This is a genomic window from Rhizobium sp. BK060 (assembly GCF_014193145.1).
In the GTDB taxonomy this organism is placed as follows: Bacteria; Pseudomonadota; Alphaproteobacteria; order Rhizobiales; family Rhizobiaceae; genus Rhizobium.
The window spans coordinates 1-56,016 of sequence record NZ_JACHYW010000013.1 but is presented as its reverse complement, the minus strand read 5'-3'; the positions used below and the strand labels follow the sequence as shown (position 1 = coordinate 56,016).

Below are 56,016 nucleotides of genomic sequence, written 5' to 3'. Positions count from 1 at the left end.
AGACATAGACGAGGGTCGGCAGCCCGCCGGTACGGAAGATCTTATCGTATCCGCGGCGAAGCGGCCGCGTCTCCGTCCGGCAGTCATACTGTTCTTCGTCCTTCGGCTCCGGCCGTGCCTTGACGCCCGGCAGGTTCGCGTAGGGATAGATCGACTGGGTCTGTGCTTCCCCGGCGCGCCGCCAGTCCGTGGCAAAGCTTGCTCCCGGCGCCAGGCTTGCGCCGGCGGCCATGGCTATCAACAACGCTCTTGCGAACCGCATATTTGCCGCCTCGCCGGATATCGGACTTCATTTTCTTCGTGGATGTAGGCGCAACAGCGATCCGCATCAAGCAAGCGGATCACTCTGTCGGCCGTCATCTCGAAAACGTGACTTCGTCGAGGTGAGTTGCCTGCGGTGCTGCGTACGGCGGGGATACGCGTCTTGACGACGCAAGCGGAACGGAGTTTTGCGTGCTCTGCCGTAAGTTGGTCGCGACGGGGGGACGCAAGGGCCTGCAAGGTTCTGACGGTTTCTCTTGCAAATAGTTGCACGAATGAAGGCGCGGTGCTCTATCCGTGACTTTCGCTTTGATCTAAGCAGCCGGCCGATAGGCGGCGCGAGAGGACGGAACAGATGACGAGCTATGTATTGACGGTGACGTGCAAGTCGACGCGCGGGATCGTTGCGGCGATTGCGAACTACCTGGCGGATCAAGGCTGCAACATTGTCGATTCGTCGCAGTTCGACGACCTCGATACCGGCAAGTTCTTCACCCGTGTTAGCTTCATTTCAGAAGAAGGTGTGGGCCTTGCGGCACTGAAGGAAGGCTTCAAGCCGGTCGCCGAGAAATTCGAAATGGATGCTGAAATCCATGCTGGCGACAGCCGCATGAAGGTGCTTCTGATGGTGTCCCGTTTCGGCCACTGTTTGAACGACTTGCTCTACCGCTGGAAGATCGGTGCTCTGCCGATCGATATCGTCGGCGTGGTCTCCAATCATTTCGACTATCAGAAGGTTGTGGTGAACCACGATATCCCGTTCCACCACATCAAGGTGACGAAGGAAAACAAGCCGCAGGCCGAGGCTCAGCTCCTCGACCTCGTGGATCAGACCGGCACCGAACTGATCGTGCTCGCGCGCTACATGCAGGTCCTTTCCGACGCCATGTGCCGCAAGATGTCGGGCAGGATCATCAACATCCATCACTCCTTCCTGCCAAGCTTCAAGGGCGCCAACCCATACAAGCAGGCCTATGAGCGCGGCGTGAAGCTCATTGGTGCCACGGCTCACTATGTGACGGCGGATCTCGATGAGGGCCCAATCATCGAGCAGGATACGGCCCGCATCACGCACGCTCAGAGTGCGGACGACTATGTCTCTATCGGCCGGGACGTCGAGAGCCAGGTGCTGGCGCGTGCCATCCATGCCCATATCCATCGCCGCGTTTTCCTGAACGGCAACCGCACGATCGTATTTCCCGCAAGCCCGGGCAGCTATGCCTCCGAGCGCATGGGCTGATCGCTGCGGCGGGTTGCCGTTGAGTGAGTGAGATCTCCTCGCTTGCCGGTGGCAAGGATTCGATTATCTGCTTAGTCTGCAAAATCGAATCATGCCGCGGGGGATGCCATGACTGACGAGACGCTTGCCGATCGCGCGACGTTGCCACGCCCTGACGTGAGCGCCGCGGAAGCTGGCGACATTCTTCAGTCGCGCTATGGCTTGTCGGGTACGATCACTGAGCTCGGCAGCCAACAGGACCGCAACTATCGTCTGGATACGGACGAGCGGCGCTACGTGCTGAAGATCTGCCACGTGGCGTACGCGACGCTGGAGCTCGAGGCGCAGAACGCGGCCATCCACCACATCAGTACGAAGGAGGGTGCACCGCGCGTCCCGCGGGTGATCCCGTCGACCGACGCCCAGGACATCGTTGCTGTCACCGTCCGCGATCAGACCTATCAGGTTCGCCTTCTGGAATATCTGGAAGGTGAGGGGCTGACGCATCGGAAGCATCTGCCGAAGGAGTCGGTCGCGGCACTTGGGGGGCTCTGCGCACGCCTGGCGCAGTCGCTGGCCGATTTCACGCATCCCGGTCTCGATCGCAGCCTGCAATGGGATTTGCGCCGTGCCGGTCCAGTCGCCGTCCAGCTGCTGTCGGCGATCACCGACAGCGCTGCGCGCGATCGCATCGCCAAGACGATGGTATCAGCCGTGCGGCGAATCCAACCCTTGGCGCCATCCTTGCGTCTGCAGGCCGTGCACCACGATGTGACCGGCGACAACGTCGTCAGCCGTCGCGACGATCGCGGCCACCTGGTTCCAGACGGCGTCATCGATTTCGGCGATATCATCCGCGGCTGGCTGATCGGGGATCTGGCGGTCACCTGCGCCTCACTGCTGCATCAGGCAGATGGCGATCCGCTCTACATTCTTCCTGCGGTAAAGGCATATCACGAGGTCTATCCGCTCACGGAAGAAGAGCTGCGGGCGCTCTGGCCACTGGTCGTTGCCCGCGCCGTCATTCTTGTCGCCAGCAGCGAGCAGCAGATCTCGATCGACCCCGAGAACGACTATGTTCGCGGCAATCTCGAACTTGAGCGCCGCATATTCGATACGGCGGTATCCGTTCCGTTCGAACTCATGGAGATCGCTGTCCTCAAGGCAGTCGGTATCGAAACGGCCGCGCTGTCGTCGGAGAACTGGCATCCGCTGTTACCCGATGTCGATCCAGCGACCATTTCCTTCGTCGATCTCGGTGTCCAGAGTCCGCATTTTGCCGCGGGCAACTGGTCGCAGGCCGACATGGATTGGCGGCTGCTTGCCCGCGCGGCGACGGAGACCGGTACCGCGGCCACGCGCTACGGTGAATACCGATTGTCGCGCTCGAAGCTTCGGAGCGCCGCCCCGTCTTCAACCTTCACACTGCATTCCGACATCTGCCTCGCAGGCGGCACCACGGTTGCTGCTCCATTCGCCGGGAAGGTGAGTTGGAAGAACCACCATTTCGTTCTGGCAGGCGAGGGCATCAGCCTTCATCTCGACGGAATTGAGCCGTCGCTTGAGGATGAAGCAGAGGTCGAAGCCGGGCAGTCGATCGGGACCGTCTCTGGCGAAGACGGCTCTCTCGGTGGACTGCGCGTGCAGCTCTCCACCCTGCAAGGCGCGGAGCCCCCGCTGTTTTGCGCCCCGCAGGAAGCGGTCGCCTGGTCTGAACTGTGTCCGTCGCCAGCCGGCCTTCTCGGCCCCGATGTGAATGCGCGGAAGCCGGTGTCGGCGGAACTGTTTGCGCTCAGGCAGGCCCATCTCGCAAAGCCGCAGAAGAACTACTACGAGATGCCGCCGCAGATGGAGCGCGGTTGGAAAGAGCATATGTTCGATGTCGAAGGCCGCGCCTATCTCGACATGCTCAACAACGTCACGATCCTCGGCCATGGCCACCCGCGCCTGGCCGAAGCGATCAGCGAACAGTTGCTGCGGCTGAACACCAATTCGCGATTCCACTATGCCGCCATTGCCGAATTTTCGGAGCGCCTTGCGTCACTTGCCCCGGAGGGGCTGGACACGGTGTTCCTCGTCAACAGCGGATCGGAGGCAAACGACCTCGCGCTACGGCTTGCTTGGGCTCACACCGGCGCCAAACACATGCTCAGCCTTCTCGAGGCCTATCACGGCTGGTCGGTTGCCAGTGACGCAGTCTCCACGTCAATCGCCGACAACCCACAGGCTATGACGACGCGGCCCGACTGGGTGCATGCCGTTCCCTCGCCAAATACATATCGGGGTGCCTTCCGTGGGTCGGAATCAACGATCCACTACCTGGAAGCGGTCGTTGAGGTCCTTGAGGCCATCGACGCAAAAGGCGAGGGGCTGGCCGGCTTCATCGCCGAGCCGGTCTTTGGAAATGCCGGCGGAATTTCGCTTCCGGACGGTTACCTTGCGGCGGTTTATGGGCAGGTCCGGGCTCGTGGCGGCGTCTGCATCGCCGACGAAGTGCAGGTGGGTTACGGACGGCTTGGGCGCCATTTCTGGGGTTTCGAGCAGCAGGGCGTCGTCCCCGACATCATCACTGTCGCGAAGGGTATGGGAGACGGGCATCCACTCGGCGCTGTGATCACGACTAGGGCCATCGCCGGTTCACTGGAGAAGGAAGGCTATTTCTTTTCGTCCACGGGCGGCAGCCCGGTCAGTTGTGTGGCCGGTATGACGGTGCTCGATATCATGGGCGATGAAGGTCTGCAGGAGAACGCGCGCGATGTCGGCGATCACCTCAAGGGTCGTCTTGTGGCGTTGATCGAACGCTATCCGCTCGTCGGTGCCGTGCATGGCATGGGACTTTATCTTGGCCTCGAACTGGTCCGCGACAGAACGACGCTGGAGCCGGCGACCGAAGAGACCGCGGCAATCTGCACCCGACTCCTCGATCTTGGCGTCTTGATGCAGCCGACTGGCGATCACCTGAATGTGTTGAAGATTAAGCCGCCGCTCTGCCTGACAGTCGAGAGTGCCGATTTCTTCGTCGACATGCTGGAAAAGGTGCTCTCGCAAGGGTGGTAGGCCGATTTGTGGCAGCGTTAACCATTTCGGTCATTTCGAGGTTTTCCGTCTTTTAATCAAATGCCCCATTGCCGGAATCAGCAGCACTTCCTATGTCTGCTCCATGATCGAAAGAGAGCTTCGGACCGTCACGCGAATTGCACAAAGACTTGATAGGGTTCTTGCAGTCAATTCGAGCATGATGGAATGAAATTTTCCGAATGGTCGATTTTTTGACATGTTTCGGAATATGTTTCTGACAGACTGCGATGTATAGTCTACCAATAAAGTAGATTAATAGCGCAGTCGTCGCCGGCCCTGGAACACCAGGGCCTCAAGCAAGCGCAACGCCAGAGAAAGGAACGAGACATGACCGACATCGATACTCTCGCCAATTTCCTTGGGCGATCCGTGCTTGGCAATGACCGTCCGGGCGCCCTCTCCCGCCCGAACTGTCGAATGTGACCTTCGTCCACCTTTACGGAATCAGACAAGTCAATTCGCCATCGCCAGCGCATACCGCGCGGCAGGAGTTCTACGCATGAAAAAAGAAGTAATCGAGTACGCAGGTGTTCCCGTCGGGATCGTCATCCCGGATGAGAACCGGTTGAAGTTCATCGCAGTGAAGTTTCACGTTCACGATCTGGACGAGCAGCATTTCAGCTCGCCGGCGGAAGTGAAGCTCGCTATCCATGATCTGATGACCCGCCGTCACCCGAAGCCCATCCATGCCTGAGAGCATGAAGCACGGCCTAACCAGCCTTGACGGATTTCAGACCGGTCTTGCCAAAGGTGAGGCCGGTCTTGTCTTTTGATCGCCGTTGCGGTCCTATCGCGCGCTCTTGCTTAAACAAGGATGACGCGCGTGCTCAATCTGATCACCGACATTGAAGGGGTCTCCGTCGGGAACGCGACGGATCTGAAGCTCGGCTCAGGTGTAACCGCAATCGTCTTCGACGAACCTGCGACGGCCTCCGGCGTGGTACTAGGTGGTGCTCCCGGCGGCCGCGACACAGCTCTTCTCGATCCGTCGATGACGGTCGGCGCAGTCGACGCCTTCGTGCTTTCCGGTGGCTCCGCATTCGGCCTTGACGCAGCAGGCGGCGTTCAGGCGGGTTTGCGGGAAGTCGGCCGAGGCTTTCCGGTCGGCGATGTGAAGGTGCCGATCGTTCCCCAGGCGATCCTGATGGACCTGCTGAACGGCGGTGACAAGAACTGGGGTCTGCAGTCGCCCTATCGCGACATGGGCTATGAGGCTTTCAAGACGGCGGCGAAAGGGCCGTTCGCTCTCGGTACCGTCGGCGCTGGCGCGGGTGCAACGACCGCGACTTTCAAAGGGGGGCTCGGTTCGGCAAGTGCCGAAACCGGCGCCGGCCTGAAGATCGCGGCGATCGTTGCCGTCAACGCGCTTGGCTCGGCGACGGTGGGGGAGGGACCGCATTTCTGGTCGGCGCCCTTCGAGCAGAACGGAGAATTTGGCGGCCTTGGCTTGCCCTCGCCGATCTCTGAAGCTGACACCCGCATGCGGCTGAAGGGCATGAGTACCACGGCGACAACAATCGGCGCCATTGTCACCGATGCCGAATTGACCAAGCAGGAGGCCCATCGCCTGGCGATCATGGCTCACAATGGTTTCGCGCGCGCCATGCTGCCGGCTCATCTGCCGCTTGATGGCGATACCGTCTTTGCGGCCTCGACGGGCAGGAAGCCGCGGCTGGATCTTTCCGCTTTTCTGGAGCTCTGCCACTTTGCTGCAACGGTCATGGCGCGCGCCATCGCGCGTGGCGTCTACGAGGCCACCGTTCTTCCGGTGGCCGGCGCGCAAGAGGCTTGGCGAGACCGCTACCCGGATCGCGCAAGATCGCCTAAACAGGGCGACATTGCCTGAAGCGGCGGAGACCACGACATGCAGATCCGTGCCCTGATGTATTTCGACGAGCTGGTGCGCACGAACTCCATGCGCCAGGCCGCGGAGAATCTGAACGTCGCGCCGACGGCGATCAGCCGGCAGATCGAGAACCTGGAGTATCACTTTGGCGCGCCGCTTGTGGAGCGCAGCGCCCGCGGCGTCAAACTGACCGCTGCCGGCGAGTTGCTTGCGGCGCGCGCAGGGCGGACGCTGCGCGAACTCGATCACGTCGGCGAGCTTATCGAAGACCTGAAGGGGTTGCAGCGCGGCAAGGTCAGCATTTATGCCAACGGCGCCACCGTCGCCAATCTGCTCGCTCCGGCGCTGGCGGAATTCAGCCTGAAATATCCAAAGCTGCGCTTCGAGGTCGCGATCACCAGCGCGCGGCAGGCGATCGAAGCGGTCAACGGCGCGGAAGCCGATATTGCCGTGACGTTGTTCGCGCCTCCGTTGTCGGGCACGAAAGTACGACTGCGCTCGGAAATCGCCTATGATCTGATCGTTGCTCCAACACATGCCGTCGCGGAACGGCCCGAGATCCAGCTGAAGGATATCGCCGAGTACTCCTTGGCGCTTCCCGACCAGTCTTTCGGTTTCCGCCAGGCTTTCGATGCGCGCATCGAGAAGGATGGCCTTGATGTTGAGCCCGTCTTCGTCACCAGTTCGCTCGAAATGCTCAAGGAGCTGGTTTTGAGCGGCGCAGCCGTAACTCTGTTGCCGGCGTTGACTGTCCGTCGCGAGATCGAGGCAGGCCAGCTTCGCGCCATTCCCTTGGCCGGCAAGAATGCGATACGCACTTATGTCGATCTCTGCGTCGCTCCTGACCGCCAGCTTTCCTTTGCGGCAACAAAGTTGGTGGATTTTATTGAACGGTTCATGCGTGAGCGCGCGGAAACAAGTTTGCAGCCAAAGGATTAGCCTCATGGACTTGCTCGGAACACATCTTCGAGTGTAGCACTTTCGGCTACAGTGAGCACACATAATCGCCATTGTGTGTGCACTCCGAGAATGACACCTTAGCGCGCGTAAAGGTCATCGCCACGGCGGCGGCCAGACAGGGGAATATAATGATGAAGGTTTCGCTTGCGCCGTCGGCGCGGCTGGCTCGGCGGCTCTATCTCGGCGTGGCCGCTTCGGTCGGCGTCGCTCTGCTGGGGCTTACCCCGGCGGAAGCCGCCAAGACCACGCTGACCCTCGGTATGACAGTAGAGCCGACTGGCCTGGATCCAACGATTGCGGCCCCTGTCGCAATTGGCCAAGTGACATGGCAGAACATCTTCGAAGGCCTTGTCGCAATTGATGAGGACGGCAAGGTGCAACCGCAACTCGCCAAGAGCTGGGAAGTCTCCCCGGACGGCCTCGTCTATACCTTCAAGCTACAAACCGGCGTCAAATTTCACGATGGCGAGGCTTTCGATTCTGCCGCGGCGAGGTTCGCGCTTGATCGTGCTCGCGGTGCCGATTCGGTAAATCCGCAGAAGCGCTTCTTCGCTTCGATTGCTTCCATCGAGACGCCCGACCCGGAAACGCTCGTCCTGCATCTCTCGGCTCCAACGGGCAGCGTCCTCTATTGGCTCGGTTGGCCAGCCTCCGTCATGGTGGGGCCGAAGTCTGCCGCCGCAGACAAAACGACGCCTGTCGGCACCGGCCCGTTCAAGTTCATGAACTGGGCAAAGGGCGACAAGGTCGAGCTCGAAAGGAACGCCGACTATTGGAACAAAGATGATGCGGCAAAGCTCGACAAAGTGACCTTCCGCTTCATCGCCGATCCGCAGGCCCAGGCCGCGGCGTTGAAGTCGGGCGATGTCGACGCCATTCCGGAATTCGCGGCGCCCGAGCTGATGAGTTCGTTCGACGGCGATGCCAAGCTGGTGACTAAGATCGGCAATACCGAGCTCAAGGTCGTGGCCGGCATGAACAACGCCAAAAAGCCATTCGACGACAAGCGCGTGCGTCAGGCCCTGATGATGGCGATTGACCGCAAGACGGTTGTCGACGGTGCTTGGTCCGGCCTCGGCACGCCGATCGGCAGCCACTACACACCGAATGATCCGGGTTATATCGATCTCACCGGCGTTCTGCCCTACGATCCCGTAAAGGCCAAGGCACTGCTTGCCGAAGCCGGCTATCCCAATGGTTTCACCTTCACGATCAAATCGCCGCAAATGGCCTATGCGCCACGAAGCGCACAGGTCATGCAGGCAATGCTGGCTGAAATCGGCGTGACGGTGACCATCGAGCCGACCGAGTTTCCGGCCAAGTGGGTGCAGGATGTCATGAAGGACCGCGCCTACGAGATGACGATCGTCGCCCACGCAGAACCGCTCGACATCGACATCTACGCTCGTGATCCATACTACTTCAACTACAAGAATCCGGCTTTCAACGACCTGATGAAGGAGGTGCAGGAAACCTCGGATCCTGCAGCGCAAGCGAAGATCTACGGAGAGGCTCAGAAGATTCTGGCCGAGGATGTGCCGGCGCTCTATCTCTTCGTCATGCCCAAGCTCGGCGTCTGGGACAAGAAGCTGAAAGGTCTCTGGGAAAATGAGCCCATTCCCTCGAACGTCCTCACGAAGGTCTCCTGGGAAGACTGATTGCGGATGGGTGGTATGGCGGGGCGGCAAACAGTACCGGACGTGAAATGATAGCCCTTCTGTCCCGTCGTCTTGTTGGTCTGATCGCAACGCTCGCCGTCGTTTCCCTGTTGGTCTTTGCTGTGATGGATCTTCTGCCGGGCGATCCGGCCTCCATCATGCTCGGTACGTCGGCTTCGCCGGAAACGCTGGCAACTCTCCGTCATGAACTTGGTCTCGATCAACCGCTCTTGTGGCGCTATGGTGAATGGCTCGCCGGCGTATTCCGCGGCAATCTCGGCCAATCCTATACCTACGGCGTGCCGGTGGCCGGGCTGATCCTTGAGAGATTGGCGGTGACGCTCCCTTTGGCGCTGATGGCAATTGCGCTCTCCGTCGCCATCGCCATTCCTCTGGGTGTCCTGGCGGCCGCGCATCGCGGTGGGCTGCCGGATGCCGTGGCTTCGGTATTTTCGCAGATCGGCATCGCCGTTCCCGGTTTCTGGGTGGCCCTGTTGCTGATCATGCTCTTCTCGACTGCGCTCGGCTGGATGCCGGCTGGAGGTTTCCCGGGGTGGGGTGTCGGCATCTTGCCCGCTTTCAAGGCACTTGTTATGCCCGCAATAGCGCTCGCCTTGCCGCAGGCAGCCGTCCTGACGCGCGTCACGCGTTCCGCCGTTCTGGAGACCATGCATGAGGATTTCACGCGAACAGCGCTTGCCAAGGGACTGTCGAAGCGCCGGGTCCTGTGGCGCCATTCGGTGCCGAATGCCCTCGTTCCCGTTTTGACGATCCTGGGCTTACAGTTCACTTTCCTGGTCGCGGGCGCGGTTCTTGTCGAAAACGTTTTCAACCTCCCAGGCCTCGGTCGGCTTGCCTATCAGGCGTTGTCGCAACGCGATATCATCGTCATGCAGGATGTCGTGCTGTTCTTTGCCGCGCTCGTTGTTGTCATGAACTTCATCGTCGATCTCTCCTATTTGGCGATCGACCCGCGCTTGCGGAAAGGCGTCTGATATGGCGCCTATCGTATCCAATCAAATGAACGCTCGGCGCCGGCGATTTGAAATTAGCCGGAGAACGGGTCTGGTGGTGGGCGGCGGGATCATTGCTGTTCTTGTTGTCGTCGCGTTGCTGTCGCTTGTCTGGACACCGCTGCCGCCGGCAAAGATGCAGATCGTTCACAAGCTGCAGCCGCCCTTGGCGTTCGGCGTTCTCGGCACCGACCAGTTTGGCCGGGACGTCCTTTCGATGATGATGGTCGGCTGCTGGAATTCTCTTTCGATCGCCATCGCCGCCGTGTTGATCGGCGGGACGCTCGGATCAATCGCCGGTATCGCGGCCGCCGCCGTGCGGGGCACATTCGAAACATTGCTGATGCGCGCCTGCGATGTCGTCTTCGCATTGCCGCCGATCCTCTCGGCAATGATGCTGGGAGCCTTTCTCGGTCCGGGTCGACTGACGGCGATCACTGCAATCGCGACATTTATGATTCCCGTGTTTGCGCGGGTCACGCTTGCCACAGCCCTGCAGGCGTGGAGCCGCGACTATGTGCTCGCCGCTCGCGCAATCGGGAACAGCCGCTTCACGATCTCCGTCCGACACGTGCTGCCCAATATCATCAGCCAGATCATCGTCCAGGCGACGATCCAATTGGGGCTGGCAGTGCTGACGGAAGCGGGCCTCAGCTTCCTTGGCCTCGGTATCGCGCCACCGGCTCCTACCTGGGGCCGTATGCTTGCTGACGCACAAACTTACCTTGCGCTCGCGCCGTGGCTGGCAATCCTGCCTGGGCTTGCCATCGCGCTCTGCGTCTTCGGCTTCAACATGCTTGGCGATGGGCTGCGCGACATGCTCGACCCTCGCGAGGCGAATCGCCGTTAGTTTTCGAAACCACAGCCCCGGATGACCATGCCATGTCCGAAACCGACTTAACGATCCGTGACTTGAGGCAGCGTTTTGCCGATCGCAGCCTGTCGCCGCTCGAATATTGGTTGGCGTTGGAGCGACACATCGAAGCGTGGGAGCCCGCCATCTGCGCCCTTTACGCCTACGATCCAGAGGCGGCGCGCAAGCAGGCGCAGGCTTCGACCGACCGATGGATGAAAGGCGGGACACTCGGCCCGCTCGACGGCATCCCGGCGACGCTGAAGGAGTTAATCGCCACCAAGGGGCAACCGGTGCCGCTCGGGACCAGAGCCGTCGACTTGGTGCCTGCGACCGAGGATGCCCCCGCCGCCGCGAGGCTGCGCGAGGACGGCGCCGTGATCTTTGCGAAGACAACCTGCCCGGACTATGGGATGCTCTCCTCAGGCCTCTCGAGCTTCCATCCTCTGAGCCGAAATCCCTGGGATACGACGCGCAATCCTGGAGGATCGAGCGCCGGGGCCTCTGCCGCGGCCGCCGCGGGTTACGGACCTCTGCACGTCGGTACCGATATCGGTGGCTCGGTGCGCTTGCCGGCTGGCTGGACAGGCATCTTCGGCTTCAAGCCGAGCCACGGCCGCATACCTGTCGATCCGTTCTATGTCGGCCGCTGCGCCGGGCCAATGACACGCACCGTCGAGGATGCCGCCTACGCAATGGCCACGCTCTCGCGCCCTGACTGGCGTGATGGCACCAGCCTGCCCCCGAACGATATCGACTGGATGGACCTCAACACGGATCTCCGCGGCCTAAGGATCGGGTTGATGCTCGATGCGGGATGTGGCCTTGCGGTCGACGACGAGGTACGTGCGGCGGTCGAGGTGGCCGGTCAGCGGTTTGAAGATGCGGGCGCAATTGTCACTCCGGTTCAGCCTGTTCTGACGCGGGTGATGCTCGACGGACTGGACACATTCTGGCGTTCCCGCTTCTGGGGCGATATCGAGAATCTGAGCCCGGAGCGTCGAACCAGAATTCTGCCTTACATCTACACTTGGGCCGAAGGCGGCGCCTCCATCAGCGGTGCCGAGGCCGTCAGGGGCTTCAATCAGACGATCGAGATGCGCAAAAGCTGCGGCCTGCTGTTCACGAAGGTCGACGCCGTGATTTCGCCAACCAACCCCATTGTCTCCTATCCGGCAGACTGGGCTTCGCCGACGAACGATCCGACGCGTCCCTTCGAGCACATCTGCTTCACCGTGCCGTGGAACATGTCCGAGCAGCCCGCCGCGTCGATCAACTGCGGTTTCTCGCGATCCGGAATGCCGATCGGCCTGCAGATCGTCGGTCCGCGCTTCGACGATATACTGGTGCTGAGGCTGTCGAAGGCTTTCGAGAGCTGGACAGGCGGTGTTAGGTCATGGCCGAAGCCGCCGGTCAGGTGACCGGGCGGCGATAGCCCGTCGGCTGCTGGTAAAGCCAGCCGATGCGCTTGATCGCCTCCTCGAGGTTTTCGCGAGCAACCGTCATCGTATGTCCGTTGGCATGAATAATCGTTTCCGAATCTTCCATAACGGCAACATGACCCTTCCAGAAAACCAGGTCGCCTCGGCGCAGTTCCGACCGACCGATCGGCTCCCCAAGGTTTGCCGACTGCATGTCGGTGTCGCGCGGCGCGCTTCGTCCGGTCATCAGCATCGAAAGCTGGACGAGGCCTGAGCAGTCGATGCCAAGCCCGGAGCGACCGCCCCACAGGTAAGGCGTCTCGATGAATCGGCTTGCCACGTCGACATAGTCGCCCCCTTCGCCTGCGCCGATCGGCTGCAGATGCTTGGCAAAGATCGCCGTGCCGTCTTCCAGCATCGCATAGCGGTTGCCGCGCGTTTCGGCCTCGCCGACAATCCGAACCCGGCTGCCCATGGACAAGATGCTCTTGTGGGGCTTGCGCAGCTCGGCTTCCAGATAGAGAAACGTCCGCTGAACCGTGACGATATGCGTGGGCTCGACCAGCGCATCCGAAAGGGCGGCTTCCGGCAGATAACCGACATAGCCATCGGAGGCGGCCTTGACCCAGCACCAGCCCTCTGCACGGTCGAACACGGTGACGTCCTCGCCGAGGAGCAGTTCGGTATCGATTCCCTTGGCGAGATCCGGCGCGGGTCTGAGCCCAACGACCGGCACGCCTACACGGGCCCGTGTGCCAGGAACGAAGCGCAGGGCTTCCACACGTCCTTCCAGTCCAGCCTCGGCGAGGTCCGGTCGATAGGCATGAAGGCGGCGATCGAGCATCGTCATCGTATCCCTTTCACGGCGTCAGGCGGCGACCCTTGTCGCGCACGAGATCACCAAGCTTTTCCAGATAAAGCGCCCCGCCGACGGTGCGCTTTATCACGACGTTTCGCCGGTCGCGTTCGTCGCGCACACGGTCGACCAGACCCATATCTCCCATCGTATCCAGTGCCCGTGTAATGACAGGCTTGGTCACGTTGAGCGTCGACGCCAGGCCGCGCACGGTATGCGGCGGCGGCACGAGATAGATATGCAGCAGGATCGCCATCTGGCGCAACGTCAAATCGCGATCGTCGAGCCTCACTTGATCGAGCGTCACACCATGCCACAGGCCTAACGCCTGCGAAGCCGTCAGTTCGATCGGCATGGGTCCTCCGGAAACTCGTTACGCTCGCGTTCCATTTTCCGGCAGTGCACCGTGCGAAGCAATGGGGCGGCAAACGTTGCCGCCCGTCACGGTAAATAAAATTTTAACGATCGTCGCCTAGCGCACGCTCTGCCGGATGTGATGGTAGAGCGCGCGAATTGCCTGCGCCTCGCCGCCGCCAGGAGAGTGCGGTCGTTCGGACGGCGCCCAGCCGTAGATATCGAAATGCGCCCAGCGCGTAGTGTTGGAGACGAAGCGCTTGAGGAACAGGGCGGCAGTGATCGCACCCGCCATGCCGCCCGCCGGCGCATTGGTGATGTCGGCAAACTTGGCGCGAATGTCCTTTTCATAGCCGGCGTAGAGCGGCAGCCGCCAAAGGGGATCGTCCGTCTCGAGGCTTGCTTCAGTCAGGTCCTGAGCGAGCTCGGCATCATCGGTAAAGAAGGGTGGCAGGTCGGGACCGAGCGCCACGCGGGCAGCACCCGTCAGCGTCGCCATGTCGATCAAGAGGTCCGGCGCGTCCTCATCTGCATAGGCAAGCGCATCTGCGAGGATTAAACGGCCTTCGGCGTCCGTATTGTCGATCTGCACCGTCAGCCCCTTGCGGCTCCGGTAGATGTCACCCGGGCGAAAGGCATTGGACGAGATCGAGTTTTCGACGACAGGAATGATCACCCTGAGATCGACCTTGAGCTTGGCGTCCATGATCATCAAGGCGAGGCCCATAACGTTTGCCGCGCCACCCATGTCCTTCTTCATCAGCAGCATCGAAGACGCCGGCTTGATGTCGAGACCGCCGGTATCGAAGCAGACGCCCTTGCCGACGAGCGTGATCTTGCGGTGCCCCTTCTTGCCCCAACGCAATTCGAGCAGGCGCGGCGCATCGGCGCTGGCGCGGCCGACGGTATGGACGAGCGGAAAGTTCTGTCGGAGGTCGTCGCCGCTGACGACATTGATCTCGGCCTTGTAGTGGGCCGCCAGGCCGCGGAAGGCTGCTTCCAATTCGTTCGGCCCCATGTCGTTGGTCGGCGTATTGATTAGGTCGCGTGCCAGGAAGACGCCGGCCAGCTGCCGCTTGATGTCAGCTCCATCGGCATCGCGCGGGATCATTAGCGTGGGCGCCGAGGTCTTGTCCGATTTGTACCGGTCATAGCGATAGCTGCCGAGGCCGAAGCCAAGCGAAAGGCGGTTTGCCGTGAGCGGCGCCGTTTCGATGTGCCAGTCGCCGGCCGGCAGCGCGCGCGCAAGCTTGCCGGTGATGTAGGGTTGTTCGGACGGATTGGTGCCGAGCCCGAACAGCGCGCCACCGAGATGACCTTCGTCCGTCGGAATGAGCAGCAGCGAGCCGCTCTCGGCCTTGTAGCCCGCCTTCTTGGCCCAATCGAGTGCGATCGGGTCGATCGTGCCCGTTTCGATATGCGCCGGGGTGACGGCAAAGATCGGCAGCGTCGAGCCGCCCTTGCTGTTGAACGGTGTCGGTCTCTCGATGAACTGATAGGGTGCCATGAGTATCCTTTGGGGCGTCCGGGAATCGCGTCTTAACGGTCTGTTAGGGTTAACAGATTATTGCTGGAGTGAAGATTGCGTCAAAACCTTTCCCTGTTCCGTTTTGAGGTCAGACGCCGATTCGGATCTCAGGGACGCACGATGCCTGCTTCGGCCAATACTCTGCTTGAAACCCGTGTTTTTCAGGGCGTCGCGACTGCGCTCGTCGTACTGGCGCTTGCCGGTTGCACGACGACGAAGGACCGCATGACGACCGGATCCGTGCCGACGCTCACCAAGCCGGTCGAAACGATGAATGAAGTCGAGCTGCGCAGCTCGACCGAGCGCGTCGGACAAGCATACGAGAAGAATCCTCGTGATGCCGCCAATGGCGTGAACTACGCCAACCTGCTGCGCATGCAGGGCCGCGATGCCCAGGCACTGGCCGTCATGCAACAGGTTGCGATCGCCAACCCGAACGACCGAAACGTTCTGGCCGCCTACGGAAAAGCTCAGGCCGCAGCCGGTCAACTGCAGCAGGCGCTCGATACGATCGGTCGCGCCCAAACGCCCGACCGTCCCGATTGGAAATTGACATCGGCCGAAGGTGCCATCCTCGATCAGCTCGGCCGCTCCGCCGAAGCCCGCCAGCGCTACCGTGAAGCGCTCGACATCCAACCAGGCGAGGCATCGATCCTGTCCAATCTCGGCATGTCCTATGTGCTGACCGGCGACCTGCGGACAGCCGAGACCTATTTGCGCCAGGCGGCAGAGCAGCCCACGGCCGACAGCCGGGTCCGCCAGAATCTCGCACTGGTCATTGGTCTTCAGGGCCGGTTCCCTGAGGCAGAGAAGATTGCGCGCGGAGAGCTTTCGCAGCAGCAGGCCGATGCCAACGTCGCCTATCTGCGCTCGATGCTGTCGCAGCAGAATTCCTGGCAGAAGCTTGCGGCCAAGGATAGCGGCAGTAGCGCTCCCACCAGCACCAACTGACCTCAGCGGCCGGCCAGCCCCGAGGTGACGAGCTGTACGCCGAGGCCGGCCATGACCGTCCCGGCCAGGCGATCGATCCACGTCTTTGCAGCCAGATAGAGCCGTCTCGGATGTCTGGCCGAGAATGCGAGCGCCACGACCGTGTACCAGCCGGCTTCAACCGCAAAGACGCCGATCGGCAGCGCCAAGATAAGCCCGAGTGGAACCGTCTTCGGCAGCAAAGCTGCAAAGATGCTTGCGTAGACGACGATCGTCTTGGGGTTGCTAACCTGCGTGAGCAAGGCGGTGGTAAAGCTTCGGGCGAGTGCCCGACGATCGCTTCCCGCATCACCGACATGGATCGGCTCGCGTGCCCCGCGCCAGATTTTGAAGGCCATGTAGACGAGATAGGCTCCGCCAGCCACCTTCAGAACCAGATAGAGCCATTCGAATTGCGAAAGCAGCGCGGTCAGTCCCGCGAGCGCCAAGATGCTGAACGCAACGCCACCAATCCCCATGCCGAGTGCCGCCGCAAGCCCGTCGAGACGTGAACGCGACATTGCAATGCGTGAAACGAGAACAAAACTCGGGCCGGGGCTTATCGCCCCGATGGAGAGAGCAGCGATGATGCTCAGGAAGATGCTTAGGGACGACATCAACGGCTCCTGCCGGCTTACGGAGATGTCGTCCAACCTATGCGCAATGCTTTGAGATGACCAGCCCGGCGGAAATGGCTGGCTAGAAGCGGTCGGCGACCTGGATGCCAGCCGGGCCGAGAATGACGGCGACGAGAACCGGCAGGAAGAACAGGATCATCGGCACCGTGAGCTTCGGCGGCAGGGCGGCAGCCTTTTTCTCAGCCTCGTTCATGCGTTCGTCGCGACCTTCCTGCGCCAGAACGCGCAGTGCCTGCGAAACCGGTGTGCCGTAGCGATCCGCCTGGATCAGCGCCTGGGTGACGGACTGCACCAATGGGATCTGCGTCCGCAGGCCGAGGTTTTCCAGCGCAACGCGTCGGTCGGGAAGGAAGGAGAGCTCGGCCGTCGTCAGGATCATTTCTTCCGCCAGCGGCGGGGAGGCCTCGCCCAGCTCTTCCGAGACACGGCGCATGGCTGCCTCGATCGAAATACCCGACTCGACGCAGATCAGCATCAGGTCGAGCGCGTCGGGCCAGGCACGCTTGATGGAGTGCTGGCGCTTCGACATCCGATTGGAGATGAAGATATTCGGCGCATAGAAGCCGACATAGGCTACGCCAAGTGTCACGAGAAAGCGCATCGGCGTCGGCTTGTCGGCCAGATGATCGAGACCGAAGACCCAGAAGACTGCAAGGCCGAAGAACAGGAATGGCAGCAGGAAACGCGCGACAAGGAACATATTCAGCGCATTTTCCGAGCGGAACCCGGCGGCGCGGAGTTTGTTCATGGTGTTTTCGTCGACCAGCGCCTCGCGGAGGTTGAACTTCTCTACGATCTGCCGAACCGAACGGTTGTTCTGGGTACGAAGCGAGGTCTTTCCGCTCGTATCGGCGTTCATGCGCGCGCGTTCCCGGGCGCGGATCTGTTCGCGTTCTGTGGAAACAGCCTTCATGCGCTTGTTGAGGTCACCACGTTCGAAGAACGGAATGGCGACGGTGTAGAGGCTGGCGAAAACCGCGATCGCGACCAGCACCGCGATCAGCATGGCGGGGTCTGTCAGTTTACTAGCGAGATCAGATGACACGGCCCGTCCTCCATCAGATGTCGAAATTGACCATGTTGCGCATGACGAAAATGCCGATCGACATCCAGACCGCCGAAACGCCCATGATCAGATGGCCGCGAGGGTCAGTGAACAGGATCAGCATGTATTGGGGCGATGTCAGATAGACGAGCGTTGCGACGATGAACGGCAGCGCACCGATGATGACGGCCGAGGCCTTGGCTTCCATCGACAGTGCCTTAACCTTCGCCTTCATTTTCTTTCTGTCGCGCAGCACTTTGGCGAGGTTGCCGATGGCCTCCGAGAGGTTGCCGCCTGCCTGTGACTGGATCGCGATGACGATCGCAAAGAAGCTCACTTCCTGCAGCGGCATGTAGTTACTCATACGCGCGCAGGCATCCGGCACACTGAGACCTACCTGCTGCGATTCCACAACGCGACGAAACTCGCTCTTCACGGGGTCCTTGCCCTCGTTGGCAATGAGCCGGATGGCGTCGTTCAATGGCAAGCCAGACTTGATCGAGCGCACGATGACGTCGAGCGCATTGGGAAACTCCGCGAGGAACTTGTTCTGACGCCGCTTGATCAGAAAGCCAAGCACCCAGCGCGGCAGCCCAAGCCCGGCAATGATGGGCAGGCCGAGCACGACCATAACAGGTGCATCGGCCAGGAACGCGACGAACATCAGGACAAGGCCAAAAATAGCGCTGAACATATAGAAGCGCCCGGGTGTGATCCGGAGACCGGCCTGCGTCAGCCGCGACTTCAACGACAGCTTCTTCTTGGTGTTTTCCTGTTGGCGCTTCTCGAGATCCTTCAAATTGTCCTGCACCGATTTGCGGCGCTTCGACATTTCCTGGACGCGGTCACGAGCCGCCTTGACGCTGGCCTTGTCAGCCTCAGCCGAAACGACACGGTTGACGCGGTTTGCCGACTTCTTCTCGGTCTCGATCCGCGCGAAGAGAAGGCCATAGCAAACGGCACCGGCCGCGACGGCGGCAAGCACGATAATGGCCAACACGACAGGATCGAACCCGAACATCTTACTAATCCTTGGACTTGGCTTCCATTTCGTCGAGGGCGGCGGCAAGGCGCTTTTCTTCGTTGAAGTAGCGTGCGCGGTCCCAGAAATGCGGCTTGCCGATACCGGTCGATTTGTGCCTTCCGATCAGACGGCCGGAGGCGTCTTCGCCTTCAATTTCGTAGCGCATCAAATCCTGGGTGATGATGACGTCGCCTTCCATGCCGATTACTTCGGTGATCTGCGTGATGCGACGCGAGCCATCGCGCAGGCGCGCCGCCTGGACAATGATATCGATCGAGCCGGAGATGATCTCGCGCACCGTTTTCGCCGGCAGTGTGAAACCACCCATTGCGATCATCGACTCGATACGGCTGAGGCATTCGCGCGGCGAGTTTGAGTGGATCGTGCCCATGGAGCCGTCGTGACCGGTATTCATTGCCTGCAGCAGGTCAAAGACCTCAGGTCCGCGCACTTCACCGACGATGATCCGTTCCGGACGCATACGCAGGCAGTTCTTGACGAGATCGCGCATGGTGATCTCACCTTCGCCTTCGATGTTTGGTGGGCGGGTTTCCAGGCGCACCACATGCGGTTGCTGCAGCTGCAGTTCGGCCGTGTCTTCGCAGGTGATGACGCGCTCATCGGCGTCGATGTAGCGCGTGAGGCAGTTGAGCAGCGTCGTTTTGCCCGAGCCGGTACCACCCGAAATGACGATGTTGCAGCGAACGCGGCCGATGATCTGGAGCAGCGTCGCGCCTTCCGGCGTGATGGCGCCGAAGCGAACGAGCTGCTCGAGGTTCAGCTTGTCCTTTTTGAACTTACGGATCGTGAGTGCCGGTCCGTCGATGGCGAGCGGCGGCGCAATGACGTTGACGCGGGAGCCGTCGGGCAGACGGGCGTCGCAGATCGGGCTTGATTCATCGACGCGACGGCCAACCTGGCTAACGATGCGCTGGCAGATCGACAGCAATTGCGAATTGTCGCGGAAGCGGATTTCGGACTCGATCGTCTTGCCGCCGACTTCGATGAAGGTCTGGCCAGCACCGTTGACCATGATGTCGGCGATGTCGTCTCGTGCAAGCAACGGTTCGAGCGGACCATAGCCGAGAACGTCGTTGCAGATGTCCTCGAGCAGTTCTTCCTGCTCGGAGATCGACATCGCGAAGTTCTTGATCGTGATGATGTCGTTGACGATATCGCGGATTTCTTCGCGTGCGCTTTCACCGTCGAGCTTGGCAAGCTGCGAAAGATCGATCGTATCGATCAGCGCGGAGAAGACCTGCGCTTTGGTATCGTAATATTCGTCTGTACGGGTAGGACGCTTTCGCTGCGGCGTCTGCATCGGTGGCGGTGAAACCTGTTGACGCGGAGGCTCGCGCTGCGGTTCGACCAGAACCGCAGGTGCTGATGGGGAGGATTGTTGCGCCGGCGGAGGCGGTGCGAACGCGCCACCCGCCTTGCCAAACCCCTCGTTTCCGCGCTTTCCGAACATGCCTTATTCCAATCCACTCTTGGCGGGCGTCATTTGCGTTTCAGCAGGCCGAGCAAACCGCCCTTCCGTGCCTTTTTGATAGCAATCCGCCCGGTTACGACGTGCGATATCTGCGAGAATGTTTCCGCGGTTGGCGACTTTGCATCCATCTCCGAAATCATCCGGCCGCTGTTGGCCGCGTTACCGAAGAGGTTGGCATCGAAGGGGATGATCGCGATCGGATCGGTTTCCAGTGGCTCGCAGAAGTCGGAGGGGCTGATCTCCGGCCGCTTCGGCATGCCGACCTGATTGAGGATCAGATGCGGCATCTTGTCGTTGGGCCGCATCTTTTTCAACGCGTCCATCATGTTCTTGGCGTTACGCAGGTTGGCGAGATCGGGCGACGCGCAGATGACAACCTCGTCGACGCTAGCCAGCACGGAGCGCGTCCATTCCGACCAGGCGTGAGGCACGTCGAGTACGGTGACAGGCGCGTTGCGCTGAAGGACATCGAGAACAGGCTGGAACGCCTGTCCTTCGAAATCATAGGCGCGGTCGAGAAGCGAGGGGGCAGCGAGCAGCGATAGATGCTCCGAACATTTCGTCAGCAGACGGTCGAGAAATACCTCATCCAGCCGGTCAGGCGCGTAGACGGCCTCGGCAATGCCCTGGGTTGGGTCTTGGTCAAAGTCGATGTTGGCCGTGCCATAGGGCAGATCGAGATCGGCCAGGATCGTTTCGGTCGAAAACAGGTTGGAAATGCCGAAAGCGCAATTGTGGGCGATCGTCGATGAGCCGACACCGCCCTTGGCGCCGATGAAGGCGATGCTGCGGCCAAGCGGCTCGGCATCCGGGTCTACGAAGATCGTCGCCATCGCCGCCATGATGTCGGGCATGGCGACTGGCTGGACCATGTATTCGGAAATGCCGTTGCGCACGAGTTCGCGGTAAAGCGCGATGTCGTTGTAGTAACCGACGATGATGACCTTGGTGGAAGGGTCGCAAACGGCGGCAAGCGGCGCCAGCTCGCTCAGCAGGTTCGCGGCTCCCGCCTTGGTTTCGAGAATGATCAGATTTGGTGTCGGCGCTGTCGCGAACATGTTCGCCGCGGCTGCGATGCCGCCGCTGGTGATCCGCAAGCCGACCTTGGACATGCGCCGATCATGGCTGCAGCGTTCCACAACCCGCTGCAATTCTTCGCTCTCGCAGAAGGCGTGCACCGATATGCGAGGAAGTGGGCGCATGTTCTCGAGTTCGGCCATGCGAATGGCGTCCTCGGCGTTGCGCAGCTCGGTCGTATTCTTGATCTCGTATTCGACGGTACTCATTTTCGGTCCTACCCCGATCAGAAGCTGTTGGCGCTGCCGCTGACTTCCTCGATATTGCTCGTCCGTTCGCGATATTCCTTGATCGCGGCGTTGCGACGGGTCGCATCGATCGGAGTCATGCCGCGAGGCGCGATTAGGTCTTCCGGGTTCGCTATTTGTGCAGCCAGGTTGTTCTGCGTCGCGCAGCCGAAGTTGTAGTAGTTCTGGTTGCTGAAATCGTTGATCATGTCCCTCGGCCATTGACCGCACTGCGAGGTCATCGCTGTCGTCCCCACGAAGGTCAGGCGGATGGGCGCTGCGTCGCCCGCACCGGTGGCGGCATAAGAGCTGTTGACGATCTTGGAGCTCGCGACGCCGCGGGCCGAGAGTTCGGCGCGCACCTGGCCGCGCAGCTGACGGGCGGCTGCCGCATTTGGCGATCCCTCGGGCGTCAGCAGATAGACCGGTCCGGTCGCCCGCGATGTGTAGTTCTGCGCGAAGCCGCGGATCATGTCGCGCTGGGCGATGTTGAGGCGGCGATCGGTTGAAGCGACCGGGATATCGACCGATTGCTCGGCTTCGGCCACCACGATCGGGTGGCGCTGGCGATAGTCGTCGGGGATGCCGCCGGTCGTCAGTTCGTCGTGGGAGGCGCAGCCGGAAAGCAGGGCGGCTGCCACCGCGACCATGGTCAGCAGCGATTTCGAAAGGCGGGATTCATGCGCAGTGTTCTGCTTGCGGGCCATCGGCTGATCTCTGTGTTGTGCCATTGCTGATCCTGCCGCGCTCATTTGTAGATGAACCCGATGGAGCCATGGAATTGAGCGTCGGCGACGGGCGTTTCGCGGCCGCCGTAAACCTTGTTGACGCGATTGAGCAGGAAAGCCGCAGCGTCGTTCTCAGGGCTGAAGTTGTCATCCGGACGGTTGAGCTGATTGCGGGCGACCGGGCGGACGAGATAGGGCGTTGCGATGATAACAAGCTCGGTTTCGTCACGCTCGACCGTGCGTTGCCGGAACAGTGTGCCAAGCAGCGGGATCTTGTTGACGCCGGGCGTACCGTTCGAGGTCTGGGCAACGTCATCGCGGATCAGGCCAGCAAGCGCGATCGAGCCGCCGGAGGGAAGCTCGATGGAAGTCTCGGCAGAGCGGCGTTGATAGGTTGGCGTCGAGCCGGACACCGAAGGTGCAGGCTCCGATACGTTCGTCTTGATCTCCAGGCTGATGCGACCGGAGGAAAGAACCACCGGTTTGAAGGCGAGATTGATGCCGTAGTTGTAGGGGACAATCGTCGTGTTGCCGTCGTTGTCGGTCGTGGAATAGAGTACCTGGCCGCCCGAATTGAACGTCGCGGCCTGCCCGGAAATCGCGGTCAGGGTCGGCTCCGCCAGCGTCTTGACCACCTTGGCCTGCTCAAGCGCGCTCAAGTATGTCGAGATATCGTACTTTCCAATCGAGCTTTTGAAGAGTGCTGCCAGACCGCCGCCAATTGTCGCCGTTGCGCCGTTAACGCTCGGAGAACCCAGTTGCGCGACAGTCAGCCCCCCCGAATTCGAAACCAGATTATCGAAGCCGAGCTGCTTTAACACCTCTCGACGCACCTCGGCGATGGTGACCTTCAGCGTCACTTGATCTTCGCCCTGGATCTGCAGGAGATTGACCACCTGCGAGACTTGGCGACCTTCAGCAAACAGTGCCACTGACCCTTCTCCGCCCGAGCCACTGGCTGTTTCCGTACGGGTTGTCGCTTCGCCACCTTTCAGGAAGACCTGTGCAAGGTCGGCCGCCTGGGCAGCGTCCTGTGGCGTGCGTACCGTACCGGTCAGCACGATGTTGTCTGACACGATCTCGACTTTGATGCAGGAGTCCGGGATGAAGCGCCGGAGATTGGCTTCGAGGCCCGCGACATCGCGCTCGATCGCGATATCGAGGCTGACGATCTGCTGGCCGTCAGCGCCGAAAATGAAGATGTTCGTCTGCCCGACCGTCTTGCCGAAAAGATAGATGCGACGCGAGCTGCGGGTGACTGCGTCGGCCATGGAAGGGTCCGAGACGAGGATATCGTGGGCATCGGCGGGCAGATCGACGACGATCGCCTTCTTCAGACCGAGTTTCAGGCTGCGATGAGCACCGGGACCCGTCTGGGTTATCGTGACCATCCCGTCGGAATTGGCCCAGGCGGCCCTTGCGCCGAGGACGGGAGCAAGAAAGCCCGACGCCATGCCGGAGAACCCGATCGCAAAGGACAAGCACCCCGCCATCAAGGGCTTCATATGGCGCTTCAAATTGCCCATTCCCATTTCCTTTACTCGGCCTTCGGCGCGCTGCTGCTGTCTGTAACGATTGAGCCTGATTTGATGACTTGGACCATGGCGCTGCCGTTGTCGCCGCTGAGGAGGTAGTCCGCAGCGCTGGTATCCTGCTCCTGGGCGTCGGCGACGGAGCGCAATGCCAGCGACAGCCGGTTGGCCATCTGCTGGGCAACGGCCAGCACTTTGGTTTGGTCAGGAGTAAGCTCCAGGGTTGCGGTCGTTCCGACGACCGCTTTGGAGCCGTCCTCTTTTTCCTGGATCTGCTGGTCGATCGCGAGCACGCGCACATTGCTGAGCACCGTCTCGGTCAGATACTTGTCGGCTTCCTTGGACTTGCGGACCATGATGACGTCGACGCGGTCGTTCGGCAGGATGAAGCCGCCGGCACCCGTGGAAACCGAAATTTCGGTGGCGACGGCACGTTTCCCGGAGGGCAGGAGCGAGGACATGATGCGGCTGTTCGAATCGGCGATCTTTTCCGCGCGGATCGGCTCGCCCTCGAAGATAGGAAGGCGAACGACGGCGCCCTGCATGTCTTTCAGCGCGTCGGGCTTGTCGGCTTCGGTGATAAAGCCCTGGACGACGCCACTCTGCGGCCACCCCATCCAGTGAACCGCCTTGTCATCCAATCGTGCGCCGACCGGCAGATTGGCGCTGGAGACGAGCACGTTGACAGTCGGCTCCTTCTCGACGACCGACTGAACCTGGGTGACGACGGAACCGCGGCCCGCGAGGCTCATCGCCAGCACGCCGGCAAGGCCGGCCGCAACGACAGCCACTCCAAGTATCATAAGGCGGGCGGGTTTCATCGATCATTCCTCGGGGATTCGCGATATTCGCCCCGAAGAATGGCCTGCAATTGGTGTAATTATAGTTAATGAAAGGCTTCGATTTTAAGTTAACAGAAGCTTAAGCGCTTCTACTTCAAGTTTTGCAACGCTGCAATGAAAAGCGGTGAGGACGGGAAAGCAATAAAACCGCCCGCAGCGATAGCAATGCCATAGGGGATCTTCTTGGCGACGAGAAGCGAATCCGGTACTCGCAACCCGATTGTCGTGATCACGTCGCTCTGCATTCGTACCATGAGGATGGCTGCGGTCAGGAGGCCACCCATGATGCCGACATAGCCAATGAATTCTACCAGCGGTTCTCCGAAACCGAACCAGACGGCTGCGGCAGTCAGCAGTTTCGCATCCCCCCCGCCCATAACGTTGAGGGCGAAGAAGAAAAAGCAGGAAGCAAACACGACGGCGCCACCGAGTAAATGGTAGCCGAACGTCTGCCAATCCATCCCAATGAAGGGGGCCAGCGCAAGGAAAGACAGCAAAAGAATTGCTGAGATGCGGTTCGGGATGGTCATCGTCAATGTGTCCATCACCGCCGCGAATGCCAGGCACATCGGAAAGATGGTAATGATGACGCTTGAAGTCATGACCTGATTTACCTCGAAAGCCGGACAAAATGCAAAGCCGTCCTGAGGGTCAGGACGGCCTCTTTCCTCAACGGCGGCTTGGCATCAGCAACCGGTAATGCTGCCGGTCTTGCAGGCGTCATTCATCTTGACGGACAGGCCATTGAAGATGTTATTCAGTTTGCCGCCCAGTGCGGTTGCGCCGGTGATGAGCGCGACAGAGATAAGCGCTGCGATCAGGCCGTATTCAATTGCGGTCGCGCCGGATTCGTCCTTCAGAAAACGGCTAACAAGCTTGGTCATGGTAACTCCTAACTCCAGTTGATGTTCAGCACGTCCGCCAACTGTTGCCGTTGATCGGATTGCCACAATCTAGCGAGCCGCTGTTTCTATCAACTTAAAGAGTTAGGTTACCACTTCGTAAACGCCAACCAACACTTGAGAACGGTAAGTATCGGCTTGCGTCATTGTTTAGAATTTTAGGGAAAGGTCTGCGTGCCCTTTAGTAGTTGAGCCTCCGAAGACCTGGGGATGTTCCGCCGATATTCAAAATGGCGCTCAAATAGGCTTCCATCCACGTAAGGTGTCTCCAAATGGCGCGTCAAGTCGGGATTGCGGACAGATCAAAAATGGAATTAAAGCTTCGTTCACCAATTTTTCTCATGCTGTTTCGTAAAATCGCCGTAACTCTTGAGAGAGAATCAAAATGTCGCCGAGTGGCAAGAGGATCATCCTAGCCAGCTTTCTTGCCGTCGCCGGCTTTAGCGAGCCCGTGTTTGCGCAGCAGGATGTTCTGCGGGTCTATATGGACCAGGCGCGCGTTTTGAAGCTTGATCGCCCGGTGAGCAAGGTCATCGTCGGCAATGCCAAGGTTGCGGATGCTACAGTCGCCGATGCGAAAACGATCGTGCTGACCGGACGCAGTTTTGGAACCACCAACCTTGTGCTGCTCGACGCGGATGGCAATGCGATCTTGGACGAAAGCATCCTAGTCTCTATCGACGAGGCAAACACCGTCCGTGTCTTTCGTCAGACGGAGCGCTCGGTCCTTTCCTGTACCCCCAATTGCGAACAGCATAGCCAGCAAGGAACCGAGGCTGCAGCGGCGGCCCAATAGTTAGACGCCAGATCTCGTTGGTGAACCTCCGTTAAACTTCTGATCCGGCTTGAAACGGAAAATCAACGATCACCCTTTAAAACCGTGTGGTCGAAGCTGTCCCGGATGCATGCCATGAAGGAAACGGATCAAGCGGCGGACGCGGCCTCCCGCCCCCATCGGCGGACGCGGTCGCGGTTAGCCGCATTTGCGCACTCTCGCGACGGGTCGGCCGCGATCGAATTTGCACTCCTCGCCATACCCTATTTCATGGTGGTCTTTGCAATCATCGAGACATTCATTGCCTTTGCCGGCGAGGAACTCCTGTCCAATGCGGTGGATACGATGAGTCGCAAGATGCGAACGGGACAAATCACGCCCGCGAATACGGATGTGGCAGCTTTTCGGACGGCGTTCTGCAACGAGATTTCGATTCTGATAAAGTGCTCTACAACGGAAGTGGCCACCCCGAGCAAGCTGTTCATCGACGTACAGAACTTCGCCACCTTTGCCGCCATTCCCACGACGATACCGAAGACGTCCACCAGCGCCTACGCCGACATCAAAACCTCTGATTTTAAATATCTTCCCGGTGGCTCGGGCACGATCAACATGGTTCGGGCCTACTATCGCTGGCAAGTCATAACCGACCTGATCAGGCCTTATATTACAAACGTGCGCCCTACTGATGGGTCGTCGTCATACTTTCTGATGGTCGCCACGACGGCGTTCCAGAATGAGCAGTACCCGTAATGGCAGGCCGTGGTGTACTGATCCGGCTTCATCAACTCGCAAGACGCTTCGTCGGCGACCGGCAGGGCGTGGGTGCGATCGAGTTCGCCATCCTGTTCCCGATCCTGGTGATGCTTTATGTCGGCGCATTCGAGATCACGATTGGTCTCAGCATGAGCAAGCGTGCAAGCCGTGCAGCCGGGATGATCACGGATGTCGTGACGCAGCAAAAGAGCGTAACCAAGTCCTGGCTTGCCGATATGCCCTCGGTCGCCTCCGCGGTGTTCGTTCCCTATGGTTCGACCGGCCTTACCATCAAGATCACGGGCATCGCTCTCGATGGTACCGCAAACCCGACGGTGGCATGGTCGTGGGCGCAGGATGGCAGCCGTCCATACGTGGCGAATTCCGCCACGACGGTGCCCGCCGATATGAAAAAAGCGAACATCTTTCTGGTTCGTACCGAACTGAGCATTCCGTACAAGCTGTTCCTGTTTGCGCCGAACTTGGTACCGAACAACAGCACGATCACGATCAGCCGCAATTATTATTACCTGCCCCGCGCAAGCGATACCGTCACCTGCGGCGATTGCTGACGCCCCAAGCTCGTTTGCCAAGTCCGCTCTGCCGTTATAAGGCTTCAGGAGTGGTCCGTGATGCGCGGGCCGTCAATTATCTGTCGCTAGGTGGAGCATGGCGCGAGCCTTTCTTTTCGTTCTGGATTCATTTGGTGTCGGCGGGGCGCCGGACGCGGCCGCCTATGGCGACGAGGGGGCCGACACGCTGGGGCACATCGCGGAATTCTGTGCGGCAGGCGCTGCCGATCGCGAGGGATTGCGCTCGGGCCCCCTCCAGCTTCCGAATATGTCGGCTCTTGGTCTGGTCCATCTCGCCAAGGCCGCCTCGGGACGCTTCCCGGCCGGGATGCCGGTGCCGGAAAAGGTCTATGCGATGTTCGGTTCGGCCAGCGAAGTTTCGCGTGGCAAGGATACCCCATCCGGCCACTGGGAAATCGCCGGGACGCCGGTAACATTCGACTGGGGCTACTTTCCGACTGAGGGCGAAGCCTTCGCACCGCAACTCGTCGAGGCGCTCTGCAGGGCCGCGGACGTTCCGGGGATTCTCGGTAATTGTCATGCCTCCGGCACCGACATCATTGCCCGGCATGGCGAAGAGCATATCCGGACCGGAAAGCCGATCTGCTACACCTCGTCCGACTCCGTCTTCCAGGTTGCCGCGCACGAGACGCATTTCGGCCTCGACAGGCTCATGACCTTCTGCACGATCGCGCGGGCGCTGCTGGACCACCATAACATCGGCCGCGTCATCGCGCGGCCGTTCGTTGGGGAAACCGCCTCCAAGTTTCAGCGTACCGGAAACCGGCGCGACTTCTCGGTGCCGCCGCCCGAGCCGACACTTCTCGATCGGTTGGTCAAGGAAGGTCGCAAGGTCCATGCCATTGGCAAGATCGGCGACATCTTTGCGCATAAGGGAGTGTCCCGGGTGGTCAAGGCGAATGGCAATGAGGCGCTGATGGATGCGAGCCTCGCAGCCATGGACACCGCCGAGGATGGCGACCTGGTTTTCACTAACTTTGTCGATTTCGACATGGTCTATGGCCATCGCAGGGATGTAGCGGGCTATGCCGCCGCCCTTGAAGCCTTTGATTCCAGGCTACCCGAAGTGGGTGGCAAGCTGAAGCCCGGCGATCTCGTCATCCTGACCGCCGATCACGGCTGCGATCCGACGTGGCGTGGCACGGATCACACGCGCGAACGGGTGCCGATCATTGCCTATGGACCGGGGCTTCGTTCTCGCGATATCGGCATACGCGCCACCTATGCTGATATCGGCGAGACGATCGCCCGGCATCTGCGCATTCCGCCTGGCGCGCAGGGGAGAAGTTTTCTATGACATCGCATTTGAAGAAGGTCGAGCTGCACTGCCATCTGGAAGGTGCAGCACCGCCAACGCTTACCTTGGCGCAGGCCCGCAAGTACAACATCGACATCAGCAGCTACCTGGCCGATGGCGCCTATGTCTGGCATGACTTCGCAAGCTTTCTGCAATGCTACGATAAGGTCTCCGAGGTCTACAAGACCGAGGAAGACTACGCGCTGCTGACCGAAACCTATCTTGAGGAACTCGCCGCTATAGGCACGATCTACAGCGAGCTGATCGTGTCTCCCGATCATGGCAAGCGGATCGGGCTTGGCGCGGACGCTTACATCGAGGGCGTGTGCGAGGGAATTCGCCGTGCGAAGGCGAGAAGCGGTATCGAGGCACGTCTGATTGTCACGGGGGAGCGTCATTTCGGTCCTGAGAGTGTCATTGGCGCCGCGGAATATGCTGCCAAGGCAAAGAATCCGCTCATCACTGGTTTCAATCTTGCCGGTGAGGAGCGGATGGGTCGGGTCGCCGATTATGCGCGTGCCTTCGATATTGCGCGTGATGCGGGGCTTGGCCTCACGATTCACGCTGGTGAAGTGTGCGGTGCCTTTAGCGTTGCCGATGCGCTTGACGTTGTCAGGCCCTCGCGCGTTGGGCATGGAGTGCGCGCGGTCGAGGACATGGATCTCGTGAAGCGGCTCGCCGATCTCGGAACGGTGCTGGAAGTGTGTCCCGGCTCCAATATCGCGCTGAAGGTCTTTCCGGATTTCGCATCGCACCCGCTGCGAAAACTCAAGGACGCCGGTATACGCGTGACGATCAGTTCGGACGACCCGCCGTTCTTCCACACGTCGCTGAAGCGCGAGTACGAGTTGGCCGCCGATGCCTTTGGCTTCAGCGATGCCGCAATCGATGAGATGACGCGAACTGGTATCGAGGCAGCCTTCGTTGATGAACCGACGCGCCAGGCGCTTTTTGCCCGGATGTGATCGGCTCGCCTTGGGATCGGGTTGCAAAATGGCATCCGCTCTTGCGGTGGAGGCAATTTCCATGGAAGAAACATCCGATAAGAACAACGACAGAAAGGGCCCGGCCATGGACGGCGTAACGGTCATCGATCACCCGCTTGTGCAGCACAAACTCACGATCATGCGGCGCAAGGAGACATCGACCGGAAGTTTCCGTCGGCTCCTGCGCGAAATCTCCACGCTGCTCTGCTACGAAGTGACCCGCGATCTGGAGCTCACGATGGAGACCATCGAGACTCCCCTGCAGACGATGGAGTCGCCGATCCTTGAGGGTAAGAAGCTTGTCTTCGCCTCGATCCTGCGGGCCGGCAACGGCCTCCTCGAAGGCATGCTCGACCTTGTGCCGTCGGCGCGCGTGTCGCATATCGGCGTCTACCGCGATCACGAGACGCTGCAGCCGGTCGAATATTACTTCAAGGCTCCCGAAGACATCTCCGAGCGCTTGATCATCGTCGTCGACCCGATGCTTGCGACCGGCAACTCGTCGATCGCCGCGATCGACAAGCTCAAGGAACGCGGAGCCCACAACATTCGCTTCCTCTGCCTTCTGGCCGCGCCGGAGGGCATCAGGAATTTCCGCGATGCGCATCCCGATGTTCCCGTCTTCACCGCCTCCATCGACAGCCATCTGAACGAGAAGGGCTACATCATGCCCGGCCTCGGAGACGCCGGGGATCGCATGTACGGCACGAAATAATTCGCAAACCGTTTACCAGTTGATGGCCCGGACACGCTTGCCGGGCCATTTGCTTGCCGGCATTAGCAACTTGTCAGCAATTATTGCGTAGCAGGTAGAAGCATGGCCACGCATGACGCGGGGTTTATACAGGAAGGATTTCTGTCCCGATGCTCCTGCGTACCGTAATTTTTGCAAGCGTCGCTGCTGCGCTTGCCACACAAATACCGTCCCTCATGGGAAAACCCGGAAGCGAAGCGGCCGTTTCGGCCAACGTCGTAACAGCCAGCGCCGAGCAGGTGCCTGCCACGGCGGTTAATGGTGGCACGATGCGCCTGCAGGCCGATGCCCAGGGACATTACTCAGGAGACTTCAGGATCAACGGTCGACAGGTCCAGGGCCTGATCGACACAGGCGCGACCTATGTCGCGCTGAACGAGAGCTTCGCCCGACGCCTTGGCTATACCGGCAACCAGCTCGATTTCCGCTATTCGGTAAACACTGCCAACGGCACCACGAAGGCGGCGCACGTCATATTAGATCGGGTGGAAATCGGTGGCATCCGCGTGCGCGACGTGGAGGCTTTCGTGCTGAAGGATGATGCCCTTTCCTTCACGCTCGTCGGTATGAGCTTCCTGCGCAAACTTGCCTCCTATTCCGTTGCAGGCGGATCGCTCAGTTTGAAGCAATAGAAGATCCGGTATCGGGATCCTTCTTGCGCGTGCGGCATCATGACCGATCAACGCTTCTGGCTTCGTCGGCCGTCAGTGCACTCTCCCGGGTGCCGGAGACAATGATCTCCAGGACCTCATGCTCGTCCGTGTTCCTGACATAGCGGTCGCCGACATACTCGCCGCGCTTGAGAACCATGACGCGATCGCCCACCGCAAAAATGTCGACCAGACGATGCGAGATAATGATTTGGGCAACGCCTTGTTTCTTCAGCTCCAGCATGGTTTCGAGCAGCCGCTCGGTGGCCATGACGGAAAGGTTGGCGGTCGGCTCATCGAGGATCACGACGCGCGGTTCGAAGGAGATCGCGCGGGCAATGGCCACGGATTGCTGGCGGCCACCCGATAGGCTCTCGACCTTCTGATAGACGGAATTCACGTCGACTTTGAGCCGTTTCAGAACGCTATCCGCTTCGGCATACATTTTCCGTCGATCGACGAAGGGGCCTTTGAGGGGCCAGCGGCCAAGGAAGATGTTCTGGCCGACATCCATGTTCCCGCAAAGTGCGAAGTCCTGATAGATCATCTCTATTCCGGCGCCACGGCTCTCGTGCGGGCTCTTGAAATACACCGGTTGCCCGGCAACCAGGATTTCGCCGGAATCGCGCTGATAGGCGCCGGTGAGGATCTTCATCAGCGTCGACTTGCCGGCCGAATTGTCCCCGACCAAGCCAAGAATCTCGCCAGGATAAAGGATGAGATCGACTTTGCGGAGCGCCTGCACTGCTCCGAAGGCTTTTTCGATGCCCCGCATTTCCACAATCGGCTGTAAGGGCTGTATGTCAGCCATGGATGCGCTCTCCCGTTGGCGCGGCTGCCGCGAAACGGGTTCGCAGTCGGCCGAAGAGATTGGCCTGTCGCACCCAGATGTCGATCAGCACTGCCACGATGAGGATGACCCCAATGAAGACATTGATCCAGTGCTGCGGCATGCTGAAGCCCTGGACGTTGAGCTGCAGGAGTGCACGGACGAGCGTGATTACGGCTGCACCTGCAAGGGAGCCGATCATCGTTCCGTAACCGCCGAAGATCGATCCGCCGCCGATGATGACGGAGGCGATGGCGTCAAGCTCTCGGAACTGGCCGGCAACCGGGTTGAAGCTGCGGAAGTAAGCGACGTTGATGATCCCGGCCATGGTCGCGCAGAGAGCGGCCAGCATCAGTGAGATGAAACGCACGCGGTTGGTGTTGATGCCGGCATAAGCGGCCGCGCGGACGTTGCCACCCGCAGCGCAGACCTTCAGTCCAAACGGTGTGTAGGCAAGCACGATGCCGGCGAGGAGGGCGACGAAAAACATAAAGATCGTCTGGATGCTGACGACCTCGGCCACGGTGCGAATGATTCCCGATGATAGCGAAAGGCCGAAATGCAGGAGAACGTCATTCACCTTACGGCCAAGCAGGTTGTAGCCTTCGGGCCAGCCGGTCAATTGCTGGCCGGCGACAAACCAGGCGGCGAGACCTCGAGCAATGTAGAACATACCGAGCGTGGCGACGAAGGCCGGCAGCTTGAAGCCGACTGTGACGACGGCATTGACGAAACCGGCAGCCGTCCCGGCAAGCAGACCCATCGCCACGGCGGTAAATGGATCGGCGCCCAGCACCTTCAGGAAATAGGCGGCGGTGCTCCCGGCAAGCGCAAGCACGGCCCCAACGGAGAGATCGATATCGCCGGCTGCAATGACGTAGGTGAGCCCGACGGTAATGAGCGCCAGTTCTGTGTAGTTGAGCAAGATCGCAAAGGTGTTGGGCAAGTTCCACCAGTAGTCCGGCCTCAGCGCCAGACCGGCCAACCAGAGCACCGCAGTCAGGATGATGGCCAACGCGTCGCGCCGCGCAAAGAACTTGCCGAGCCCCGTGGCTGAGAGTGCAATATCGGTCGCCATCGCCCCTTTAGTCTGGACACCTTCCAGCGCCACGCCGCTGGTCTCATAGGCTGGCGGCGGTGGTCGACTGCGGAGCCAGGCCCAGAACCGGGCAACAATCTGACGTCGAATGAGGAAGGGCTCGATGAGCACGGCCGTGACAAGAAGCAGGCCCAGGAAAACCAGTACGGCACCGGCGGGCAGGGTAAACCTGGCGCCGACGGCAATGCTCTCCCCATCGATAACGACGGTGCGCGTGATCGGCCAGCCTTCGCGCAACACCTTGTCGATCAGCACGACGACTGCGGCGCCTAGGCAAGACCCGATGACGCGCCCGCGCCCGCCGAGAATCGATGCGCCGCCAATGACGACAGATGCGATAGCAGTAAGTTCCCAGCTGACGCCGTAGAGAGGGGTGACACCCTTGTCCTGCGCAGCTGACAGGAGCGCGGAAAGCGTCGCGCAAAGCGATGATAGCAGATAAGCGCGAATGCGCACCCACCGCGTGTTGATGCCGGCATAGGCAGCAGCTTGCTCGTTGCCCCCGGTCGCGAAGGTCTCATAGCCCCACCGGGTCTTGGCAAGTACATAGGCACCGACGATGGCGACGAGGAGGAAGATTACGATCTGGTTATTGAAACCGAAAACGTTGATCTCTCCGAGATGGAAGAAGTGCGGATAGTCTTTGGCTTTGCCGGAATAATAGATCGCCTGACCGTGCGTAAGCGCGAGAACGAAGCCGCGACCGATAAAAAGCATCGTCAGCGTTGCAATGAAGGCGGGCACTCTCAGGATCGTCACGAGGACGCCGTTGACGAGGCCAACCACTGTGCCGAGCAGCAAACAGAAGATTGCGGACTCGATGACGCCGAAGTCGAGAATGTTTGACGCAAAAAGCCTGGCGAAAACCACGGCGATCAGGCCGTAGGTGGAGCCGACCGAGAGATCGAGATCCTTGTTGGCGATGACAAAGGTCATGCCGACCGCGATGATTCCGACACGGGATGTATCGCGAAGTAACGCCAGAAGGGCTTCCGTAGAGCCAAAAAAGGCCGGATTAACGACGGCGCCGCCGAGGTAGAGCAGGGCGAGGAATATCAGCAGCCCAGCCTCCCAGCCGCCGACGAGCTGAGGCGGCGCACGGCCTAGCGATGTCGTCGTGGACGCCATGGTTTCCGCCGATCAATCTTGCCGTCGCGATGCGGGAGGCTTGCGTCATCCCGCATCGATCTCAGGCGTTTCGAACCGTTAGTTCTCGAAGCGCTTGCCAACTTTTGCGACGTTCTCCTTCGTCACCAATTGGGCACGCGTGTCCAGGTTGGCGGCAGAAATACCGCGATCGATCTGGAGGTAAAGCTGCATGACAGGCCAGAAGCCCTGCAGGAAGGGTTGCTGCCCCAGGGAGCCGGTCAGGTTTTCAGCGGCGATCCCCTCTTGCTGTGCCGGGCCGAGATCGAACCCAAAGGCGCAGAACTTGCCGGTCTTCCCCATCTGTGCGACCGCCTTCACGAGCGGCGGCGTAAAGACGTTGTTGGCTGTAAACGCGCCGACTGCGTCGCCACGGGACTCGAAGAGCGAAACAAGCGCGTTGACGGGATCATTCGGGTTCGTGTCTATGCCGACATTCTCCGGCCCGGCATCAACCTTAAAGGCGTCAAGCTTGCCGGCATCCTTCAGCGTCTTGACGATGGCGTTGAAGGCGGCGGTCACGCGATTATTGACCTCGATGTTGCCCATCGCGGTAGACGACGGCAGCAGGATCGAGCCGCTGGTCGCGCCGCTGTCAAGCACGCACTTGGCAAGCGCCTCGCCGCCGATTGCCGCAGCCGATGCATCCTGGCCGGTGTGACTTATGCCGTTGCGGTTCAGGATCGTTGCATCGAACGAGTTGGTTGTGGCGACTGGTATGCCTGCCGCCTTGGCTGCCTTGACGATGTCATTGTAGGCGCCGACCTGCGGCGTTGTCATGATGATGCCGTCGATTGTCGGGTCCTGGACAATCTGGTTCAGGATCTCGATCTCACGCGCCGGATCGTCAACCGGTGATTCCGAGCCGAGCAGCAGGATCTTGGCACCGATCATGTTGCCGGCAACGGTTGCACCGACATAGACGGGGTCAAAAAAACCATTGCCTGCCGTATGCGTCACAATCGCGAAGGTCAAATGACCATCAGCCGAATGGAAGTTTTTCGTCTCGGGCGCTTCCTTGGCAGCTTCGGCAAAATCATAGCCGCCAACCGCTTTCTCAACCCCGCCCGACTGCGCAAATGCATGCGTAACGCCGAGCGACAGTACCGCAGCCGACGCCGCGTACAGCAAAGTCCGCCTCATGATTAGTCCTCCCTTGAGCCAAAGGGAGGAAAGCCGTTCGGGCGCAATTTATAGAGAGCGAAGGCCCGAAGGCTTCCTCCCATGCGCTAATATTCTGCGCAATTCCAATGCAAGTAAACGGCGAACTCATCGTAGGGGCGAATTTGTTCGCCTCGTAAGCATCTCGTGGTTGCTTTTGCTGGCAAATAGCCGCCGAAGTCGTGTTTGGTGCCTCCAAGAAGGCATGGGGCGCGTAACTCTTGCGCTGTGGTCCCGCCTTCTCCTCAAAGGATGATGTCCTTTCATCCTCGCAGGCCGGTATGAGTTTTCTCTGGAAGCTTACCTTCTATTCCGTTTCTGAGGAGCCCCTCAGCCTCAGGCAATAGCCACGATGCGCTCGCAAACGACATCAGGGATTGCAGGTTGGCGTTCGCCGATCCTGTAGTTGGCAGCCAGGGCAGCGATTGCCGCATCGGCCGAAACCTCGCTGGCGGCATGCACCAATGCAATCGGATCGCCTCGCTCGACACGGGTGCCAACCGGCAGGATGTCGGATATCCCAACGCGGTGATCGATCCTGTCGTCCGGATGCCGTCGTCCCCCCCCGAGATCGACGACGGTCATACCGATCTCCCGTACGTCGCAGCCCGAAAGCCAACCGGACTGAGGAGCGGGAACCGCTTTGGTTACTGGCGCTTTGACGAGGTATTTGTCTGGCTTTTCCAGGAGATCCGACGGACCGCCGAGCAGGTGGACCATACGGCCGAAGTTTTCGGCTGCTTTGCCTGCGGAAAGGGCGTCCGCGGCCTTCGTTTCACCGTCCTGCAGTGACGAAGCCATACCTGATTTCATCAGCATCTCGGCCGCAAAGGCCAATACGGCCGCCTCGAGGCGCGTATTCTTCTTCCTGCCGGCCAGAAATTCCAGGCAATTACGGATCTCGACGGCGTTTCCTGCAGCATCCGCGAGCGGCTGGTTCATGTCGGTGATCAGCGCCGACGTCCTGACGCCAGCGCTATTGGCGACATCGACAAGCGCGCGTGCCAGTGTCTCGGCGTCCTTCGGCTCGGCCATGAACGCGCCGCTACCGACCTTGACATCGAGCACCAGTGTCTGCAACCCGGCCGCGAGTTTCTTCGACAGGATGGAGGCGGTGATGAGGGGGATCGAGTCGACGGTCGCGGTGACATCTCGCACGGCGTAGAGCTTGCCATCCGCAGGCGCAAGGGCTCCGGTCTGGCCGATGATGGCGCACCCGACATCCTTCACGACCCTGCGGAAAAGCGTTGCGTCAGGGGTGATGGTGTAGCCGGGAATGGCCTCGAGCTTGTCCAGTGTCCCCCCGGTATGGCCAAGACCGCGCCCGGAAATCATCGGAACCGCCAAGCCGCACGCTGCCGCGATTGGTGCAAGCATCAGGGAGACATTATCGCCGACGCCGCCTGTCGAATGCTTGTCGGCGATCGGCCGGTCTATGTCTGCCCAGCTGAGCGTGTCGCCCGAACGCGCCATTGCGCGCGTCAGTGCAACAACCTCGTCCCGCGACATGCCCTTGAACCAAATTGCCATGGCGAAGGCGCCAATCTGCCCTTCCGAAAGCTGACCGGACGCCAGTGCGGCGATGAACGATTGGATGTCCTCTTCGGAAAGCGTTCCGCCGTTTCGTTTTTGGCGGATGATCTCCTGCGGGATCATTTCAATAGCTCGATGCGGCAGCGGGAGCAGACTGCGTGCCGCTGAGAACGGCAAGGATGTCATCGAGCAATCCGGACGCGCCGAAACGGAAGGTGGATGGCATCGGCCAGTCGGGCGCCATGATCGTTTCCGCAAGGCTCAGATAGAGGGCCGCGTCCGCGACCGAGCCGATACCGCCCGCCGGTTTGAAGCCGACCTTGTGGCCGCTCTGGCGGATGACCCGTAACATGATATCGGCCGCTTCCAACGTCGCATTGACGGAGACCTTGCCGGTCGATGTCTTGATGAAATCGGCACCGGCCTCGATCGCAAGTTCGGAGGCACGACGGATCAGCGCCGCATCCTTGATCTCGCCTGTCTCGAGAATGACCTTCAGGAGGATCGGATCCTTGCATTCGGCGCGGACGGCCGCGACCATATCGGTGACGGCCTTGCCGCTGCCCGTCATGAATTTGCGATAAGGGATGACGAGGTCGATTTCATCGGCGCCATCGGCGATCGCCTCGCGGGTCTCGGCGGCGACGTCGGCAACTTCCATTTCGCCCAAAGGGAAATTGACGACAGTCGCAATGCGTACCGGATGACCTGTACCGAGAATGGCGCGGGCATGGGCGACGAAGCGCGGCCAGATGCAGATCGCTGCGGTGTTGCCGTAGGGGGTCTGAGCCCGCGCGCACAGCGCGTCGATCTGCGCCTCGGTGCAGTCGTCCTTGAGGTTGGTCAGGTCGAGAAGCGAGAGTGCGACGGCGGCCGTCTCCTTGCTGGAATGACTGGTCATTGTTCGCGTTCTCCTGCAATCATTTCTTTCAGTATGGCGGCGAGGCGTGCCCCGCCGATCGGAGCCATGTCCTTGGTTTCGTCATGGCTCAGTTCGCCGCCGGTCATACCGGCTCCATAGTTGGTGATAACGGACGCTGCCGCAACCCTTAAGCCCAGCATTCGCGCGATAATGACCTCCGGCACGGTCGACATGCCAACGGCATCTGCGCCGAGAATGCGGGCCAGCCGGATTTCGGCGGGCGTCTCGAAGCTCGGACCGGAGAACCACATATAGACGCCTTGCGACAAGGCGATGCCGATCTTTTCTGCAGCCTTGCGCATCTCGTCGGCGAGGCCTGCATCGTAGGCGCTGGTCATGCCAACGAAGCGGCGGTCGCTTTCCTCGCCAATGAGCGGATTCATGCCGGAATAATTGATGTGATCGGTGATCTGCATTACAGAGCCAGGCGGCATGTCGTCCCGCAAGGAGCCGGCGGAGTTGGTAAGGATCAGCGTCTCGATGCCAAGACCCTTGAGTACTTCGATCGGCAGCCGCATCGCGCCCGCGTCGCCCTTCTCGTAGAAATGGACCCGACCGGACAGCATGATAACAGGAACGCCGCCAAGCGAACCGGCAACCACCTCGCCGGCATGGCCCGAGACGGCGCTGACCGGGAAGCCTGGCAAATCATGATATGGAATGCGCTGCGCGTCCGTCATTTCACCGACTAGCGAACCAAGGCCGGAGCCAAGCACGATGCCAACACGCGGCGAAAGGCCGCCGAGCCTGCCGGCAAGCACGTCCAGCGCCGCACTCATCCGAGTTCGGTCTCGAAGCTGAACGGCAGGAGCTCGTCCATGGTCATCGTCTTCTTCACGCCGGCTTCGTCGCAGAGATAGATCTTCGTATCCTTCGAAGCGAACTCCGAGATCTTCTGACGGCAACCGCCACAGGGCGGGCAGAGCGGCAGCTTCTCTGCGATCACCGCCATTTCGACGATCTTCTTGGCACCGCCCATGATCATGGCGCTGATAGCCGTCGGCTCCGCGCACCAACCCTGCGGGAAGGACAGGTTCTCGATATTGGCGCCAGTGTAGACCTTGCCGTCATCGGCACGGATCGCCGCGCCGACGGGAAACTTCGAGTAGGGGGCGTGAGCGAAGGCCATAGCCCCGCGAGCGGCTTCGAAAAGATCGTGGGACATGTTCTCAACGTTCCTTCGTATAGGGGACACCACCCGCCTTCGGCGGGATTGCCACGCCGATGAAGCCGGCAAGCAGGATGCAGGTGAGGATATAGGGCAGCGCCTGGAAGATCTGCACTGGCACTTCGCCGATCAGTGGTACCTGCTTGCCCTGCATGAAGTTTGCCAGCGCATCGAGAAAGCCGAAGAGCAGGCAGGCGAACATGACGGGCACCGGCTTCCACTTCGCAAAGACCAGCGCTGCAAGCGCAATGTAGCCCTTGCCGGCCGACATGTCCTTGATGAAGGCCGCTGACTGCGCGATCGCCAGGTAGGTTCCGGAGAAGCCGCAGAGGATTCCGGCGCACATGACCGCGCGATAGCGCAGCCAGCTCACAGAAATGCCGGCCGTATCGACAGCGCCCGGATTTTCGCCGACGGCGCGCAGCCGCAGGCCGAAGCGGGTGCGATAGAGAATCCACCAGGAAAGCGGAACCGCGAGGAAGGCGAGATAGGTCAGGATGTTGTTGCCCGAGATCACATTGGCGTAGAGCGGGCCGATAACCGGGACGCCGCGCATTGCCTCGGCACCGGGCAGCACGATCGGCGAGAAGCGGGCTTCGGGAAGCAGCTGCGGCGTACGACCGCCCTGGCCGAACCACGCACCGCCGAGGACGATCGTGATACCGGCGACGAAGAAGTTGATCGCCACGCCCGAGATGATCTGGTTGCCGCGATTGGTGATCGAAGCAAAGCCGTGGACGAGGCTGAGCGCCACCGAGCAAATAATGCCGGCGCCAAGACCGAGCCAAGCCGAGCCAGTCAGATACGCGACGCAGGCTGCCGCAAACGCCGAACCAAGCATCTTGCCTTCGAGGCCGATATCGAAGATGCCGGCACGTTCGGAAAACAGACCTGCCAGCGCCGTGAAGATCAGCGGGATCGACAAGCGGATCGTGGAACTCAGGACGCTGATGAAGATGTCATAATAATCCATCGTCCGTTCCCCTCATGCGGCCTTGAACTGTTGGTAGACGCGAACCATCGCAGGCCGGAACATGTATTCCAGGGCGCCGGCGAAGAGGATGACGAGACCCTGGATGACCAGGATCATTTCGCGCGTGATAGTCGGCATCTCGAAGGAGATCCAGTCGCCACCCTGATAGAGGATGCCGAAGAGGATCGCCGAGAAGATGATCCCGACGGGATGATTTCTCCCCATCAGCGACACGGCAATGCCAACGAAACCGGCGCCGCCCACGAACTCCACCTGCAGGCGGGCCGACGATCCCATCACCGGGTTCAGCGCCATCATGCCGGCAAGCGCGCCCGACAGCAGCATCGCAATCATGACGATACGAGCATAGGGAATGCCCGCATAGGCCGCCGCACTCTGGCTGACGCCAAGCGTCCGCATCTCGAAGCCGAGCTTGGTGCGCCAGATCAGCAGCCAGACGAAATAGGCGGCAACGAGCGCGATAAGGAAGGAGACGTTGAACGGTGCGGCGCCAAGCTTGGCGCCGAAAAGGTTCATCAGCCAGCCGAGCTTCGGCAATTGACCGCCTTCAAGGAAGGTCCGGGTTTCCGGAGCCATCTTGCCGGGCACGATAAGCACATGCACCAGCAGGTACACCATCAACGCCGCGCCGATGTAGTTGAACATAATGGTGGTGATGACGATATGGCTGCCGCGCTTTGCCTGCAGGAACGCGGGGATGAACGCCCAGGCGGCGCCAAAGAGACCTGCGCCGACGACCGCCACCGGCATTGTCACATACCACGGAACATAGTGGTCGAGCGCCAATGCCACCAGCGCGCAACCGAGGCCGCCGAGGTAGGCCTGGCCTTCCGAACCGATGTTGAACAGGCCCGCATGAATGGCCACCGCTACGGAAAGACCGGTAAAGATGAAGCTCGTCGCATAATAGAGCGTAAAGCCGATGCCTTCGCCGCTGCCGAGCGCGCCTTCGATCAGCAACGACAGGGCGGCAAGCGGGCTCTCCCCGATCAGCCAGACGACGAAACCGGAGATCAGGAAGGCGACCAACAGGTTCAACAGCGGGATGAGGCCGTAATTGATCCAATTGGGAAGTGGAACTGAAGCAGTGCTCATCAAGGCCTCACGCGGCAATGCCGGCCATCATCAGGCCGAGGGTCTGTTCACCGGCATCGGGCGTCTTCTCGCCGACGACATGGCCGGCAAACATGACAAGGATACGGTCTGAAAGGGCGCGGATTTCGTCGAGTTCGACGGAGACGAGCAGGATTGCCTTGCCCGCGTCGCGCATCTCGATGATCCGGCGGTGAATGAATTCGATGGCGCCGATATCGACGCCGCGGGTCGGCTGGCCGATGATCAGCGCTGTCGGATCGCGCTCGATCTCGCGCGCCACGACGATCTTCTGCTGGTTGCCGCCGGAGAAGTTCGCGGTCTTCAGCCGCGGGTTCGGCGGGCGGATGTCGTATTTCTCGATTTTCTCCATGGCGTCCTTGCGGATCGCGTCGAGATCGAGCAGCGGGCCCTTGCTGTAGCCGGGATTGCGGTGGTAGCCGAGGACCGAGTTCTCGTATTCCTCGAATTTCAGCACCAGTCCCATGTGATGCCGGTCTTCCGGAATATGGGCGAGACCAAGCTCGCGCAAGCGCGCAGGATCGGCCTTGTCGATCGTTTGCCCGTCGAGGAAAATCTCCCCGGAATGCGGCTTGCGGATGCCCGCGATCGCCTCCAGCAATTCGGACTGCCCATTGCCGGCGACACCGGCAATGCCGACGATCTCGCCGGCGCGGACATCGAAGGACACGTTGTCGACCATGATGACACCGCGATTGTCCTTAACCGTGAGGTTGCGGACCGACAGGATCACCTTGCCCGGATTGGCCTCGCCTTTCTGCACCCGCAGCAGGACCCGGCGGCCAACCATCAGTTCGGCAAGTTCCTCGACCGTCGTTTCGGAGGTCTTGCGCGTCGCGACCATCTCGCCACGGCGCATGACGGACACGGTGTCGGTGATCGCCATGATCTCGCGCAGCTTGTGAGTGATCAGAATGATGGTCTTGCCTTGGTCGCGCAGGACACGAAGGATCTTGAAAAGATGGTCAGCTTCGGCCGGAGTTAGCACGCCTGTCGGCTCGTCGAGAATGAGGATCTCGGCGCCGCGGTACATGGCCTTGAGGATCTCGACGCGCTGCTGCAACCCGACCGGAAGCTCTTCGATCAACGCATCGGGATTGACCTCGAGGCCGTAGTCCTTCTCCAGACGCCGCAGTTCGGCACGTGCGGAAGAGACGCCCCTCGCCAGCAAGGCGCCGCCCTCGGCCCCAAGCATGATGTTCTCGAGCACCGTAAAATTGTCGACCAGCATGAAGTGCTGGTGCACCATGCCGATCCCGGTAGCGATCGCGGCCTGGCTGTCCTTGATGGTCACGGGATTGCCGTTGACGCGAATCTCACCGCTATCGGCATGGTAGAAACCGTAGAGGATCGACATCAAGGTCGATTTGCCGGCACCGTTTTCCCCGATGATGCCATGAATCGTGCCCTTGGCGACGGTAAGATTGATGTCCTTGTTGGCGTGAACGGCACCGAATTTCTTGTCGATGCCCACAAGTTCGATAGCGGGCGTGTCTGTCACAGCAGGCTCCAAATACGAAAAGGGCGTATGACGGAGCAACTCCGCCATACGCCCGTCTCAGTCACGGATCACTTCGGGCAAGCGTTGTCCGTCGTGTAGTCGTGAACCTTGATGGTTCCCGCGATGATGCCTTCCTTGGCCTTGTCGAGCGCGGCCTGCATTTCCGGCGTGATCAGGGCCTTGTTGTTGTCGTCGATGGCGGCGCCAACGCCGTCCTCCTTGACGCCGAGCGCCAGCACGCCGGCCGTGAACTTGTCGCCCTTGACGTCGCTGAAGCCGTTGTAGACTGCGAGGTCAACGCGCTTGACCATCGAGGTCAGGACGGAGCCCGGGTGAAGGTGGTTCTGGTTGCTGTCGACGCCGATCGAGAGCTTCTTGTTGTCGGCGGCCGTCTGCAAGACGCCGAGGCCGGTTGCGCCCGCTGCCGCGTAGACGACGTCCGCGCCCTGATCGATCTGGTTCTTGGTGAGTTCGCCACCACGGACCGGGTCATTCCAGGCAGCGCCCGTCGTGCCGGTCATGTTCTGGAACACCTCGATATCGGCCTTGACGGAGCGTGCGCCCTGCTCGTAGCCGCATTCGAACTTGCGGATCAGCGGAATGTCCATGCCACCGACGAAGCCCACCTTGCCGGTCTTGGAAGCAAGGCCTGCGAGAGTGCCAACGAGGAAGGAACCTTCTTCTTCCTTGTAGACGACGGAACGGACGTTCGGCTTGTCGACGACGGCGTCAACGATGACGAACTTTGTGTCGGGAAACTCAGCCGCGACCTTCTCGATGGCCGAGGTCCACGCAAAGGAGACGGCGATAACCGGGTTGAAGCCACGGCTTGCGAAGTTGCGGATCGCCTGCTCGCCCTGGGTGTCGCCAGTCGGCTCGAAGTCGCGATAAGCGATCCCGGTTTCTTTCTTGAATTTCTCAGCGCCATTAAAGGCTGCTTCGTTAAAAGACTTATCGAACTTCCCGCCGGTGCCGTAAACGAGTGCCGGCTTGACGTCAGCGGCGAGCGCCGTCGTGGACATGGCAGCCACGGCCAGGAGAGTCAGAAGGGATTTTTTCATGAGTTGCAGCCCTATTGTTTCTATTTGTTTGGGTCCTCCCGCAAGCCCGTTCAGGCATGTCTGCGGAACCACCGACCTCCCCCCGGAGGCCTGGCTGGGCGCATCCTTGCATGGCTCAAAAAAAAATTCACGAGAAATTTTTCGACTGGTAAAAATTTGCCGCAATTGCCAAAAATCAGCTCAGACGGGCTGATTTTTGCTCAAAATCATCGTCGGGTTGCGATTTTTCTAGCCAATCCAGGCGTGACGACCGTTTCGATATCATCGTCTGATGTCGGGCTGGGATGTCCAGGACAATGCTGCTTCTTATGCGGCAAAGCGGCCGGCGATCGGCGGTTTCTTGTAGCCCGCCATCCACAACAGCAGCGATAGCACCAGAAACACGGCGAAGGCCGGCTGGAGCATCAGCCACTGGAAGGCGAGGGCATAGAACCGCGGGTGGATATAGTAGGCGATCGTTGCTTGCAGGCTTTCCAGCGACGACGGGCTCAGATCCTGCCACGCGTCGCCCATCGGCGTTATGACCACGGAGGAGGCGGCAACGGACTGAATTGAATCGATCGTTCCGGCAATCACGGCAACAGCCAGCGCAACAAGACTCGCCAAACGCAAAAGGAAACGCATCGAACTCTCCGGCCATCAACGCACCGGGCTCTTGCCCGGCCAGCCGCGCCATTTTCCACCTGCAATAAAAGATAGCTACGGGCTGATGGAACTGCAATGGAGGGCTTAGCCGCACTTTTACCGGAAGAAGTCAAAAAACTGTTAGATTTGGGTTGATCGGCGAAAATTCATCGGTATATATCGCGGCCGTTCCGACGATTTGCATCTTCGCCGATGCAGACCGCCAAAGGACAGGTGGCCGAGTGGTTGAAGGCGCACGCCTGGAACGCGTGTGTACGTGAAAGCGTACCGAGGGTTCGAATCCCTCTCTGTCCGCCATTTCTTTCAAAGAAGTGATTTGTTTACAACTGCTTGGGAGATCACGTGGCAACGGTTGCGCGTCTCGACCGACCGTCTGCATGGGCATGATGGCCGTTTGAATAGCGATCGAGGGCAAAAGCTTGCTTCTTGATGTGCGTTACCTCCCGACATCCATCCCGAAATGCAAAAGGCCCTGCCTGACGGCAGGGCCTCCTTCGTTTCGCACACGTTCCGGTCATCCAACGGCGGCGGTGTCTTGCTGCCGTTTCGGCAACTTCCACCCGGGTCGGACAAAGTGGCATGTGTATCCGTTCGGAATGCGTTCCAGATAATCCTGGTGCTCAGGTTCCGCTTCCCAGAAATCGCTTGCGGGAGCGACTTCGGTAACGACTTTCCCGGGCCATAGACCCGATGCGTCCACGTCAGCAATGGTGTTTTCGGCGGTCAACTGCTGTTTGTCGCTCGTGTAGAATATCGCCGACCTGTAACTGGCGCCGAGATCATTGCCTTGCCGGTTGAGTGTCGTCGGATCATGGATCTGAAAAAAGAACTCGAGGATGTCACGGTAGCTGATCTTCGCGGGGTCGAACATGATCTCGATCGCCTCGGCGTGATTGCCGTGATTCCGGTAGGTCGCGTTCGCCACCTCGCCACCGGTGTAGCCCACGCGCGTGGACACGACGCCCGGATAGCGTCTGATGAGATCCTGCATACCCCAAAAGCAACCGCCCGCCAGTACCGCACGCTCTACAGTCATTGGATCGTCCTTTCAGGTCAAAGATGGGCGTCAAACTTCGGCAGCCCGCGCCCGCACTTGCCTAAATGGGGACCGCGTCCCGGTTTTGCCAGGTTCGGCGCGGCTATCGCGGCTCCGTCCGGCGTCACGGAAATCTCTCAGACAAGCACCGCCTGGTCGACGCGGTCTTCCGTCCCGAAGAATTTCAGATAGCGCTGAACCTCCGCCGGATCGCCAGTCGCCTTCTGCGGATTGTCCGATAGTTTCACGGCAGGGCGGCCGTTGGCGTCGATGACCTTGCAGACGATGGAGATCGGGTTGAGCCCGGAGATCTCGGTCGGTGCACAGCCGGCGAAATCGTTGGTGAGGTTGGTGCCCCAGCCGAAGCTCATGCGCACCTTCCCCTCGAAGTGCTTGTAGGTGTCGATGATGGCATCGACATCGAGCCCGTCCGAGAAGATGAGCAGCTTCTGGCGCGGATCGCGGCCCATCTTTTTCCACCACTCGATGATCTTCTCGCCGCCCTCGATCGGTGGTGCGCTGTCCGGACGGAAACCAGTCCAATCAGCGACCCACTCGGGCGCGTCGCGCAGGAAGGCGGCGGTGCCGAAGGCATCCGGAAGGACGATCAGCAGGTTGCCGCCGTAGAGCTTGTTCCAATCGCGCAGAACTTTGTAGGGCGCGTTGTGCAACTCGGCGTCGTTCTTCGCCAGTGCTGCGGCCACCATCGGCAGTTCGTGGGCGTTCGTGCCCACCGCTTCGAGATCGGAATCCATGGCGAGCAGGACGTTGCTGGTACCGGTGAAGGCGGGACCAATGCCTTCCTTCAGCGCCTCGACGCACCAGCGCTGCCACAGGAAGCTGTGGCGGCGGCGCGTACCGAAATCGGAGATGCGCAGACCGGGCAATTCGCGCAGTCGCTCCACCTTTTCCCACATCCGCGCCTTGGCGCGGGCATAGAGTACATCGAGCGTAAACGGCCCGAGCGCCTTCATGGCCGAGCGCGACCGAAGCTCGTTGATGATGGCGAGCGCCGGAATTTCCCACATGGTCGTGTCCTTCCACGATCCGTGGAAGTCCAGCACATATTGGCCATCGCGCTTCGACAGCTCGTATTCGGGCAGCTGGAAATGCGAGAGCCAGGCTAGGAACTCAGGCTCGAAAATCTGCGCGCGCCCATAAAAACTGTTACCTGCGAGCCAGATCATCTCCTTCTTGGAGAGGCGGAGCGAACGGGCATGATCGAGCTGCTCGCGCAATTCGCCCTCGTCGATCTCTTCGGCCAGCAGCACGCGTTTGGTGCGGTTGATGAGCGTGAATGTGGCGTTTACATCAGGATAGAGCTTCCAGATCATCTGCAGCATCAACAGCTTGTAGAAGTCTGTATCGATCAGGCTGCGAACAATCGGATCGAGCTTCCAGGTGTGATTGTAAACGCGCCTTGCGATATCGGTCTTGGCCATGAACTCCGCCCATTCCCAAACCGGACAAATCGCGTCATAAGCCGACGCACGAAGACCGGCTCGTGCGCCTTCTTATCGAAAAATCAGCCGGTAAAGTCCAGCGCAAACAGAAAAGCACCCTGCCGGCTGTGCGACAGGATGCTTCCTTGTGACCGCCTGACCCGCGCCGTTCTTATTGCGCCGGGGCCTTCGGGGTTGCCGATGCCGGATTCGATGCCGGCGGCTGAGACGGCGTCTCGGTCGGCACCGCGTTGCCGTTCTGCAATGACGGTGGTGCTGCCGGTGCCGGCTGTTGCGATTGAATTTGCTGTCCAGGTTGCTGCGGAGCGATGTCCGCCGCCTCCTTCTTGCCCCAGATTTCAACGGGGATCCATACGATGAAGGCAAGCGCCAGCGCGACGATCAGGACCATAAGAATACGAGTGCCCATTCGGCCCTGCTTCGCCTTGACTGACGAGATCGTTTCTTCGGCGTGGAACTTGCCGTCGGACTTTTCCCAGCGCGTTTCCGTCTGGTGAGCCATGTCTTTCTCCTTCCGGAGTCGCGCGAGCCATTGTCGGCCCAGCACTTCATCTGGGAGAAAAACGAATGGCGCGCAGCATGGTTCCTGCGCTCAATAGCCCACCTGTCTGTCGACAACGAATTGCAGCGGCTCGCCGCTCTCATAGCGGGCGATCTGGCGCTCGACGTGCCGGAAGAGCGCGGTTTCATCGGATACGGCCGCATCGTGCGGCGTGATGAAAACGTTCTCCAGCTCCCAGAGCGGATCGTCGGACGGCAGCGGCTCGACCGCGAATACGTCGATCGAGGCGCCCCCGAGCACACCGCCCTGAATTGCGGCGACGATGTCGGCCTGCACCTGGCTCTTTCCCCGTCCAGCATTGATGAACACGGGCTTGCCGAGCGCGCCGCCCTGGCGCAGCTTTGAAAACAGCGCCGCATTGTAGAAGCCGGTCGTCTCGGGCGTCAGCGGCAGCAGACCGACGAGAAAATCCGTTCTGGAGAGGAATTCATCGAGCTGACCGGAATCGAACGTCTCGATACCCTTGATATCCTTGCGGCTGCGCGACCAGCCGATGACGTTGAACCCCATGACCTTCAGCTTGTACGCCGCGTCCTGTCCGAGCACGCCAAGGCCCATGATGCCGACGGTGATCTCGGACGCTTCAGGCGGAACCAGCTTGCCCCAGATGCGCGCCCGCTGGTCCTTGTCGTGCTGATGCTGCTGTCGGAGGTGCATGAGGCACTGCATCACCACCCATTCGCTCATCCGGGTCGTCAGGCTGCGGTCGGAGAAGCGAACGATCGGCACATCAGGCAAGCCCGGCAGGTTCATGAAGCTGTCGACGCCGGCGCCACCCGAGAAGATGACCTTGAGATTGGGAGCGCGAGTGAAAAGATCCGCGTCCGGCTTCCAGAGCAGCGCATGGTCGATGCCGGTCAGATCGCGATCCTTGTTTGCGGGGTCGGCGAGATTGATGCTGCCGCGATCCGGAAAAGCGCTCTTGAGGATGCGGGCAACGGTGTCGGGGTCGAACTTGAGATCGACGAGAATGGGCGGTCTTGTGGGCATGATCGTCTTTACTGTTGGATGGCGGGCGTCGGCACCGCCTCGATGTTGAAGGCGGCAGCCATCAGCGCTTTGGTGTAGTCGTCCTTCGGCGCACCGAAGATCGCAGCGGACGGGCCTTGCTCGACGACCTTGCCGAAGCGCATGACGATGACGTCGTTTGCCAGCGCCTTCACCACCTTCAGGTCGTGGCTGATGAAGAGGTAGGCGAGATCATGCTTCTTCTGCAGGTCGCGCAGGAGGTCGACGACCTGCGCCTGGACGCTCATGTCGAGCGCCGATGTCGGCTCATCCAGCATCACGAAGCGCGGTTTAAGGACCATGGCGCGGGCAATGGCGATGCGTTGGCGTTGTCCGCCGGAGAATTCATGCGGATAGCGCCAGCGGGTCAGCGGGTCGAGGCCGACTTCCTCCAGCGCCCAGCAGACGCGTTGATCGCGCTCCTCGTAGGAGAGCGACCGCTCGTGCACCTTGAGGCCTTCCGCGATGATGTCGCCAACCGACATGCGGGGGCTGAGCGAGCCGAAGGGATCCTGAAACACGACCTGCAGCTGATTGCGAAGCGGCCGCATTTCCGTAAATGAATAGCTGGCTATATCCTTGCCGACGAAGCTGATCCGGCCCTGCGACGAAATCAGCCGCGTCAGCGCGAGACCGAGCGTCGTCTTGCCCGATCCGGATTCGCCGACGACGCCGAGCGTCTGTCCCGCGCGCAGCTGAAGATCGATTCCGTCCACGGCCTTCACATGATCGACGACCTTGCGCATGAGCCCGGCCTTGATCGGAAACCAGACGCGAATGTCCGCTCCCTGCATCACGACGGGCTTTGAGGGATCGGCAAGCGGCGGCTCGCCGCGCGGCTCGGAGGCCAGCAGATGCCGGGTATAATCGTGCTTCGGATTGCGAAAGACCTCTTCCACCGTACCGGTCTCGACGATCTTGCCCTTGGTCATCACGCAGACACGGTCGGCGAACTTGCGAACAATGCCGAGGTCGTGGGTGATGAAGAGCATCGACATGCCATGCCGGCCCTTCAGCTGCCGCAGCAGCTCGAGGATCTGTGCCTGCACGGTCACGTCAAGCGCGGTCGTCGGCTCGTCGGCGATCAGCAGTTCCGGTCGGTTGGCGAGCGCCATGGCGATCATCACGCGTTGCCGCTGGCCGCCGGAAAGTTCGTGCGGATAGGCTTTCAGCCGCTTTTCCGGGTCACGGATGCCGACCTGGTTCAGCAGTTCGAGTATCCGCTTGCGCGCGCCCTGACCGGTCACGCCCTGGTGCAGTTCGAGGATCTCGGCGATCTGCTTCTCGATCGTGTGCAGCGGGTTGAGCGAGGTCATCGGCTCCTGGAAGATCATCGTGATGTCATTGCCGCGCACCGCGCGCAACGCCTTGTCGGATGCCTTCAAGAGGTCCTTGCCCTTGAACAGGATTTCGCCGGAGGGATGGCTGGCTGAGGGGTAGGGGAGCAGACGCAGGATCGAATTGGCGGAGACCGATTTGCCCGAGCCGGACTCGCCGACGAGCGCCACGACCTCGCCCTTGCGAATATCGAAGGAGATGTGATCGACGGCCAGCGATGTATCGCCGCCCTGGTGGAACGCCACCGAAAGCTCGCGAACGGACAGCAGTGTTTCGGCAGCGTCACTCATTGAAACGTCTTCCTGGGATCGAATGCATCACGAACCGCTTCGCCGATGAAGATCAACAGCGACAGCATGATCGACATGGTGAAGAACGCCGTCAGCCCGAGCCATGGCGCCTGCAGGTTGGCCTTGCCCTGCGCGATCATCTCGCCGAGCGAAGGAGAGCCCGGCGGCATGCCAAAACCGAGGAAGTCGAGCGAGGTCAGCGTCGTGATCGAGCCCGACAAGATGAATGGCAGGAATGTGAGCGTCGCCACCATCGCGTTCGGCAGCAGGTGGCGCCACATGATTGTCCGGTTGTTCACCCCGAGCGCACGGGCGGCACGCACATATTCGAAATTGCGGGCCCGCAGGAATTCCGCGCGCACGACGCCGACGAAGCCGACCCATGAGAAGAGCAGCATGATCCCAAGCAGCACGAAGAAGCCGGGCGGCAGGATGGCTGCGATGATCAGCAGGATATAGAGCACCGGCATCGACGACCAGATCTCGATGAAACGCTGCAGCAGTAGGTCTGTCCAGCCGCCGAAATAGCCCTGGATCGCGCCGGCGCTGACGCCGATGATGGCCGAGCAGATCGTCAACACCAGCCCGAACAGCACGGAGATGCGGAAGCCGTAGATGACGCGGGCAAGCACGTCACGCGCCTGATCGTCTGTGCCGAGCCAGTTGAGATTGCCGAAGTTGCAGCCGGGGTCGGCCGCTCCTTTCGGATATCCGGAGCAGCGCTCCTCCTTGCTCATCAGCCAGAAGGGTGGGGTCGGCGCCGAATGCGGGATGTTCGAATTGACAGAGCGATAGGAGTAGTGGATCGGCGGCCAGATCATCCAGCCGTTGGCGTTGATCTCGTCCGATATGACGTCGGAGCGGTAGTCGGTTTCAGCCAGGAATCCGCCGAACTTCTCTTCGGGATAGTTGACCAGAACTGGGAAGAGGATCTCACCCCTGTAGGAGGCGATGATCGGCCGGTCGTTGGCGATGAACTCGGCAAACAGGCTGAGCACGAACAGGGCAAGGAACAGCCACAAGGACCAGTGGCCGCGCCTGTTGGCCTTGAAATTCTTCCAGCGGCGGACGTTGGTCGGGGACAGCAGGCCTTTGCGCGGCGGCTTGACCGGCGTTGCGGTCGTCGGATTGGCGGCGGTGTCCATCAGACGTCCCTCCGCTCGAAGTCGATACGCGGATCGATCCACGTGTAGATCAGGTCGGAAACCAGGCTGACGAACAGGCCGAGCAGCGAGAAGATGTAGAGCGTCGCAAACACGATCGGATAGTCGCGGTTGACCACCGAGAGATAGCCAAGCCGCCCCAGCCCATCGAGCGAGAAGATGTTCTCGATCAGCAGCGAGCCGGTGAAGAAGGCGGAAATGAAAGCGCCGGGGAAGCCGGCGATGATGATCAGCATGGCGTTGCGGAAGACATGTCCGTAGAGCACTTGGCGCTGGTTCAATCCCTTCGCGCGAGCGGTCACGACATATTGCTTCTTGATCTCCTCGATGAACGAGTTCTTGGTCAAGAGCGTCGTCGTGGCGAAGGCCGCCAGCGAGAGCGAGATCAGCGGCAGCGTCAGATGCCAGAAGTAGTCGAGCGGCTTCTGCCACCAGGCAAGCTGGTCGAAATTGTCGGAGACAAGGCCGCGCAACGGGAACCAGTCATAGAAGGATCCGCCGGCAAAGAGCACGATCAGCAAAATACCGAACAGGAAGCTTGGAACCGCATAGCCGATGATGATGACACCCGACGTCCAGACGTCGAACGTGGAACCGTCCTTGACGGCCTTGCGGATTCCGAGCGGAATCGAGATGCCGTACGAGAAGATCATGATCCAGACGCCGAGCGAGGCCGAGACCGGCAGCTTTTCTTTGATCAGGTTAAGCACAGTAGTGTTGCGAAAGAAGCTCTCGCCGAAGTCGAGGCGGATGTAGTTCCACATCATTTGGCCGAAGCGCGTCAGCGGCGGCTTGTCGAAACCGAACTGCTTTTCGAGCTTGGCGATCAATTCCGGATCAAGCCCCTGGGCACCGCGGTATTTCGAGCCGCCTTCGTCAAGGCCTCCGCCGCCGAGAAGATCACCGCCGCCGCCGGAAAGCCGCGAGTCCGCGCCCTGCGCATCGCCGGTCAGCTGCGCAATCACCTGCTCGACTGGGCCGCCGGGCGCGAACTGGATGACGGTAAAGGAAATGGCCATGATGCCGATGATCGTCGGGATCATCAAAAGCAGGCGGCGAAGGATATAGGCGCCCATCAGTGAAGGCCCTTCCGGGAAAGCTTGCGTCGAGCGCTGTCCAGTCTATCGCCGTTCAATCCGTGCGGTCTCCTTGTGGTGTGGCCAAGCGCGCTACGCCTTGTCCTGATTCGCATCGTTCATTTGGAGCCCAGCCGTCAGGCCAATGCAAGCCTGCTCATTTTGACGCGGCGGATGACCACCAGGCATCGGGGAAGCCGGTCGCGTAGGTCGGATACTCGGCCGGCCGGGTGATAGTGTTCCAATAGGCGATCGATTGCGTACCGCGATAAAACAGTGGCACGACATAGTGCCCCGCCAAAAGCACGCGGTCGAGCGCCTTAATCGCCGCCACCTGCTCGTCGCGGTTGGGGGCGAAGATCACCATGCGGATCAGCGCATCGATCGCCGGATCGGCAATGCCCGCATAGTTGCGTGAGCCCTGCTGGTTGGCCGATCCCGAGCCCCAATAGTCGGCCTGCTCGTTGCCGGGGTTCATCGTCTCGGCCCACACGTTCCAGATCATGTCGTAGTCGAAGCTGCGCACCCGGTTGGTGTATTGCGAGGCATCCACGGTCCGGACGCGCGCATCGATGCCGATCTTCTTCAGATTGTTGGTATAGGGCACCGCCCAGCGTTCCAGCATCGGGCTCGACAGGAGGATCTCGAAGCTCATCGGCTTGCCGGTCCTGGTGTTGACCATGCGGTTGCCCTTGATCTCCCAGCCCGCTTCCTTGAACAGCCCGATTGCCTTGCGCAGGTTGTCGCGGCTCTTCTGCGGATCGCCGCCGACCGGATTGGTATAGGGGGTGGTGAAGACCGCGGGCGACAGCTTATCCTTGAGGCCGTTCAGGATCTCCAGTTCGCGGCCCTGCGGTAGCCCCGAGGAGGCGAGCTCGGTGTTCCAGAAATAGCTGTCGATGCGCTTGTAGGTGTTGAAGGCGACGGTGCGGTTCAGTTCCTCGAAGTCGAAGCCGTAATTCAGCGCCTCGCGAACCTTTTCGTCCTTGAAGATATCGCGGCGCGTGTTCGGTACCAGGGCCTGCATGATGCCGGTGGCGCGCAGTGCGTTGGCGACGTCCTCTTTCTTCACGCGCCCGTCCTTGACGGCGGGGAAATCATAGCCGGTCGCCCAGCGTGCCGCCTGCGTCTCCTGCCAATAGTCGCTGTTGCCGGCTCGGAAGGCCTCGAACTCCACGTCCCGGTCGCCGAAATAGGTGTAGGTGATCGAGCCGAAATTGTTCTGGCCGACATTCACGTTGAGGTCCTTGCCCCAATAGTCGTCGCGCAACTCGTAGCGGATCGTTGCGCCCGGCGCGAAGGCAGCGATCTTGTAGGGGCCGGATCCCATCACCGGCTCGAGCGTCGTCTTGGTAATGTCACGCGGCTTACCGTCAGGCCCCGTGCCCTCCCACCAGTGCTTCGGCACCACAGTCAACTGACCGAGGATATTGGGAAGCTCCTTGTTGTTCTTCTCGTCGAACGTGAAGGTCACGTCGCGTTCGCCGGTCTTTTCGGCCTTGACCACGTGCTTGTAATAGTTGGAGGCGAGGGGATTGAGCTCCTTTGTCTTGTCGAAGCTGAAGATCACGTCCTCGGGCGTCACCGGCTTCCCATCCGCCCACTTTGCCTCGGCCCTGAGCCGGAACGTCGCGTTCGAGACGTCGTCGGGATAGGAAAGGCCTTCCGCCAGCAAGCCGTAGGAGGCGAGCAGCTCGTCGTCGGCCGATTTCATCAGCGTTTCGAAAGGCAGGGTCAGGCCGACTGCCGTTTCCCCCTTCGAAAGCAGCGGATTGAAGGTGTCGTAGGTGCCGGAGGCGGAAAGCCGCAGATTGCCGCCCTTCGGCGCATCCGGATTGACGTAGTCGAAATGCTTGAATCCCGGCTTGTATTTCAGCTCGCTGATGACGGAACTGCCGATCTGGAAATTTGGCTCCTGGGCAACGGCCTGCAAGGGCAACGCCAATGTGCCGAGAAGAGAAAAGACCACACCAAGTTTCGACCACGTAAGCGCCATTCGCCAACCCCGATTATTGTCTGCTTTCGCCGACAATAGGCGAAAAGCAGGCGAAAAACAGGTGAGGCGACCGTTTTTGTCCGGTTCGCAGGATCGTGAGCATTTGTTGCCCGGGTAAGCTCGGCTCATTCCCTGCTTATGCAAAACATCGATTCACCAAAATTGCTTTTCACGGTAGATTCGATTGCAAATCACTCGGCCGCGGGCCACAGACGCTCAGGACATGGCATGGCTCTCCATACCACCAGGACTTTCCAGACATTTTTGAAATTGGCATTCGCCGGCGTGCTCGGAGCAAGCCTTGTCGCCGGCGATGCCAACGCCGAGCAGAAGCAGCCAAGTCCCGGGAGCGCCAAGGCCCTCTTCGGCGCCGTCGCACTGCCAAATCAAGGGGCGGCGCAGGCCTTCGGTTTCTACGCGAAAGGCTGCATGTCCGGCGCCGTGGCGCTGCCGACCGACGGTCCGACCTGGCAGACCATGCGGCTTTCGCGCAATCGTCGCTGGGGCAATCCCGCGATGATTTCACTGTTGGAACAGTTGTCCCGTGACGCGGCAAAATACGACGGATGGCCGGGCTTGCTGGTCGGCGACATTTCACAGCCGCGCGGCGGACCAATGTTCAACGGCCATGCCTCGCACCAGATAGGGCTTGATGCCGACATATGGCTGACGCCGATGCCTGCTCACCCGATGAGCATCGAGGAACGCGAAATCCTGCCTTTCACGACAATGCTGCAGAAGGGTGCCTTCCTGACAATCAATCCGAATGTCTGGACCAAGTCGCACGCCCGGCTGCTGATGCGCGCGGCGAGCTATCCTCAGGTCGAACGGATTTTCGTCAATCCGGCCATCAAGAAGAAGATGTGCGACACCTGGACGGGCGATCGTACCAATCTCGGCAAGCTTCGCCCGATTTACGGTCACGATTCCCACTTCCACATCCGCATGAAGTGCCCACCGGGCGCAGCCTCTTGCAAGCCGCAGGCGCCGGTGCCTGCTGACGATGGATGCGGCAAGTCGCTGGCATGGTGGTTCACGAAGGAACCATGGGCGCCGCCGAAGCCACCGAAGCCCGATGCGAAGCCGGTCAAGCCGCGCGAAGTGATGGTCTCCGATCTTCCGAACGCCTGCTCGTCGGTTCTCACTGCGCCGTCCGTCGACTCGGTGCAGACGGCCACCTTTGGCGGCGCTGCTGCTGCCCCGGCTGTCGCGCCGATGGCGGTGATGCCTGCCGCGGCGTCCGACGAGGCGCTGCCTGCAATCGGACCGGTACCGGACGACAAGCCGTCCATCGAGTGAAGCGCTGGCAGCGCGGTGGTCTTTCAAAAGACGGGCGCTTCGTATAGAAGCAGCCAAATCGATTGAATTTCAGGTGGAGGTCCTTTTCATGGCCGGCGGCAAGTGCCTTGCATTGATTGCGCATGACCAGAAGAAGGATGACATGGCGGAGTTTGCACGCCGCAATCGCGAGACATTCGCGAACTGATGGGGTGGACGCCCCTCGACGGCATCGAATGTGCCAGCATGGTGGATGTTAACCGCCACAACAGAGGAGACGTCCGAAATGAACGTTAGCAT

At 60.4% G+C, this 56,016-nt stretch carries 52 protein-coding genes, 1 tRNA gene and 1 pseudogene (1 of these 54 only partly in view); 20 read left to right on the top strand and 34 right to left on the bottom strand.

Annotation, left to right across the window (positions count from 1 at the left end):
* Positions 1-262: the 5' portion of a hypothetical protein gene (locus FHT71_RS15775; protein WP_183720841.1), read on the bottom strand. It extends 71 nt beyond the left edge of the window; only the first 262 of its 333 coding nucleotides appear in the window; the start codon lies at positions 260-262; its stop codon lies beyond the left edge, outside the window.
* Positions 263-616: 354 nt separating this feature from the next.
* Here FHT71_RS15775 and purU point away from each other — a divergent pair, with 354 nt between their 5' ends.
* The 9 genes from purU to FHT71_RS15730 all read left to right on the top strand — a co-directional run bounded on the left by purU (position 617) and on the right by FHT71_RS15730 (position 12,309).
* A complete protein-coding gene (gene purU, locus FHT71_RS15770; RefSeq protein WP_007798326.1) occupies positions 617-1,501 on the top strand; it encodes a formyltetrahydrofolate deformylase in 885 nt (294 codons plus the stop codon).
* Between the two features lie 108 nt (positions 1,502-1,609).
* Positions 1,610-4,537: an aminotransferase gene (locus FHT71_RS15765; RefSeq protein WP_183720838.1), complete on the top strand. Its 2,928-nt coding sequence runs from the start codon at positions 1,610-1,612 to the stop codon at positions 4,535-4,537.
* 520 nt (positions 4,538-5,057) lie between these two features.
* On the top strand, positions 5,058-5,252 hold the full coding sequence (locus tag FHT71_RS15760) for a hypothetical protein (protein WP_007529092.1): 195 nt from the start codon (positions 5,058-5,060) through the stop codon (positions 5,250-5,252).
* A 120-nt stretch (positions 5,253-5,372) separates the two neighbouring features.
* Positions 5,373-6,404, top strand: coding sequence for a P1 family peptidase (locus FHT71_RS15755; protein ID WP_183720835.1), 1,032 nt, complete (start codon positions 5,373-5,375; stop codon positions 6,402-6,404).
* Positions 6,405-6,422: 18 nt separating this feature from the next.
* Entirely contained in the window at positions 6,423-7,343 is a 921-nt protein-coding gene (locus FHT71_RS15750) for a LysR family transcriptional regulator (RefSeq protein WP_132589362.1), read from the top strand.
* A 149-nt stretch (positions 7,344-7,492) separates the two neighbouring features.
* On the top strand, positions 7,493-9,022 hold the full coding sequence (locus tag FHT71_RS15745) for an ABC transporter substrate-binding protein (RefSeq protein WP_183720832.1): 1,530 nt from the start codon (positions 7,493-7,495) through the stop codon (positions 9,020-9,022).
* Positions 9,023-9,069: 47 nt separating this feature from the next.
* Positions 9,070-10,017 carry an ABC transporter permease gene (locus FHT71_RS15740; protein ID WP_183720830.1) on the top strand — a complete coding sequence of 316 codons (948 nt, stop codon included), beginning with the start codon at positions 9,070-9,072 and terminating at the stop codon, positions 10,015-10,017.
* 1 nt (position 10,018) lies between these two features.
* Complete coding sequence (locus FHT71_RS15735) at positions 10,019-10,885, top strand: ABC transporter permease (protein WP_037083579.1); 867 nt, start codon at positions 10,019-10,021, stop codon at positions 10,883-10,885.
* Between the two features lie 32 nt (positions 10,886-10,917).
* Positions 10,918-12,309 (top strand): amidase, encoded by a 1,392-nt coding sequence (locus FHT71_RS15730; protein WP_183720828.1) that lies wholly within the window; start codon positions 10,918-10,920, stop codon positions 12,307-12,309.
* Here FHT71_RS15730 and FHT71_RS15725 read toward each other — a convergent pair.
* From FHT71_RS15725 to FHT71_RS15715, 3 genes are all read right to left on the bottom strand, one after another.
* The gene (locus tag FHT71_RS15725; RefSeq protein WP_183720824.1) at positions 12,302-13,159 is read right to left on the bottom strand and encodes an NlpC/P60 family protein; all 858 of its coding nucleotides are present in this window, start codon (positions 13,157-13,159) and stop codon (positions 12,302-12,304) included. The genes FHT71_RS15730 and FHT71_RS15725 overlap by 8 nt on opposite strands.
* Positions 13,160-13,169: 10 nt before the next feature.
* Entirely contained in the window at positions 13,170-13,520 is a 351-nt protein-coding gene (locus tag FHT71_RS15720) for a MarR family winged helix-turn-helix transcriptional regulator (protein WP_132589370.1), read from the bottom strand.
* 117 nt (positions 13,521-13,637) lie between these two features.
* Positions 13,638-15,026, bottom strand: a complete 1,389-nt coding sequence (locus tag FHT71_RS15715) for a M17 family metallopeptidase (RefSeq protein ID WP_183720821.1) — start codon at positions 15,024-15,026, stop codon at positions 13,638-13,640.
* Positions 15,027-15,167: 141 nt separating this feature from the next.
* Here FHT71_RS15715 and FHT71_RS15710 point away from each other — a divergent pair, with 141 nt between their 5' ends.
* On the top strand, positions 15,168-15,998 hold the full coding sequence (locus tag FHT71_RS15710; RefSeq protein ID WP_007798358.1) for a tetratricopeptide repeat protein: 831 nt from the start codon (positions 15,168-15,170) through the stop codon (positions 15,996-15,998).
* 2 nt (positions 15,999-16,000) lie between these two features.
* Here the strand turns inward: FHT71_RS15710 and FHT71_RS15705 are convergent, their stop codons facing one another.
* The 10 genes from FHT71_RS15705 to FHT71_RS15660 form a co-directional block, all read right to left on the bottom strand.
* The gene (locus tag FHT71_RS15705; protein ID WP_007798360.1) at positions 16,001-16,633 is read right to left on the bottom strand and encodes a LysE family translocator; all 633 of its coding nucleotides are present in this window, start codon (positions 16,631-16,633) and stop codon (positions 16,001-16,003) included.
* An 82-nt stretch (positions 16,634-16,715) separates the two neighbouring features.
* A complete protein-coding gene (locus FHT71_RS15700; protein WP_007798363.1) occupies positions 16,716-17,699 on the bottom strand; it encodes a type II secretion system F family protein in 984 nt (327 codons plus the stop codon).
* A gap of 13 nt (positions 17,700-17,712) precedes the next feature.
* Positions 17,713-18,720, bottom strand: coding sequence for a type II secretion system F family protein (locus tag FHT71_RS15695; RefSeq protein ID WP_007798366.1), 1,008 nt, complete (start codon positions 18,718-18,720; stop codon positions 17,713-17,715).
* 4 nt (positions 18,721-18,724) lie between these two features.
* Positions 18,725-20,194: a CpaF family protein gene (locus FHT71_RS15690; RefSeq protein ID WP_183720818.1), complete on the bottom strand. Its 1,470-nt coding sequence runs from the start codon at positions 20,192-20,194 to the stop codon at positions 18,725-18,727.
* 29 nt (positions 20,195-20,223) lie between these two features.
* Positions 20,224-21,501, bottom strand: a complete 1,278-nt coding sequence (locus FHT71_RS15685) for a CtpF protein (RefSeq protein ID WP_132589377.1) — start codon at positions 21,499-21,501, stop codon at positions 20,224-20,226.
* A 17-nt stretch (positions 21,502-21,518) separates the two neighbouring features.
* Complete coding sequence (locus FHT71_RS15680; protein WP_183720815.1) at positions 21,519-22,271, bottom strand: CpaD family pilus assembly lipoprotein; 753 nt, start codon at positions 22,269-22,271, stop codon at positions 21,519-21,521.
* On the bottom strand, positions 22,268-23,773 hold the full coding sequence (locus tag FHT71_RS15675; protein ID WP_183720812.1) for a type II and III secretion system protein family protein: 1,506 nt from the start codon (positions 23,771-23,773) through the stop codon (positions 22,268-22,270). The genes FHT71_RS15680 and FHT71_RS15675 overlap by 4 nt, the downstream gene beginning before the upstream one ends.
* Positions 23,774-23,784: 11 nt before the next feature.
* Entirely contained in the window at positions 23,785-24,600 is an 816-nt protein-coding gene (gene cpaB / locus FHT71_RS15670) for a Flp pilus assembly protein CpaB (protein WP_132589383.1), read from the bottom strand.
* Between the two features lie 110 nt (positions 24,601-24,710).
* Positions 24,711-25,223, bottom strand: a complete 513-nt coding sequence (locus tag FHT71_RS15665) for a prepilin peptidase (protein ID WP_183720810.1) — start codon at positions 25,221-25,223, stop codon at positions 24,711-24,713.
* An 84-nt stretch (positions 25,224-25,307) separates the two neighbouring features.
* Positions 25,308-25,505 carry a Flp family type IVb pilin gene (locus tag FHT71_RS15660; RefSeq protein WP_183720806.1) on the bottom strand — a complete coding sequence of 66 codons (198 nt, stop codon included), beginning with the start codon at positions 25,503-25,505 and terminating at the stop codon, positions 25,308-25,310.
* 403 nt (positions 25,506-25,908) lie between these two features.
* On the opposite strand from FHT71_RS15660, the gene FHT71_RS15655 reads away from it, so the two are divergent.
* The 7 genes from FHT71_RS15655 (at position 25,909) to FHT71_RS15625 (ending at position 31,316) form a co-directional block, all read left to right on the top strand.
* Complete coding sequence (locus FHT71_RS15655; RefSeq protein ID WP_183720803.1) at positions 25,909-26,319, top strand: pilus assembly protein N-terminal domain-containing protein; 411 nt, start codon at positions 25,909-25,911, stop codon at positions 26,317-26,319.
* Positions 26,320-26,433: 114 nt separating this feature from the next.
* Positions 26,434-27,051, top strand: a complete 618-nt coding sequence (locus tag FHT71_RS15650) for a TadE/TadG family type IV pilus assembly protein (RefSeq protein WP_183720800.1) — start codon at positions 26,434-26,436, stop codon at positions 27,049-27,051.
* The gene (locus FHT71_RS15645) at positions 27,051-27,626 is read left to right on the top strand and encodes a TadE/TadG family type IV pilus assembly protein (protein ID WP_183720797.1); all 576 of its coding nucleotides are present in this window, start codon (positions 27,051-27,053) and stop codon (positions 27,624-27,626) included. Before FHT71_RS15650 ends, FHT71_RS15645 begins: the two co-directional genes overlap by 1 nt.
* Before the next feature lie 97 nt (positions 27,627-27,723).
* Positions 27,724-28,944: a phosphopentomutase gene (locus FHT71_RS15640; protein ID WP_183720794.1), complete on the top strand. Its 1,221-nt coding sequence runs from the start codon at positions 27,724-27,726 to the stop codon at positions 28,942-28,944.
* The gene (locus FHT71_RS15635; RefSeq protein ID WP_183720791.1) at positions 28,941-29,909 is read left to right on the top strand and encodes an adenosine deaminase; all 969 of its coding nucleotides are present in this window, start codon (positions 28,941-28,943) and stop codon (positions 29,907-29,909) included. The genes FHT71_RS15640 and FHT71_RS15635 overlap by 4 nt, the downstream gene beginning before the upstream one ends.
* Before the next feature lie 106 nt (positions 29,910-30,015).
* Positions 30,016-30,645 (top strand): uracil phosphoribosyltransferase, encoded by a 630-nt coding sequence (gene upp / locus FHT71_RS15630; protein ID WP_024313419.1) that lies wholly within the window; start codon positions 30,016-30,018, stop codon positions 30,643-30,645.
* A gap of 149 nt (positions 30,646-30,794) precedes the next feature.
* On the top strand, positions 30,795-31,316 hold the full coding sequence (locus tag FHT71_RS15625) for a TIGR02281 family clan AA aspartic protease (protein WP_183720788.1): 522 nt from the start codon (positions 30,795-30,797) through the stop codon (positions 31,314-31,316).
* Positions 31,317-31,353: 37 nt separating this feature from the next.
* Here the strand turns inward: FHT71_RS15625 and FHT71_RS15620 are convergent, their stop codons facing one another.
* The 12 genes from FHT71_RS15620 to FHT71_RS15565 all read right to left on the bottom strand — a co-directional run bounded on the left by FHT71_RS15620 (position 31,354) and on the right by FHT71_RS15565 (position 44,485).
* On the bottom strand, positions 31,354-32,145 hold the full coding sequence (locus tag FHT71_RS15620; RefSeq protein WP_007798413.1) for an ATP-binding cassette domain-containing protein: 792 nt from the start codon (positions 32,143-32,145) through the stop codon (positions 31,354-31,356).
* Positions 32,138-34,390 (bottom strand): ABC transporter permease, encoded by a 2,253-nt coding sequence (locus FHT71_RS15615; RefSeq protein WP_183720785.1) that lies wholly within the window; start codon positions 34,388-34,390, stop codon positions 32,138-32,140. The genes FHT71_RS15620 and FHT71_RS15615 overlap by 8 nt, the downstream gene beginning before the upstream one ends.
* Positions 34,391-34,468: 78 nt before the next feature.
* Positions 34,469-35,551 carry a substrate-binding domain-containing protein gene (locus FHT71_RS15610; RefSeq protein WP_132589401.1) on the bottom strand — a complete coding sequence of 361 codons (1,083 nt, stop codon included), beginning with the start codon at positions 35,549-35,551 and terminating at the stop codon, positions 34,469-34,471.
* A 354-nt stretch (positions 35,552-35,905) separates the two neighbouring features.
* Positions 35,906-37,225, bottom strand: a complete 1,320-nt coding sequence (deoA, locus tag FHT71_RS15605) for a thymidine phosphorylase (protein WP_183720929.1) — start codon at positions 37,223-37,225, stop codon at positions 35,906-35,908.
* Position 37,226: 1 nt separating this feature from the next.
* Positions 37,227-38,003 (bottom strand): deoxyribose-phosphate aldolase, encoded by a 777-nt coding sequence (gene deoC, locus FHT71_RS15600; RefSeq protein WP_132589404.1) that lies wholly within the window; start codon positions 38,001-38,003, stop codon positions 37,227-37,229.
* A complete protein-coding gene (locus FHT71_RS15595; RefSeq protein ID WP_007798429.1) occupies positions 38,000-38,803 on the bottom strand; it encodes a purine-nucleoside phosphorylase in 804 nt (267 codons plus the stop codon). Before FHT71_RS15595 ends, deoC begins: the two co-directional genes overlap by 4 nt.
* Positions 38,800-39,189 carry a cytidine deaminase gene (locus FHT71_RS15590; RefSeq protein WP_007798431.1) on the bottom strand — a complete coding sequence of 130 codons (390 nt, stop codon included), beginning with the start codon at positions 39,187-39,189 and terminating at the stop codon, positions 38,800-38,802. The genes FHT71_RS15595 and FHT71_RS15590 overlap by 4 nt, the downstream gene beginning before the upstream one ends.
* A 4-nt stretch (positions 39,190-39,193) precedes the next feature.
* Positions 39,194-40,165 (bottom strand): ABC transporter permease, encoded by a 972-nt coding sequence (locus FHT71_RS15585; protein ID WP_007798434.1) that lies wholly within the window; start codon positions 40,163-40,165, stop codon positions 39,194-39,196.
* Positions 40,166-40,177: 12 nt separating this feature from the next.
* The gene (locus FHT71_RS15580; protein ID WP_132589408.1) at positions 40,178-41,281 is read right to left on the bottom strand and encodes an ABC transporter permease; all 1,104 of its coding nucleotides are present in this window, start codon (positions 41,279-41,281) and stop codon (positions 40,178-40,180) included.
* A gap of 7 nt (positions 41,282-41,288) precedes the next feature.
* Positions 41,289-42,800, bottom strand: a complete 1,512-nt coding sequence (locus FHT71_RS15575; protein WP_183720782.1) for an ABC transporter ATP-binding protein — start codon at positions 42,798-42,800, stop codon at positions 41,289-41,291.
* Positions 42,801-42,868: 68 nt separating this feature from the next.
* Entirely contained in the window at positions 42,869-43,861 is a 993-nt protein-coding gene (locus tag FHT71_RS15570; RefSeq protein ID WP_007798443.1) for a BMP family ABC transporter substrate-binding protein, read from the bottom strand.
* 306 nt (positions 43,862-44,167) lie between these two features.
* The gene (locus tag FHT71_RS15565) at positions 44,168-44,485 is read right to left on the bottom strand and encodes a hypothetical protein (protein WP_132589412.1); all 318 of its coding nucleotides are present in this window, start codon (positions 44,483-44,485) and stop codon (positions 44,168-44,170) included.
* A 228-nt stretch (positions 44,486-44,713) separates the two neighbouring features.
* On the opposite strand from FHT71_RS15565, the gene FHT71_RS15560 reads away from it, so the two are divergent.
* A tRNA-Ser gene (locus tag FHT71_RS15560) sits at positions 44,714-44,803 on the top strand.
* Between the two features lie 217 nt (positions 44,804-45,020).
* Here FHT71_RS15560 and msrA read toward each other — a convergent pair.
* The 8 genes from msrA to FHT71_RS15520 form a co-directional block, all read right to left on the bottom strand.
* Positions 45,021-45,542, bottom strand: a complete 522-nt coding sequence (gene msrA, locus FHT71_RS15555) for a peptide-methionine (S)-S-oxide reductase MsrA (RefSeq protein WP_132589414.1) — start codon at positions 45,540-45,542, stop codon at positions 45,021-45,023.
* Positions 45,543-45,679: 137 nt separating this feature from the next.
* The gene (gene pncB, locus FHT71_RS15550) at positions 45,680-46,984 is read right to left on the bottom strand and encodes a nicotinate phosphoribosyltransferase (protein WP_007798451.1); all 1,305 of its coding nucleotides are present in this window, start codon (positions 46,982-46,984) and stop codon (positions 45,680-45,682) included.
* 172 nt (positions 46,985-47,156) lie between these two features.
* Entirely contained in the window at positions 47,157-47,507 is a 351-nt protein-coding gene (locus FHT71_RS15545; protein WP_183720779.1) for a hypothetical protein, read from the bottom strand.
* A gap of 90 nt (positions 47,508-47,597) precedes the next feature.
* The gene (locus tag FHT71_RS15540; RefSeq protein WP_132589420.1) at positions 47,598-48,557 is read right to left on the bottom strand and encodes a glyoxylate/hydroxypyruvate reductase A; all 960 of its coding nucleotides are present in this window, start codon (positions 48,555-48,557) and stop codon (positions 47,598-47,600) included.
* An 8-nt stretch (positions 48,558-48,565) separates the two neighbouring features.
* Positions 48,566-50,203 (bottom strand): ABC transporter ATP-binding protein, encoded by a 1,638-nt coding sequence (locus FHT71_RS15535; protein ID WP_183720776.1) that lies wholly within the window; start codon positions 50,201-50,203, stop codon positions 48,566-48,568.
* Positions 50,200-51,348 carry an ABC transporter permease gene (locus FHT71_RS15530; RefSeq protein WP_132589424.1) on the bottom strand — a complete coding sequence of 383 codons (1,149 nt, stop codon included), beginning with the start codon at positions 51,346-51,348 and terminating at the stop codon, positions 50,200-50,202. The genes FHT71_RS15535 and FHT71_RS15530 overlap by 4 nt, the downstream gene beginning before the upstream one ends.
* Positions 51,348-52,442 carry a microcin C ABC transporter permease YejB gene (locus FHT71_RS15525; protein ID WP_132589426.1) on the bottom strand — a complete coding sequence of 365 codons (1,095 nt, stop codon included), beginning with the start codon at positions 52,440-52,442 and terminating at the stop codon, positions 51,348-51,350. Before FHT71_RS15525 ends, FHT71_RS15530 begins: the two co-directional genes overlap by 1 nt.
* A 157-nt stretch (positions 52,443-52,599) precedes the next feature.
* Positions 52,600-54,438, bottom strand: coding sequence for an extracellular solute-binding protein (locus tag FHT71_RS15520; protein WP_132589428.1), 1,839 nt, complete (start codon positions 54,436-54,438; stop codon positions 52,600-52,602).
* 228 nt (positions 54,439-54,666) lie between these two features.
* On the opposite strand from FHT71_RS15520, the gene mepA reads away from it, so the two are divergent.
* Both mepA and FHT71_RS15510 read left to right on the top strand, forming a co-directional pair.
* Positions 54,667-55,737 carry a penicillin-insensitive murein endopeptidase gene (gene mepA, locus FHT71_RS15515; RefSeq protein ID WP_132589430.1) on the top strand — a complete coding sequence of 357 codons (1,071 nt, stop codon included), beginning with the start codon at positions 54,667-54,669 and terminating at the stop codon, positions 55,735-55,737.
* 88 nt (positions 55,738-55,825) lie between these two features.
* Positions 55,826-55,921: pseudogene (locus FHT71_RS15510) on the top strand (methylglyoxal synthase); the annotation flags it as partial.
* Between the last annotated feature and the right edge of the window lie 95 nt (positions 55,922-56,016).

What these genes read in the sequence shown, in the direction of transcription:
- FHT71_RS15565 (WP_132589412.1), bottom strand. Translation starts at nt 44,485, where the DNA reads ATGCGTTTCCTTTTGCGTTTGGCGAGTCTTGTTGCGCTGGCTGTTGCC.
- FHT71_RS15715 (WP_183720821.1), bottom strand. Translation starts at nt 15,026, where the DNA reads ATGGCACCCTATCAGTTCATCGAGAGACCGACACCGTTCAACAGCAAG.
- FHT71_RS15745 (WP_183720832.1), top strand. Translation starts at nt 7,493, where the DNA reads ATGATGAAGGTTTCGCTTGCGCCGTCGGCGCGGCTGGCTCGGCGGCTC.
- FHT71_RS15675 (WP_183720812.1), bottom strand. Translation starts at nt 23,773, where the DNA reads ATGGGCAATTTGAAGCGCCATATGAAGCCCTTGATGGCGGGGTGCTTG.
- FHT71_RS15655 (WP_183720803.1), top strand. Translation starts at nt 25,909, where the DNA reads ATGTCGCCGAGTGGCAAGAGGATCATCCTAGCCAGCTTTCTTGCCGTC.
- msrA (WP_132589414.1), bottom strand. Translation starts at nt 45,542, where the DNA reads ATGACTGTAGAGCGTGCGGTACTGGCGGGCGGTTGCTTTTGGGGTATG.
- FHT71_RS15595 (WP_007798429.1), bottom strand. Translation starts at nt 38,803, where the DNA reads ATGAGTGCGGCGCTGGACGTGCTTGCCGGCAGGCTCGGCGGCCTTTCG.
- FHT71_RS15545 (WP_183720779.1), bottom strand. Translation starts at nt 47,507, where the DNA reads ATGGCTCACCAGACGGAAACGCGCTGGGAAAAGTCCGACGGCAAGTTC.
- FHT71_RS15650 (WP_183720800.1), top strand. Translation starts at nt 26,434, where the DNA reads ATGAAGGAAACGGATCAAGCGGCGGACGCGGCCTCCCGCCCCCATCGG.
- FHT71_RS15730 (WP_183720828.1), top strand. Translation starts at nt 10,918, where the DNA reads ATGTCCGAAACCGACTTAACGATCCGTGACTTGAGGCAGCGTTTTGCC.
- FHT71_RS15740 (WP_183720830.1), top strand. Translation starts at nt 9,070, where the DNA reads ATGATAGCCCTTCTGTCCCGTCGTCTTGTTGGTCTGATCGCAACGCTC.
- upp (WP_024313419.1), top strand. Translation starts at nt 30,016, where the DNA reads ATGGACGGCGTAACGGTCATCGATCACCCGCTTGTGCAGCACAAACTC.
- FHT71_RS15525 (WP_132589426.1), bottom strand. Translation starts at nt 52,442, where the DNA reads ATGGGCGCCTATATCCTTCGCCGCCTGCTTTTGATGATCCCGACGATC.
- FHT71_RS15580 (WP_132589408.1), bottom strand. Translation starts at nt 41,281, where the DNA reads ATGAGCACTGCTTCAGTTCCACTTCCCAATTGGATCAATTACGGCCTC.
- FHT71_RS15610 (WP_132589401.1), bottom strand. Translation starts at nt 35,551, where the DNA reads ATGAGGCGGACTTTGCTGTACGCGGCGTCGGCTGCGGTACTGTCGCTC.
- FHT71_RS15625 (WP_183720788.1), top strand. Translation starts at nt 30,795, where the DNA reads ATGCTCCTGCGTACCGTAATTTTTGCAAGCGTCGCTGCTGCGCTTGCC.
- FHT71_RS15620 (WP_007798413.1), bottom strand. Translation starts at nt 32,145, where the DNA reads ATGGCTGACATACAGCCCTTACAGCCGATTGTGGAAATGCGGGGCATC.
- FHT71_RS15530 (WP_132589424.1), bottom strand. Translation starts at nt 51,348, where the DNA reads ATGGACACCGCCGCCAATCCGACGACCGCAACGCCGGTCAAGCCGCCG.
- cpaB (WP_132589383.1), bottom strand. Translation starts at nt 24,600, where the DNA reads ATGAAACCCGCCCGCCTTATGATACTTGGAGTGGCTGTCGTTGCGGCC.
- FHT71_RS15640 (WP_183720794.1), top strand. Translation starts at nt 27,724, where the DNA reads ATGGCGCGAGCCTTTCTTTTCGTTCTGGATTCATTTGGTGTCGGCGGG.
- FHT71_RS15585 (WP_007798434.1), bottom strand. Translation starts at nt 40,165, where the DNA reads ATGGATTATTATGACATCTTCATCAGCGTCCTGAGTTCCACGATCCGC.
- deoA (WP_183720929.1), bottom strand. Translation starts at nt 37,225, where the DNA reads ATGATCCCGCAGGAGATCATCCGCCAAAAACGAAACGGCGGAACGCTT.
- FHT71_RS15720 (WP_132589370.1), bottom strand. Translation starts at nt 13,520, where the DNA reads ATGCCGATCGAACTGACGGCTTCGCAGGCGTTAGGCCTGTGGCATGGT.
- FHT71_RS15705 (WP_007798360.1), bottom strand. Translation starts at nt 16,633, where the DNA reads ATGTCGTCCCTAAGCATCTTCCTGAGCATCATCGCTGCTCTCTCCATC.
- FHT71_RS15535 (WP_183720776.1), bottom strand. Translation starts at nt 50,203, where the DNA reads ATGAGTGACGCTGCCGAAACACTGCTGTCCGTTCGCGAGCTTTCGGTG.
- FHT71_RS15540 (WP_132589420.1), bottom strand. Translation starts at nt 48,557, where the DNA reads ATGCCCACAAGACCGCCCATTCTCGTCGATCTCAAGTTCGACCCCGAC.
- FHT71_RS15735 (WP_037083579.1), top strand. Translation starts at nt 10,019, where the DNA reads ATGGCGCCTATCGTATCCAATCAAATGAACGCTCGGCGCCGGCGATTT.
- FHT71_RS15710 (WP_007798358.1), top strand. Translation starts at nt 15,168, where the DNA reads ATGCCTGCTTCGGCCAATACTCTGCTTGAAACCCGTGTTTTTCAGGGC.
- FHT71_RS15695 (WP_007798366.1), bottom strand. Translation starts at nt 18,720, where the DNA reads ATGTTCGGGTTCGATCCTGTCGTGTTGGCCATTATCGTGCTTGCCGCC.
- FHT71_RS15590 (WP_007798431.1), bottom strand. Translation starts at nt 39,189, where the DNA reads ATGTCCCACGATCTTTTCGAAGCCGCTCGCGGGGCTATGGCCTTCGCT.
- FHT71_RS15765 (WP_183720838.1), top strand. Translation starts at nt 1,610, where the DNA reads ATGACTGACGAGACGCTTGCCGATCGCGCGACGTTGCCACGCCCTGAC.
- purU (WP_007798326.1), top strand. Translation starts at nt 617, where the DNA reads ATGACGAGCTATGTATTGACGGTGACGTGCAAGTCGACGCGCGGGATC.
- FHT71_RS15520 (WP_132589428.1), bottom strand. Translation starts at nt 54,438, where the DNA reads ATGGCGCTTACGTGGTCGAAACTTGGTGTGGTCTTTTCTCTTCTCGGC.
- FHT71_RS15685 (WP_132589377.1), bottom strand. Translation starts at nt 21,501, where the DNA reads ATGAGTACCGTCGAATACGAGATCAAGAATACGACCGAGCTGCGCAAC.
- FHT71_RS15665 (WP_183720810.1), bottom strand. Translation starts at nt 25,223, where the DNA reads ATGACTTCAAGCGTCATCATTACCATCTTTCCGATGTGCCTGGCATTC.
- FHT71_RS15660 (WP_183720806.1), bottom strand. Translation starts at nt 25,505, where the DNA reads ATGACCAAGCTTGTTAGCCGTTTTCTGAAGGACGAATCCGGCGCGACC.
- FHT71_RS15690 (WP_183720818.1), bottom strand. Translation starts at nt 20,194, where the DNA reads ATGTTCGGAAAGCGCGGAAACGAGGGGTTTGGCAAGGCGGGTGGCGCG.
- FHT71_RS15725 (WP_183720824.1), bottom strand. Translation starts at nt 13,159, where the DNA reads ATGACGATGCTCGATCGCCGCCTTCATGCCTATCGACCGGACCTCGCC.
- FHT71_RS15645 (WP_183720797.1), top strand. Translation starts at nt 27,051, where the DNA reads ATGGCAGGCCGTGGTGTACTGATCCGGCTTCATCAACTCGCAAGACGC.
- FHT71_RS15615 (WP_183720785.1), bottom strand. Translation starts at nt 34,390, where the DNA reads ATGGCGTCCACGACGACATCGCTAGGCCGTGCGCCGCCTCAGCTCGTC.
- FHT71_RS15760 (WP_007529092.1), top strand. Translation starts at nt 5,058, where the DNA reads ATGAAAAAAGAAGTAATCGAGTACGCAGGTGTTCCCGTCGGGATCGTC.
- FHT71_RS15680 (WP_183720815.1), bottom strand. Translation starts at nt 22,271, where the DNA reads ATGAGCGCGGCAGGATCAGCAATGGCACAACACAGAGATCAGCCGATG.
- pncB (WP_007798451.1), bottom strand. Translation starts at nt 46,984, where the DNA reads ATGGCCAAGACCGATATCGCAAGGCGCGTTTACAATCACACCTGGAAG.
- FHT71_RS15750 (WP_132589362.1), top strand. Translation starts at nt 6,423, where the DNA reads ATGCAGATCCGTGCCCTGATGTATTTCGACGAGCTGGTGCGCACGAAC.
- FHT71_RS15570 (WP_007798443.1), bottom strand. Translation starts at nt 43,861, where the DNA reads ATGAAAAAATCCCTTCTGACTCTCCTGGCCGTGGCTGCCATGTCCACG.
- deoC (WP_132589404.1), bottom strand. Translation starts at nt 38,003, where the DNA reads ATGACCAGTCATTCCAGCAAGGAGACGGCCGCCGTCGCACTCTCGCTT.
- FHT71_RS15755 (WP_183720835.1), top strand. Translation starts at nt 5,373, where the DNA reads ATGACGCGCGTGCTCAATCTGATCACCGACATTGAAGGGGTCTCCGTC.
- mepA (WP_132589430.1), top strand. Translation starts at nt 54,667, where the DNA reads ATGGCTCTCCATACCACCAGGACTTTCCAGACATTTTTGAAATTGGCA.
- FHT71_RS15635 (WP_183720791.1), top strand. Translation starts at nt 28,941, where the DNA reads ATGACATCGCATTTGAAGAAGGTCGAGCTGCACTGCCATCTGGAAGGT.